The sequence below is a fragment of the Klebsiella sp. TF21-TM genome, from assembly GCF_019753495.1.
Classification (GTDB): domain Bacteria; phylum Pseudomonadota; class Gammaproteobacteria; order Enterobacterales; family Enterobacteriaceae; genus Klebsiella; species Klebsiella quasipneumoniae.
In genome coordinates, this window is record NZ_JAIJYL010000005.1 from 225,882 (window position 1) to 266,328 (window position 40,447).

General features: G+C 60.2%; 39 protein-coding genes and 1 tRNA gene (1 of these 40 running past the window's edge). 22 read left to right on the forward strand and 18 right to left on the reverse strand.

What is annotated here, in order from left to right:
- Together K5R89_RS07320 and K5R89_RS07325 are read left to right on the forward strand one after the other, a co-directional pair.
- Window positions 1-474 carry the 3' portion of a transposase gene (locus tag K5R89_RS07320; protein WP_217259272.1) on the forward strand. Its footprint begins 18 nt before the window's first position, so only the last 474 of its 492 coding nucleotides appear in the window; the start codon falls outside the window, past its left edge; it ends in the stop codon at window positions 472-474.
- A gap of 178 nt (window positions 475-652) precedes the next feature.
- Window positions 653-2,371, forward strand: a complete 1,719-nt coding sequence (locus tag K5R89_RS07325) for a lysophospholipid acyltransferase family protein (RefSeq protein ID WP_072422257.1) — start codon at window positions 653-655, stop codon at window positions 2,369-2,371.
- 161 nt (window positions 2,372-2,532) lie between these two features.
- Here K5R89_RS07325 and tauD read toward each other — a convergent pair whose 3' ends face one another.
- The 7 genes from tauD to K5R89_RS07360 all read right to left on the reverse strand — a co-directional run bounded on the left by tauD (window position 2,533) and on the right by K5R89_RS07360 (window position 8,726).
- Window positions 2,533-3,384 carry a taurine dioxygenase gene (tauD, locus tag K5R89_RS07330; protein ID WP_023288563.1) on the reverse strand — a complete coding sequence of 284 codons (852 nt, stop codon included), beginning with the start codon at window positions 3,382-3,384 and terminating at the stop codon, window positions 2,533-2,535.
- Complete coding sequence (gene tauC, locus K5R89_RS07335) at window positions 3,381-4,208, reverse strand: taurine ABC transporter permease TauC (protein WP_032453385.1); 828 nt, start codon at window positions 4,206-4,208, stop codon at window positions 3,381-3,383. The genes tauD and tauC overlap by 4 nt, the downstream gene beginning before the upstream one ends.
- A complete protein-coding gene (gene tauB / locus K5R89_RS07340) occupies window positions 4,205-4,972 on the reverse strand; it encodes a taurine ABC transporter ATP-binding subunit (protein ID WP_217259273.1) in 768 nt (255 codons plus the stop codon). Before tauB ends, tauC begins: the two co-directional genes overlap by 4 nt.
- 11 nt (window positions 4,973-4,983) lie before the next feature.
- On the reverse strand, window positions 4,984-5,946 hold the full coding sequence (tauA, locus tag K5R89_RS07345; protein ID WP_023288560.1) for a taurine ABC transporter substrate-binding protein: 963 nt from the start codon (window positions 5,944-5,946) through the stop codon (window positions 4,984-4,986).
- Between the two features lie 240 nt (window positions 5,947-6,186).
- Complete coding sequence (gene mmuM, locus K5R89_RS07350) at window positions 6,187-7,119, reverse strand: homocysteine S-methyltransferase (protein ID WP_217259274.1); 933 nt, start codon at window positions 7,117-7,119, stop codon at window positions 6,187-6,189.
- The gene (mmuP, locus tag K5R89_RS07355; protein ID WP_032453383.1) at window positions 7,106-8,515 is read right to left on the reverse strand and encodes an S-methylmethionine permease; all 1,410 of its coding nucleotides are present in this window, start codon (window positions 8,513-8,515) and stop codon (window positions 7,106-7,108) included. Before mmuP ends, mmuM begins: the two co-directional genes overlap by 14 nt.
- An 82-nt stretch (window positions 8,516-8,597) precedes the next feature.
- The gene (locus K5R89_RS07360) at window positions 8,598-8,726 is read right to left on the reverse strand and encodes a hypothetical protein (RefSeq protein ID WP_072199122.1); all 129 of its coding nucleotides are present in this window, start codon (window positions 8,724-8,726) and stop codon (window positions 8,598-8,600) included.
- Window positions 8,727-8,788: 62 nt separating this feature from the next.
- Between K5R89_RS07360 and eat the strand changes: the two genes are divergently transcribed.
- From eat to eutC, 3 genes are read left to right on the forward strand one after another with little or no spacing between them, the layout of a single operon-like run.
- The gene (gene eat, locus K5R89_RS07365) at window positions 8,789-10,168 is read left to right on the forward strand and encodes an ethanolamine permease (protein WP_217259275.1); all 1,380 of its coding nucleotides are present in this window, start codon (window positions 8,789-8,791) and stop codon (window positions 10,166-10,168) included.
- Between the two features lie 9 nt (window positions 10,169-10,177).
- A complete protein-coding gene (locus tag K5R89_RS07370; RefSeq protein WP_217259276.1) occupies window positions 10,178-11,566 on the forward strand; it encodes an ethanolamine ammonia-lyase subunit EutB in 1,389 nt (462 codons plus the stop codon).
- Window positions 11,563-12,339, forward strand: a complete 777-nt coding sequence (eutC, locus tag K5R89_RS07375; protein ID WP_080820532.1) for an ethanolamine ammonia-lyase subunit EutC — start codon at window positions 11,563-11,565, stop codon at window positions 12,337-12,339. The genes K5R89_RS07370 and eutC overlap by 4 nt, the downstream gene beginning before the upstream one ends.
- A 441-nt stretch (window positions 12,340-12,780) precedes the next feature.
- On the opposite strand, the gene K5R89_RS07380 is transcribed toward eutC, so the two are convergent.
- On the reverse strand, window positions 12,781-12,924 hold the full coding sequence (locus K5R89_RS07380; protein WP_032428606.1) for a hypothetical protein: 144 nt from the start codon (window positions 12,922-12,924) through the stop codon (window positions 12,781-12,783).
- On the opposite strand from K5R89_RS07380, the gene K5R89_RS07385 reads away from it, so the two are divergent.
- From K5R89_RS07385 to K5R89_RS07405, 5 genes are read left to right on the forward strand one after another with little or no spacing between them, the layout of a single operon-like run.
- The gene (locus K5R89_RS07385) at window positions 12,917-14,023 is read left to right on the forward strand and encodes an ABC transporter substrate-binding protein (RefSeq protein WP_072096492.1); all 1,107 of its coding nucleotides are present in this window, start codon (window positions 12,917-12,919) and stop codon (window positions 14,021-14,023) included. The two genes, K5R89_RS07380 and K5R89_RS07385, sit on opposite strands and share 8 nt — an antisense overlap.
- Before the next feature lie 19 nt (window positions 14,024-14,042).
- Complete coding sequence (locus K5R89_RS07390) at window positions 14,043-14,942, forward strand: branched-chain amino acid ABC transporter permease (RefSeq protein WP_002890128.1); 900 nt, start codon at window positions 14,043-14,045, stop codon at window positions 14,940-14,942.
- Entirely contained in the window at window positions 14,942-15,991 is a 1,050-nt protein-coding gene (locus K5R89_RS07395) for a branched-chain amino acid ABC transporter permease (protein WP_008805324.1), read from the forward strand. The genes K5R89_RS07390 and K5R89_RS07395 overlap by 1 nt, the downstream gene beginning before the upstream one ends.
- The gene (locus tag K5R89_RS07400; RefSeq protein ID WP_023288553.1) at window positions 15,978-16,760 is read left to right on the forward strand and encodes an ABC transporter ATP-binding protein; all 783 of its coding nucleotides are present in this window, start codon (window positions 15,978-15,980) and stop codon (window positions 16,758-16,760) included. Before K5R89_RS07395 ends, K5R89_RS07400 begins: the two co-directional genes overlap by 14 nt.
- A complete protein-coding gene (locus K5R89_RS07405; protein WP_217259277.1) occupies window positions 16,753-17,448 on the forward strand; it encodes an ABC transporter ATP-binding protein in 696 nt (231 codons plus the stop codon). The genes K5R89_RS07400 and K5R89_RS07405 overlap by 8 nt, the downstream gene beginning before the upstream one ends.
- A gap of 116 nt (window positions 17,449-17,564) precedes the next feature.
- Here the strand turns inward: K5R89_RS07405 and K5R89_RS07410 are convergent, their stop codons facing one another.
- Window positions 17,565-17,735, reverse strand: coding sequence for a hypothetical protein (locus tag K5R89_RS07410; RefSeq protein WP_002890108.1), 171 nt, complete (start codon window positions 17,733-17,735; stop codon window positions 17,565-17,567).
- Between the two features lie 334 nt (window positions 17,736-18,069).
- On the opposite strand from K5R89_RS07410, the gene K5R89_RS07415 reads away from it, so the two are divergent.
- Genes K5R89_RS07415 through K5R89_RS07430 form a run of 4 tightly spaced genes read left to right on the forward strand, consistent with a single transcriptional unit; the run spans window position 18,070 to window position 21,127 of the window.
- Window positions 18,070-18,879, forward strand: a complete 810-nt coding sequence (locus K5R89_RS07415) for an ABC transporter substrate-binding protein (RefSeq protein ID WP_002890106.1) — start codon at window positions 18,070-18,072, stop codon at window positions 18,877-18,879.
- Between the two features lies 1 nt (window position 18,880).
- A complete protein-coding gene (locus tag K5R89_RS07420) occupies window positions 18,881-19,699 on the forward strand; it encodes an amino acid ABC transporter ATP-binding protein (RefSeq protein WP_023288551.1) in 819 nt (272 codons plus the stop codon).
- On the forward strand, window positions 19,696-20,448 hold the full coding sequence (locus tag K5R89_RS07425; RefSeq protein ID WP_044521207.1) for an amino acid ABC transporter permease: 753 nt from the start codon (window positions 19,696-19,698) through the stop codon (window positions 20,446-20,448). The genes K5R89_RS07420 and K5R89_RS07425 overlap by 4 nt, the downstream gene beginning before the upstream one ends.
- A complete protein-coding gene (locus K5R89_RS07430; protein ID WP_217259278.1) occupies window positions 20,438-21,127 on the forward strand; it encodes an amino acid ABC transporter permease in 690 nt (229 codons plus the stop codon). Before K5R89_RS07425 ends, K5R89_RS07430 begins: the two co-directional genes overlap by 11 nt.
- A gap of 3 nt (window positions 21,128-21,130) precedes the next feature.
- Here K5R89_RS07430 and K5R89_RS07435 read toward each other — a convergent pair whose 3' ends face one another.
- The 6 genes from K5R89_RS07435 to K5R89_RS07460 form a co-directional block, all read right to left on the reverse strand.
- Window positions 21,131-21,841 (reverse strand): fimbria/pilus periplasmic chaperone, encoded by a 711-nt coding sequence (locus tag K5R89_RS07435; RefSeq protein WP_044521203.1) that lies wholly within the window; start codon window positions 21,839-21,841, stop codon window positions 21,131-21,133.
- Window positions 21,810-23,453 carry a fimbrial adhesin EcpD gene (gene ecpD, locus K5R89_RS07440; protein ID WP_217259279.1) on the reverse strand — a complete coding sequence of 548 codons (1,644 nt, stop codon included), beginning with the start codon at window positions 23,451-23,453 and terminating at the stop codon, window positions 21,810-21,812. The genes K5R89_RS07435 and ecpD overlap by 32 nt, the downstream gene beginning before the upstream one ends.
- Complete coding sequence (locus K5R89_RS07445; protein ID WP_023288547.1) at window positions 23,443-25,968, reverse strand: fimbrial biogenesis outer membrane usher protein; 2,526 nt, start codon at window positions 25,966-25,968, stop codon at window positions 23,443-23,445. The genes ecpD and K5R89_RS07445 overlap by 11 nt, the downstream gene beginning before the upstream one ends.
- Before the next feature lie 25 nt (window positions 25,969-25,993).
- Entirely contained in the window at window positions 25,994-26,662 is a 669-nt protein-coding gene (locus K5R89_RS07450) for a hypothetical protein (protein WP_072420870.1), read from the reverse strand.
- 58 nt (window positions 26,663-26,720) lie between these two features.
- Entirely contained in the window at window positions 26,721-27,308 is a 588-nt protein-coding gene (gene ecpA, locus K5R89_RS07455; protein ID WP_023288545.1) for a common pilus major fimbrillin subunit EcpA, read from the reverse strand.
- A 73-nt stretch (window positions 27,309-27,381) separates the two neighbouring features.
- Window positions 27,382-27,924, reverse strand: a complete 543-nt coding sequence (locus K5R89_RS07460) for a helix-turn-helix transcriptional regulator (protein ID WP_023288544.1) — start codon at window positions 27,922-27,924, stop codon at window positions 27,382-27,384.
- Between the two features lie 842 nt (window positions 27,925-28,766).
- Here K5R89_RS07460 and phnC point away from each other — a divergent pair.
- The 4 genes from phnC (at window position 28,767) to phnE (K5R89_RS07480) (ending at window position 32,390) form a co-directional block, all read left to right on the forward strand.
- Entirely contained in the window at window positions 28,767-29,609 is an 843-nt protein-coding gene (gene phnC / locus K5R89_RS07465; protein WP_110243777.1) for a phosphonate ABC transporter ATP-binding protein, read from the forward strand.
- Window positions 29,610-29,631: 22 nt separating this feature from the next.
- Window positions 29,632-30,570: a phosphonate ABC transporter substrate-binding protein gene (gene phnD / locus K5R89_RS07470; protein ID WP_032428601.1), complete on the forward strand. Its 939-nt coding sequence runs from the start codon at window positions 29,632-29,634 to the stop codon at window positions 30,568-30,570.
- 66 nt (window positions 30,571-30,636) lie between these two features.
- Complete coding sequence (gene phnE, locus K5R89_RS07475; RefSeq protein ID WP_032453208.1) at window positions 30,637-31,509, forward strand: phosphonate ABC transporter, permease protein PhnE; 873 nt, start codon at window positions 30,637-30,639, stop codon at window positions 31,507-31,509.
- A complete protein-coding gene (gene phnE / locus K5R89_RS07480) occupies window positions 31,506-32,390 on the forward strand; it encodes a phosphonate ABC transporter, permease protein PhnE (RefSeq protein WP_217259280.1) in 885 nt (294 codons plus the stop codon). Before phnE (K5R89_RS07475) ends, phnE (K5R89_RS07480) begins: the two co-directional genes overlap by 4 nt.
- 940 nt (window positions 32,391-33,330) lie before the next feature.
- On the opposite strand, the gene K5R89_RS07485 is transcribed toward phnE (K5R89_RS07480), so the two are convergent.
- Window positions 33,331-33,996, reverse strand: a complete 666-nt coding sequence (locus tag K5R89_RS07485; protein WP_049014147.1) for an HAD family phosphatase — start codon at window positions 33,994-33,996, stop codon at window positions 33,331-33,333.
- A gap of 95 nt (window positions 33,997-34,091) precedes the next feature.
- Entirely contained in the window at window positions 34,092-34,961 is an 870-nt protein-coding gene (locus K5R89_RS07490) for a DMT family transporter (RefSeq protein ID WP_048296798.1), read from the reverse strand.
- Between the two features lie 411 nt (window positions 34,962-35,372).
- Here K5R89_RS07490 and K5R89_RS07495 point away from each other — a divergent pair, with 411 nt between their 5' ends.
- On the forward strand, window positions 35,373-35,939 hold the full coding sequence (locus K5R89_RS07495; RefSeq protein ID WP_032428599.1) for a C40 family peptidase: 567 nt from the start codon (window positions 35,373-35,375) through the stop codon (window positions 35,937-35,939).
- A 44-nt stretch (window positions 35,940-35,983) separates the two neighbouring features.
- Here the strand turns inward: K5R89_RS07495 and phoE are convergent, their stop codons facing one another.
- Window positions 35,984-37,036: a phosphoporin PhoE gene (phoE, locus tag K5R89_RS07500; RefSeq protein ID WP_023288537.1), complete on the reverse strand. Its 1,053-nt coding sequence runs from the start codon at window positions 37,034-37,036 to the stop codon at window positions 35,984-35,986.
- A 289-nt stretch (window positions 37,037-37,325) separates the two neighbouring features.
- Between phoE and proB the strand changes: the two genes are divergently transcribed.
- The 3 genes from proB to K5R89_RS07515 all read left to right on the forward strand — a co-directional run bounded on the left by proB (window position 37,326) and on the right by K5R89_RS07515 (window position 39,879).
- A complete protein-coding gene (gene proB, locus K5R89_RS07505) occupies window positions 37,326-38,429 on the forward strand; it encodes a glutamate 5-kinase (protein WP_008805306.1) in 1,104 nt (367 codons plus the stop codon).
- Between the two features lie 10 nt (window positions 38,430-38,439).
- On the forward strand, window positions 38,440-39,693 hold the full coding sequence (proA, locus tag K5R89_RS07510; RefSeq protein ID WP_004147253.1) for a glutamate-5-semialdehyde dehydrogenase: 1,254 nt from the start codon (window positions 38,440-38,442) through the stop codon (window positions 39,691-39,693).
- A gap of 113 nt (window positions 39,694-39,806) precedes the next feature.
- Window positions 39,807-39,879 (forward strand) — tRNA-Thr (locus K5R89_RS07515).
- The last annotated feature ends 568 nt before the right edge of the window (window positions 39,880-40,447 follow it).

The following is a 40,447-nucleotide window of genomic DNA, read 5'->3' on the forward strand; positions in this document are numbered from 1 at the left end:
TATTACATTAAGGGGGGAACCTGGTTCTTCACTGTTAACCTTAAAGACCGTAGAAGCATTCACCTAACTGAAAACATAGAATTATTGCGCTACTCTGTCGCTGTTGTTAAACAACATCGCCCCTTTATTATTGATGCCTGGGTGGTGTTGCCTGAACATCTGCATTGCATCTGGACACTACCTCATAATGATGACGATTTTTCTTCACGCTGGAGAGATATCAAAGGCTGTTTTACCAGAACGTTAAAACGACAACCCCTCTGGCAACCGCGCTTCTGGGAGCATGCCATACGCGATGAAGATGATTACCGCCGACACGTTGATTACATCCATATCAATCCACTTAAGCATGGCTGGGTCACCCGGGTGATCGATTGGCCATTTTCAACCTTTCATCGCGATGTCCAGCGCGGGCTATATCCCCCAAATTGGGCTGGCGATAGCTTTGATCTTAGCTGCGGTGAACGCCGATAGCCTCTCCCCGGTGGCGCTGACGCTTACCGGGGCTACAAATCGGCGCCAACCGTAGCCCGGATGAGGCGTTAGCCGCTATCCGGGAAACCTCCCCCGCTGCGAGCGAAACTTCACCCAACTGTAATCTGAACGACATCTCTACCTTCTACTGTCTGGGCAGGACGGAGGAGGAGCCACTATGTTTAGTCTCGACAACGTACTCGATGACCTGTGGCCTCAGGCGAGGCCCGCCCCCTGGCAAAAGAAACTGTTAAAAAAGCTATTTTATGAGGAAGAGTTTCAACAATTTGCCGACCGTCACCGCCACCTGAAGGGGCTTGATACGGTCGAACAGGTGCTGGAATACCTCAATATCCGCTGCGCTATCCCGGCGCACGATCTCGAACAAATCCCCGAATATGGCCCGCTGGTCATTATCGCCAACCACCCCACCGGCACCCTCGACGGCCTGGCGCTCCTGTATGCGGTATCCCGCGTGCGCCGCGATGTCAAAGTGGTCACCAACCGCATGCTCACCCATCTTGAGCCCCTGAGCTCGCTGTTTATCCCGGTGGATAATATTCATGGCCGCACCGCTAAAACGGCGCTGCAGCAGATGGACCAGCAGCTGCAGGCCGGCGGGGTGCTGATCTTCTTCCCGGCGGGGGAAGTCTCCCGCCTCACCCGTCGCGGCATCCGCGATAAAAAATGGCACTCGGGCTTTATTAAGCTGGCGGCAAAATATCGCGCCCCGCTGCTGCCGGCGTGGATTAACGCCCACAACAGCGCCCTGTTTTACGCCAGCACCCTGGTCTCCGACAACCTGCCGCTGCTCCTGCTGATGCAACAGATGTTTCGCCGGCGCAACAGCAGCCTGCCGGTGCGTATCGGCCAGCAGATCCCCTGGTCGAGCTGGTTCGATGCCCAGTCCAGCGCTCGCGAGCTTACCGGCCGCTGCTATCAGCACCTTGACCAGCTGCGCAAAGGGCTGCCGGGGCGGTTTAAAACCGAAAGCGCCATCGCCCGTCCGGAAGACCGGGCGCGGCTTAAACGCGAACTGCACAAGGCTGAATGCCTGGGCCGCACCGCCGACGGCAAAGTGATTTACCTCTGGCAGCGCAACGGCCAGGAGGAGGCGCCGCTGCTGCGCGAGCTGGGACGCCTGCGGGAAATCGCCTTCCGCGCGGTCGGGGAAGGCAGCGGCAAACGGCGGGATATCGACCGGTATGACGACGATTATCTGCATCTGATCCTGTGGGATGAAGAAGATCTGGAAATCGTCGGCGCTTACCGCTTTATGCCGACGGCCATACAGCTGGCAAAGCGCGGCCTGGAGGGGATCTACAGCTCCAGTCTCTTCCACTACGACGGGCGGATGGACGACATCCTGCAGCACGGCATTGAGCTGGGGCGCAGCTTTATCCAGCCGCGCTACTGGGGTCGACGCGGGCTGGACTATCTGTGGTCCGGCATCGGCGCTTATCTGGCGCGCTATCCGCACTATCGCTATCTGTTTGGCCCGGTGTCGATTTCTGGCGGGCTGCCGCCCGCCGCTCGCGATCTGCTGGTGGCGTTCTACCGGCTGTGGTTCCCGGCGACGCATCCGCTGGCGGAGTCGCGTCGCCCTTATCCGGCGTCGCTGCCCGACGTGCTGGCGCAGTTTGGCGGGGAGGATTACAACGACGACCTGGCCCGGCTGAAGTCCCTGCTGGGCAATCTCGGCTGCGCGATCCCGCCGCTGTATAAGCAGTACTCGGAAGTGTGCGAGCCGGGCGGAGTGCAGTTTATCGATTTCGGCAGCGATCCGGATTTCAACAACTGCGTGGATGGTCTGGTGTTGGTGGACTTGACCTATCTGAAGGCCAACCGCTATCAGCGCTATATTGGCGCGCATCTGGGTGCGCAAAAATCGGCATAAACGCTTTTTCCCGGCTTGCGGCGCGTTGCGCCTTAGCCGGGCTACGGTTCACCGTTTCCGACGGTTCGGTAGCCCGGAAAAGCCGCGTCAGGCGCCGCCTCCGGGAAGCAGCGGGCAATGCAGCATCCGCTTTTCTCCGCGGCTCGCGGCTGATACAAGCCTTACCCCGCCCGGTAATACGGCTTATCGCCAAGGATCGTCGCCCGGTGCATGATCCGCCGCTGCGGCAGATAGTCGGCGTTGGCGTAATGCTGGGTTACCCGGTTATCCCAGATAGCGACATCGTTCGGCTGCCAGCGCCAGCGCACCTGAAACTCCGGTTTGGTGATATGGGCAAACAGGAAGCTCAGCAGCGCCGCGCTCTCTTTCTCGGTCACGTCGACAATCCGCGTGGTAAAGCCTTCGTTAACGAACAGCGCCTGCTTGCCGGTCACCGGGTGGGTACGCACCACCGGGTGCAGCAGCGGCGGATGCTTCGCCACCGCCTCCTGCCAGCGCCGATGCTCGGCTTCCGTGTGGTTGTACTTATACTCCTGGAACGATTTACGGAAATCGTGTTCCGCATGCAGGCCGCTCAGCAGCTGCCGGAAGGGCTCTGATAGCGCTTCCCAGGCGGCGATGCCGCTGGTCCACAGGGTGTCCCCGCCGGTCGTCGGCAACTCTTTCGCCGCCAGAATAGCGCCGGCGGGCGGCGTGTCGATAAAGGTGACATCGGTATGCCAGTTGTCATTATCCGGCGGATTATCGTTGTGGGTATCGAGGACGATAATCTCCTCGACGCCTGGGGCGTGAGGGTAGACCGGATGGATATGCAGGTCGCCAAACCGCAGCGCCAGGTCGCGCTGTTGCGCCGGGGTGATATTTTGCTCGCGCAGGAATACCACCTGATGACGCAGCACCGCGTGATACAGCTGTTCAAACTGGTTGTCGCTCAACGGACGGGTTAAATCCGCCCCGGTCACCTGCGCGCCAATATACGGCCCCAGCGGGGTAATGCTCAGACGTTCACTCATTGTACTTCTCCATGCCAGGGCGTCAGGCGCCGCTGCAGCGCGCGCAGACCCAGTTCCAGTAAAAAGGCGATAATGGCAATCACCGCGATCCCCGCCAGCACCACATCGGTGGCGAGAAACTCGCCGGCGGACTGCACCATAAACCCTAACCCGCGGGTGGCGGCGATCAGCTCAGCGGCCACCAGCGTTGACCAACCGACGCCAAGACCAATGCGCAGCCCGGTGAGGATCTCCGGCAGCGCGCCGGGCAGGATCACCAGCCACAGCACCTGCGCCCGGCTGGCGCCCAGCGAACGGGCGGCGCGAATCCGCACCTGCTGCGCGCTTTTTACCCCCGCCAGCGCCGACATCGCTACTGGGGCGAAAATCGCCAGGTAGATCAGCAGGATCTTCGACGTTTCACCGATGCCAAACCAGATCACCATCAGCGGTAAGTAGGCCAGCGGCGGCACCGGCCGATAAAGCTCGATCAGCGGATCGAGGATCCCGCGCACCGTTGAGTTGAGCCCCATGGCGATCCCCACCGGCACGCCGATCAGCACCGCCGCCAGCAGAGCGATAACGATCCGCGTCAGGCTCGCCGCCAGGTGCTGCCAGAGCGTCGCATCCATAAAGCCCTGCGGCCCGGCGATAGTGATAAGCTTCTGCAGCACCTGGCCCGGCGGCGGCAAAAATAGCGGGCTAATCAGCTGCAGCGCCGCGACCGCCCACCAGACGGCCAACAACACCGCCAGGGTCGCCACGCTGAGGGTGAGCTGACGGGAGAGCGGCCAGCGCCACTTCAGCGTCAGTTGACGCGGTTTGTCGTTCAGTACCACGCTCATGAGAAAGCCTCCCGTTGGTCAAACACCCGGCTCAGAATGTATTCCCGCTGTTCAATAAACCGCGGGTCGGATTTGATGCTGCGGCAGGGTTCGCCCGCGACAAAGCGGCGGCTGAAATCCAGCGGCAGCCGCTCCACCACCCGCCCCGGCCCCGGCGACAGCAGCACCAGCTCGGTCGCCATAAAGATGGCCTCTTCAATGTCATGGGTGATGAGCAGCACCTGTTTGCCAGTCTCATGCCAGAGGGTCAGCAGCAGCGTTTGCATCTGCTCGCGGGTAAAGGCGTCAAGCGCGCCGAAGGGCTCATCCAGCAGCAACAGCTGCGGATTCGCCGCCAGCGCCCGGGCGATGCCCACCCGCTGGCGTTGACCGCCGGACAGCTGCCAGATAAAGCGCTTTTCCGCCCCTTCGAGGCCGACCTTTTTCAGCATCTGCGCCGCCGCTTGCCGCCGCTGCGCTTTATCCACGCCCGCCAGCTGCAGCCCCAGCGCCACGTTATCCTGCACATTGCGCCATGGCAGCAGGCCTTCGTTCTGGAAGACCACGCCGCGCTCTGCGCCCGGCCCGGTCACCCGCTGACCTTCGAGGGTGATGCTGCCGTGCTGATAGGGCGCGAATCCGGCAATCAGGTTCAGCAGGGTAGTTTTACCGCAGCCCGAAGGCCCCAGCACCACCAGCAGCTCCCCACTCTCCAGCGTCAGGTTGATATCCGCCAGCGCCGGTTTACCGCCGTAGTCGGCGGAAAGATGCGAGATTTGCAGCATCGCCGCCTCCTTTACTTCACGAAACGGTCAGTAACGTACTGACGATAATCGGTTCCCGCCGCGGGCACTTTGCCCTGCTCTTTCAGAAAGCGCGCGGTATCGACGATGGCCTGATTGACCGGCCCGTTCAGCGCCTGCGCCTGCTCAGCGGCGGTCAGGTAGGTGTTCCCCTTCACCAGCCCCGGGACATCGGCTTCCGGCACGCCGCTCAGGCGCGCCAGCTTGCTGATGTTGTCCGGCTGCTTCAGCCACTCATCCGGGTTGGCGATGTAGGGCTGCTGAGCGTCGATGGCGCTTTTAGCAAACGCTTTGACGATCTCCGGATGCTGCTCGGCGAAGTCCTTACGGACCACCCAGACGTCGAGGGTCGGTGCGCCCCACTCCCCGACCTGCGCGGAATCGGTCAGCACCTTGCCCTCTTTTTCCAGTTCGTTAACCGCTGGCGCCCAGACGTAAGCCCCGTCGATATCCCCGCGCTGCCAGGCGGCGATAATCGCCGGCGGCTGCAGGTTTATAATCTGCACCTGGCCCGGCTTGATGCCCCAGTGTTTGAGCGCCGACAGCAGGCTGTAGTGGGTGGTGGAGATAAACGGCACGGCAATGCGTTTGCCGATCAGATCTTCCGGTTTGGTGATGCTTTTCTTCACCACCAGCGCTTCGGAGTTGCCGAGCTTTGAGGCGAGCAGGAACACTTCAATCGGCACCTGCTGGCTGGCGGCCACCGCCAGCGGGCTGGAGCCGATATTGCCGATCTGCACATCGCCGGAGGCCAGGGCGCGCACCACGCTGGCGCCGCTGTCAAATTTCCGCCAGTCGACGGTCGCCCCGCTGGTTTTGGCGAAGGTGTTGTCCGCCTGGGCGACTTTCGCCGGCTCAGCGGAGGTTTGATACGCCACGGTCACATTGACCGCCTGCGCCTGGAAGGCGGCGACGGCCAGCGCCGCCAGAAGAGTAATTCGCGATGTGAATGCCATTATGTCTGCTTCCCCTGAGTTGTTATAGGTGCAGTATTTCCGGCATCAGGATGGAGATGAAGTAATTAAAAATTCTGGCTAATAGCGAATCGTTTTTAGAACAAAAGCGGGAAAGGATAGTTGATTTTGCGCGGTGGGTTGGCGGCAGAGGGTTGGCGCCGGGTGGCGGCTACGCCTTGCCCGGCCTACAGATCGCGCAAGGCGTAGGCCGGATAAGCGCAGCGCCACCCGGCACAAAACTCAGCGCTTCGCGTTAAGCTCAGCGATATCCTTCGGCGTGGTGCGGCAGCAGCCGCCGATCAGCTTCGCCCCGGCCGCCAGCCACTGCGGCAGATAATCCGTCAGGCTGGCGCAGGCTTCGCCATGATGGTGCCAGGTCTTGCTCACCGCATCATAATGTTCGCCGGAGTTAGGATAGACCACCAGCGGCAGCGCCGTCAGGCTGTGCAGATGCGCCAGCGCCGCGGGCGTATTTTCCAGCGCGATACAGTTGATGCCCACTGCCACCACCTGCGGGTTATCCGCCAGGGCGGCCATCACCTCGCGCAGCGGCGTGCCATCGCTGAGATGTTCGGCGTCGCGCAGCGTGAAGGAGTACCAGGCGCGGGCGCGGGGATACTCCTGCAGCAGGGCTGTCAGGGCCTGGATCTCGGCGAATGACGGCAGGGTTTCACAAGCCAGCAGGTCGGCGCCCGCATCCAGCAGCGCTTCGACGCGCGGGCGGTGGAAGGCCTGGAACTCTGCCGCGCTGCGCTGATAATCGCCGCGATACTCCGAGCCGTCGGCGAGAAAGGCGCCATACGGCCCCACCGAACCGGCGACCAGCAGCGTGCCGGCGTGTAGATTCTCAGCGAGGTACGCCTCGCGCGCTTTGCGCGCCAGCTCGACGCTTTTGCCGATCAGCGCCCGGGACTGCGCATCATCCAGGCCGCGCGCGGCAAAGCCGGCGGGAGTGGCCTGATAGCTGGCGGTGATCGCCACCTGCGCTCCGGCGCGAAAGTAGTCGAGATGCACATCGCGGATCAGCTGCGGGTTCTCCAGCAGCACTTTCGCCGACCACAGGCTATCAGCCAGATCGCAGCCGCGGGCCTCCAGCTCGGTGGCCATGGCGCCGTCCAGCAGCACAAAAGGCTGGGCGGCAAGCAGGGCGGTAAACGGATTAGTCTGCGACATGTTGTGGCTCCTGAGTCATTTTCCGTGAACGAGTAAGATACCAGGCACCATAGCACAGGGCCACGAAGGGGATCCCGCACCACAGCGCAATTCTCTGGCTCGGGTCAAAAGCGAGGCCCACGCAGGCGACCAGGCACAGCACAAAGCCCAGAATCGGCACCACCGGATACCAGGGGGCGCGATACTGCAGATCGCTCAGCGCCTTACCCTGCTGCAGATGGCGGCGGCGGAACATAAAGTGCGAGGCGCAGATGCTCAACCACACCGCCACCACCGCAAAGCCGGAGATCGCCGACAGCGCCACAAACACCGTATCGGGCGCCACCACGCTGGAGAACAGCGCCAGCACGCCGCCCAGCATACTCACCGACAGCGCCGTCACCGGCACGCCCCGTTTATTGACTTTGGCAAAGCAGGCCGGCAGCGTCTTCTCGTTCGACAGCGACCACAGCATCCGCCCGGAAGCGTACAGGCCGGAGTTGGCCGCCGAGAGGATCGCCGTCAGGATCACGAAGTTGAAAATATCCGCCGCGTAAGGGATGCCCACCTTTTCAAACACCAGCACGAAGGGGCTTTTCTCCACCCCCGCCTGTTGCATCGGGATCAGCGCCGCCAGCACAAACACGGTGCCGATAAAGAAAATAATCAGCCGGGCGATGGTGGTGCGGATGGCGACCGGAATGACCTTATGCGGGTTTTCCGTTTCTCCGGCGGCAATGCCGATAAGCTCCGTCCCGGAGAAGGCGAAGTTCACCGCCACCATGGTCATCAGGATCGGCAGGCCGCCGTGCGGGAACCAGCCTTCGGCGGTGAGATTGCGCAGGCCCGGCGCCGGGGAGCCATCCTGCATCGGAATGATGCCGAAAATGGCCGCGCCGCCGAGAATAATAAACGCGATGATAGTGATCACTTTCACCAGCGAGAACCAGAACTCGCCTTCGGCGAAGAAGCGGGTCGAAATGATGTTAAGACCGAAAATCACCGCGCAGAACACCACGCACCAGATCCAGACCGGCACCTGCGGGAACCAGTACTGCATACAGAAGCCGGCGGCGGTGAAGCTCGAACCCAGCGCCACCGTCCACGTCAGCCAGTAGAGCCACGCCACGGTATAGCCCGTCGCCGGGCCAAGGTAGCGCGCCGCGTAAACATGGAAGGCGCCGGTCTCCGGCATCGCCACCGACAGTTCGCCGAGGCACTGCATCACCAGCCAGACCACCAGGGCGCCAATCAGATACGCCAGCAGCGTTCCGGCCGCGCCGGTGGTGGAGATGATATAGCCGGTATTAAAGAACAGGCCGGTGCCAATCACGCCGCCGAGCGACAGCATGATCAGATGGCGCGTTTTCATGGTGCGCTTCAGTTGCCCACCTTGTTGTTGTGTTGTGCTTTGCATTTTATTTTCTCACGCCAGCCCGCTTGCCCGGGCCATGATGCGTATAAACGTATAGACATCTAAACATCCAAAAGAAGAAGTGTTATACCGTGCCACCGCGGAAAAAGCAAAGCCGCTGCACCAGGTCGCGCGCCGACAGCGTGCAGCCTGCCCCATTTTTGCGCAGCGCCGGTGAGCGCGCCACGGGCTGGCGCCTCATCGCGGCGGACAACGTTCTGGCACTCTCTTTGCAGCCTGTCGTTCAGAACCTTTCTATCTGGCGAGGCAACACGTATGACAGAGCACACCACCACCTTAAAAAGAACGCTCGGCAGTTTTCGTTTATGGGGGATCGCCGTCGGACTGGTGATATCCGGGGAGTACTTCGGCTGGAGCTACGGCTGGTCGCAGGCGGGCACGATGGGGTTTATGGTCGTCGCCCTGGCGGTCGCCGCCATGTACTGCGCCTTTATTTTCAGCTTTACCGAGCTGACCACCGCCATCCCGCACGCTGGCGGCCCTTTCGCCTACGCCTACCGCGCCTTCGGGCCCACCGGCGGCTTTATCGCCGGTTTTGCCACCCTGATTGAATTCGTCTTCGCCCCGCCGGCCATCGCCATGGCCATCGGCGCCTACCTCAACGTGCAGTTTCCGGCGCTGGATCCGAAATGGGTCGCCTGCAGCGCTTACGTGATCTTTATGACGCTCAATATCCTCGGCGTCGGCATCGCCGCCACCTTCGAGCTGATCGTCACCCTGCTGGCCATCTTCGAACTGCTGGTGTTTATGGGCGTGGTCGCCCCCGGCTTCTCCTGGAGCCACTTCACCGCCAACGGCTGGGCGGGCGCGGAAAGCTTTAGCGGCCTGGCGCTGCCGGGGATGTTCGCCGCCATTCCGTTCGCTATCTGGTTTTTTCTCGCCATTGAGGGGGCTTCCATGGCCGCCGAAGAGGCCAAAGATCCGCAGCGCACCATTCCGCGCGCCCTGGGCGGCGGCATTCTGACGCTGACGGTGCTGGCGATCGGCGTGATGGTCTTCGCCGGCGGCGTCGGCGACTGGCGCGCGCTGTCCAATATCAACGACCCGCTGCCTCAGGCGATGAAGACGGTGGTGGGCAACGGCAGCGGCTGGCTGCATATGCTGGTGTGGCTGGGGCTGTTTGGCCTCGTCGCCTCCTTCCACGGCATCATTATGGGCTACTCGCGGCAGATCTACTCCCTCGCCCGCGCCGGCTATCTGCCCGCCGGGCTGGCCTCCCTCAACCGCCGCACCCGCACCCCGCATCTGGCGATCCTCGCCGGCGGCGTGGTGGGTATCGCCGCGATCTTCTCCGACTCGCTGATCACCATCAGCGGCATGCCGTTGACCGCCTGCATCGTCACCATGTCGGTATTTGGGGCTATTGTTATGTATATCACTTCCATGGCGGCGCTGTTCAAACTGCGCCGTAGCGAGCCGAAGCTGATCCGTCCGTTCCGCGCGCCGCTCTACCCGCTGGCGCCGGCCTTTGCCCTCGGCATGGCGGTGATCTGCCTGGTGGCGATGGTCTGGTATAACCTGCTGCTGGCGCTGATTTTCGCGGCGATGATGCTCGGCGGCTACCTGTGGTTCCGCAAAACCGCAGCGGCCCGTGAACGGGCGCCAGTGGATCCTCAACTGCGCACGGTCTCCTGAGGAGGCGGCATGTATAAAACCACGCTATCGGGCCAGGTATGGCGCTTTGATAGTCTGAAAACGCTGATGGCGAAAGCGTCGCCGGCCCGCTCCGGCGACGCCCTGGCGGGCGTTATCGCCCACTCGGCCGAAGAGCGGATGGCGGCGAAAATGACCCTCGCCGAGGTGCCGCTGACCGACATTCTCGACAATCCGCTTATCCCCTACGAGCAGGACGAAGTGACCCGCCTGATCCTCGACACCCATGATGCGCAGGGCTTTGCCGACCTGCGTCACCTGACGGTCGGCGATTTCCGCGACTGGCTGCTGGACGATGCCACCGATACCGCCACGCTGCAGCGGGTCGCCCGCGCTATCACCCCGGAGATGGCGGCGGCGGTAAGCAAGCTGATGCGCAATCAGGATCTGATCCTCGCCGCCAGCAAATGTCAGGTGGTGACGCGCTTTCGCAACACCATCGGCCTGCCCGGCCACCTCAGCGTGCGCCTGCAGCCCAATCATCCCACCGATGACCTGAAAGGCATCGCCGCCAGTATGCTCGACGGACTGCTGTACGGCGCCGGGGATGCGGTGATCGGCATCAACCCGGCCAGCGACAGCTTACCGGTGCTGGCGCAGCTGAACGTGATGCTGGACGATATTATCCAGCGCTTCGCCATTCCCACCCAGTCCTGCATTCTGACCCACGTCACCAATACGCTGCAGCTGATTGAGCGCGGCGCGCCGGTGGATCTGGTGTTTCAGTCGGTGGCGGGAACCGAAGCGGCCAACAGCGGCTTCGGCATCAACCTTGCCATGCTGCAGGAGGCCCGCGAGGCGGCCCTCAGCCTCGGTCGCGGCACCCTCGGCAACAATGTAATGTATTTTGAGACCGGCCAGGGGAGCTGCCTGTCGGCCAACGCCCACCACGGCGTCGACCAGCAGACCTGCGAGACGCGGGCCTACGCCGTCGCCCGCCACTTTGAACCGCTGCTGGTCAATACGGTGGTCGGCTTTATCGGTCCGGAGTATCTCTACGACGGTAAGCAGATTATTCGCGCCGGGCTGGAGGATCACTTCTGCGGCAAGCTGATGGGTCTGCCGATCGGCTGCGACGTCTGCTATACCAACCACGCGGAAGCGGATCAGGATGATATGGACACCCTGCTGACCCTGCTGTGCGCCGCCGGGCTCACCTTCCTGATCGGCGTGCCAGGGGCGGACGATATCATGCTTAATTACCAGAGCACCTCGTTCCATGATGCGCTCTACGCCCGTCGTCTGCTGGGCTTAAAGCATGCCCCGGAGTTCGCCGACTGGCTGGCGAAGATGCAAATTATCGATCCGCACGGCGCGCTGCGGCTCACCGACGCCCGCCATCCGCTGCTGTCCGTTCTGCCGCAAGGAGCCCCCGTATGAACCGTCCCGACGCCTGGAACCCGCTGCGTGAATTTACCGATGCGCGGATCGCCCTGGGCCGCAGCGGCGCCAGCCTGCCGACCCGCGAAGTCCTTAACTTTGGTCTGGCCCACGCCAGAGCGCGGGACGCCATTCATCAGCCGTTCGCCAGCCAGCAGCTGGTGGCGCCGCTGGCGGCGCTCGGCCTCGACACCCTGACGGTGCACAGCGCCGCGCCGGACCGTCATACCTATCTGCGGCGCCCGGATCTCGGGCGGCAGCTCGCCGACGAGAGTCGCGCCGACCTCGCCGCCAGCGGCGTCCGCCCCGCCGACCTGCTGCTGGTGATCGGCGACGGCCTCTCTTCCTGGGCGGTAGAGCGTCAGGCGGTGCCGTTGATCCGCGCCCTGCTGCCCTGGCTGCAGACGCTGGGGATCGGCCTGGCGCCGGTGGTGCTGGCCCATCAGTCGCGGGTGGCGCTGGGGGATGATATTGGCGAAACCCTGAAAGCCCGCGCGGTAGCGATCCTGATTGGCGAACGACCGGGCCTCTCCTCGCCGGACAGCCTCGGCGTCTACCTCACCTGGCAGCCCCATCGGCAGCGGCTGGAGTCAGAGCGCAACTGTATCTCCAATATTCGCCCGGAAGGGCTGAGCCATGACGCCGCCGCCTTTAAACTGGCCTGGCTGCTGGAGCAGGCTTTTTTACGACGGCTTACCGGCGTGCGCCTGAAAGATGAAAGCGATAATCCGGCGCTGCATGGAAAAATAAAACCATTGCCCCCTTTAAAATAATAAGTCACGCGAGCCGAAGAATAGATTTTTAATATTACCTGGCGCACCTGAATATTATATTCGGGTGCGCGCTGAAATCCCCCGGCGGCGCTTCGCTGGCGCGAGCCTGTGGAAACCGTTCAACCGGTTTATATTGCTTTTTTTCCAGGCCGGATAAGGCGCCAGTCGCCCCCCGGCAAAATACGTTCAGCGTATCAAAAGCCGTGTTGTCACCAGCCTTATGCCCTTGCCTGCAGGTAATAAGAATATTGCATGAGTAAAAACGAAACGGACGTTGTAAGGTAATTCAGCGCCTTAAAAATACCCGTCATACTTTAAGTTGCATGTGCGTTGGCTGCGTTCTCTCCCCCCAGTCACTGACTTCTGCAAGCGCCTGGGAAATCGCTCACATGCCACCTTCATGCGACTCGAATTATTTAGGGTATATATCTCGTTATCTATTCAACATAACAGCCAATAATTCGCCAGATACGCTGGCGAATTATTCCTCAATGTTATGCAGTCATTGATGGTTAAAGATAAATAATCGACCGACGGAGAAATACCAATGAAATCGTTTTCCGGGAAAGCGTCTTTAATGGCCACGCTGGTAGCCGCGCTGGCCGGCGCGAGCAGCGCGCAGGCAGCGGAAATTAAAATCGGGGTGGTATTACCCCTGAGCGGCGCCCTCAGCGGCTATGGTCAGCCGTCGCAGAAAGGGCTGGACATTATTCAGACCATCACCCCGACGTTAAAAAATGGCGATACCATCAAGCTTATCGTTATCGATGATAAAAGCGACAAAGTCGAAGCGGCCAACGCCATGCAGCGGCTGGTCTCCAGCGATAAAGTGGATGCCGTGATCGGGGAAGTCACCTCCTCCAACACCCTGGCGATGACCAAGATCGCCGACGACAGCAAAACGCCGCTGGTCTCCTCCACCGCCACCAACGACCGCGTCACCCGCAACCATCCGTACGTCAGCCGGGTCTGCTTCTCGGACAGCTTCCAGGGGGTGGTCGGGGCCAATCTGGCCTCCCGCGATCTGAAAGCCAAAACCGCCGCCATCGTGTTTGACAGTAGCAACGATTACTCCGTCGGCCTGGCGAAAGCGTTCCGCACCCAGTTCCTGAAAAACGGCGGCACCATTCCCATCGAGGTACAGGCCCCGGGCGGCAGCAAGGACTTTAAAGCCCAGCTGGCGAGCGTCAAGGCGAAGAATGTCGACATGATTTATATGCCGATCTACTACACCGAAGGGGCGCTGATTGCCGTGCAGTCAAAACAGCTGGGGCTCAACAAACCGGTGGTGGGCGGCGACGGTCTGGCCGCAGATCAGGTCTTCTTCGATGTGGGTAAAGACGCGGTCAACGGCTATATGACCACCGATTACTACTCGCCGAACGCCAAAGAGCAGACCCCGGCCGGGGAAACCTTCATCAAAGCCTGGGAAGCCAAATACCAGCAGCCGACCCATACCTGGGGCGCAATGGCGGCGGACGCCTATAACGTCATCGTCAACGCCATGAACCAGTGCAGCGATCCCCACGATCGGGTCTGCGTGAATGAAAAAATCCGCGCCACCAAAGATTTCCAGGGCGTGACCGGCACGCTGACGTTACAGAACGGCGACGCCATTCGCAGCGCGGTCATCAACGAAGTGAAAGATGGCAAGCTGGCGTTTCGTACCGTGGTTAACCCTTAAGTTGTGACGAGGCTACAAAATGGACGGCGCCATTTTTCTCCAGCAAGTGGTCAATGGAATGAGTCTTGGGGGCATGTACGCCCTGATTGCCATCGGTTATACGATGGTTTATGGCGTGCTAAGGCTGATCAACTTCGCCCATGCGGACGTGATGATGGTCGGCGCGTTTAGTACGCTGTTTTTATTTTCTTCGGTTGGGCTACCCTTCGGGGTAGCCGTTTTCCTGACTCTCGGGCTGTGCGGCCTGTTTGGCATGCTGATTGACCGGGTCGCCTATCGTCCGCTGCGCCAGGCCTCGAAAATTTCCATGCTGATCACCGCCATCGGCGTCAGCTTCTTCCTCGAAAACCTGTTTAACGTGCTGTTTGGCGGCAGCTCGCGCTTCTTCTCCGCCCCTGACTTTTTCAACCAGACCCGGGCCTTCGGCAGCGTCATCATTACCAACGTGGCGTGGATTGTGCCGCTGATCACCGTCCTGCTGCTGCTGGCGATCCTCTGGCTGCTGTACCGCACCCGCTATGGAATGGCGATCCGCGCGGTAGCCTTTGACGTCAACACCGTGCGTCTGATGGGCATTGACGCCAACCGGATCATCTCCCTGGTCTTCGCCCTCGGCAGCAGCCTCGCGGCGCTCGGCGGCGTGTTCTACTCCATCAGCTACCCGACGATCGATCCCCTGATGGGCGTGCTTATCGGCCTGAAGGCCTTCGCCGCCGCCGTGCTGGGCGGGATCGGCAGCGTCACCGGCGCGGTGCTGGGCGGCTTTATCCTCGGTTTTACCGAGGTGGTCGCGGTGGCGATCTTCCCCGAACTGGGCGGCTATAAAGACGCTTTCGCCTTCCTGTTCTTGATTCTGGTCCTCTTGTTCCGCCCGGTCGGCATTATGGGCGACGAACGTCTGGAAAGGAGCCGTTTCTGATGCTCAACGCGACGACCACCGCCGGGGCGCAGCTGCGCAACCTGGCCATTATTGTCATCTGTATCGCGCTGCTGGCCGGAATCAACGTGGTTTTCAATGACTACATTGTTCGCGTCATCAGCACCATTTTTATCTTTATGATCCTCGCGGTCAGCTACAACCTGATCAACGGCGTAACCGGCCAGCTGTCGCTGGAGCCGAACGGCTTCGTGGCGGTAGGCGCCTACGTCACCGCCCTGCTGATCCTCTCCAGCGACAGCAAGGTAGACATGTTTGAAATGGCCGCCCCCAGCCCGTGGATCCTCAGCCTGCACGCGGGCTTCCTCCCCGCCCTGCTGATAAGCGGCCTGTGCGCGGCGGCGCTGGCGGTGTGCCTCGCCGTGCCGGTCTTCCGGGTGCGCGGCGACTACCTGGCCATCGTCACCCTCGGCTTCGGGTTTATCATCAAGATCCTCGCCATTAACAACCCGCAAATCACCAACGGCGCCATCGGGCTGAACGATATTCCGCAGCAGCCGCATCTCCTGTTCTGGTGCGGCCTGTTCGCCCTGCTGGCTACCGGCATGATCCTCCAGCTGGTGTGGTCGAAGTATGGCCGGATGATGAAAGCCATTCGCGACGATGAAGATGCGGCGATCGCCATGGGGGTCAACACCTTCCGCATTAAAACCTGCGCCTTCGCCACCAGCGCCTTCTTCGAAGGGATCGGCGGCGGTCTGCTGGCTTCCCTGCTGACCACCATTTCCCCGGGGCTGTTCGACTTTATGCTCACCTTCCAGCTGCTGATTATTATCGTCCTCGGCGGGCTCGGCAGCACCACCGGCGCCCTGCTCGGCACCGTGCTGGTGGTCGGCAGCGGCGAGTGGCTGCGCTTTCTCGACCAGCCGCTGCAGTTCTTCGGTCACGATCTCGGCGCCTATCCGGGCCTGAGAATGGTGGTCTTCTCCCTGCTGCTGCTGATCATCATGCTTTTCGCCCGCGAAGGGCTGCTGGGGAAAAAAGAGATTTGGCAGATGGGAAGAAGGAACAGCAGCTATGGCGGAAAATAAAATCATCCTGCAGGTGCAGGACGTCACCATGCAGTTTGGCGGCCTGCGGGCCATCGACAACGTCAGCTTCCATGTTGATGAAGCGGAGATCTTTGGCCTTATCGGCCCGAACGGCGCGGGCAAAACGACCCTGTTTAACGTCATCACCGCCAACTATAAGCCCACCAGCGGCAGCGTCACCCTCGCGGGCGCCTCGCTGAAGGGGCTAAAGCCCAACCAGGTGGTCAACGCCGGGATCGCCCGCACCTTCCAGAATATCCGTCTGTTTAACTCGATGACGGTGCTGGAGAACGTAATGGTCGGGCTCGACCGGGCCAGCCGCTATTCGCTGCTGGAGGCGGCCCTGCACATTGGCCGCTACTTTCCGGCCGAGCGGGCGGCGAAGGCCAAAGCGATGGCCATTCTGGAAGACATCGGCATCGCCCACTTCGCCCATATGCAGGCCACGAACCTGAGCTATGGCAACCAGCGCAAAGTGGAGATCGCCCGCGCGCTGGCCACCTCGCCGAAGCTGCTGCTGCTCGATGAGCCGGCCGCCGGGATGAACCCGAAGGAGACCGAGGATCTGGCGGAGCTGATCTTCCGCATGCGCCATGACTATCAGCTCAGCGTCCTGTTAATCGAGCACGATATGCCCTTCGTCAACCGTCTGTGCGAACGGGTGATGGTCCTGGAGTATGGTAAGCCATTGTTCAGCGGCCTGATGGCCGAGGCGATCCAGCATCCGGACGTCATTTCCGCTTATCTGGGAGAAGCCAATTATGCTTAACGCCAGAGAACTGAAGGTCTTTTACGGCGTGATCCAGGGGCTGAAAGGCGTCGATATCGATGTTTATGACCGGGAGATCGTCACCCTGATCGGCAGCAATGGCGCCGGTAAAACCTCCACCCTCAATGGGATCGTCAACCTGGTGGGCTCCAGCGGGCGCGTCAGCTTCCTCAACGACGATATCTCGCGCAGCCAGACCCACCAGATCGTACGTCGCGGGCTGGCGCTGGTGCCGGAGGGACGCCGGGTCTTTACCAACCTGACTATCGAAGAGAACCTGCGCATGGGCGCTTACAATAATCTCGCCGGCTACACCCGCCTGCGCGATCGTATGTACGCCCTCTTTCCACGGCTCAAGGAGCGGCGCCATCAGATGGCGGGCACCATGAGCGGCGGCGAGCAGCAGATGCTGGCCATCGCCCGGGCGCTGATGAGCGAGCCGGTGTTATTGATGCTGGATGAACCGAGCCTCGGGCTGGCGCCGAAAATTGTCGGCGAGCTGTTCGGCATCATTAAGCAACTGCGCGAAGAGAATATGACGGTGCTGCTGGTGGAGCAGAATGCGACGGCCGCGCTGGCGATCGCCGATCGGGCGTATGTCCTGGAGAATGGCCGGATCACCTTGTCAGGCGCGGCGCGGGAGATGCTGACTAACCCGGAAATTAAGCGGATGTATCTGGGGGGATAAGGGTGGTTAAAACTGCCTGGGCTGCGGCGGCGCCTCCTGCGATGCCGCAACCTCAGGCAGTCTCTTGCTACACAAAGCACACCTCGTTCCAGTAGGCTTCTCGCGTCCTGCGTCGCTCAGTATGTCTTATCATGACGGAACCACCGGGTTTCCACGTTGCCAATGTCCACGCCGTAGAGGCTGGCCACCGGCAGGATCGCCTCCATGACGCGTTGAGTATCTTGCTGTCCGGCTTCACCGTTGGACAAAAAAGCCAGCCAGCCCGTTAACCGTTGCCACAATGCCACTTTCGTTTTCTCCTCTGTCGGGAAGCGAATCGCCTGGGTCTATTTCAACCACAGTTGGCCGGGCGCGGGAAATATTAATTCCGAATTTGCAATCCTGGCTGGCGCATATTACGCCCGGTCCTGTCACCCTCACCCTGGCCCTCTCCCTGAGGAAGAAGGGGCCGCCCGGCAGTCGTGACTGCGCCGGTAAAACGCTACCAGCGCATAAAGAATACCCACAGGTTTGTTAAGTTCTTTTTCGTTATAGATAAGAATTTTTTCTTCTTTGCCGCCGACGGGCAATGTGTGGGAGCGTGATGTCCACAAAACAAAACAGGGATTCAGGGGAAAAAATATGCGCAACAAAACCACAAAAATCGCACTGGCGCTGGGTATGCTGCTGCTCGCCTCGCAGGCGCAGGCCGACCAGCTGGCTGACATCAAAGCCGCCGGCGTCGTGAAAGTCGCCACCTTTGACGCCAATCCGCCGTTCGGCTCCGTGGACGCCAAAACCCACCATATCGTCGGCTACGACGTCGACTTTGCCCAGGCGCTGGCGAAAGCGCTCGGCGTCAAACTCGAACTGGTGGCCACTAACCCGGCCAACCGTATTCCGCTGCTGCAGTCCGGCAAAGCCGACCTGATCGTCGCCGACATTACCATCACCCCGGAGCGGGCCCAGGTTATTGATTTCTCAACGCCGTATTTCGTCACCGGCCAGCAGTTCCTCGTGCCGGCCGGCTCTCCGGATAAGCTTGATGAGTACAGCAAAGCGCGCATCGGCGCGGTGAAAGGCACCACCGGCGAACAGGCGCTGCACCAGCGTTTCCCGCAGGCTCGCGTCCTCTCCTATGACGATATTCCGCTGGCCCTGACCGCCCTGCGCAACGGCAACGTCCAGGCCATCACCCAGGACAGCACCATCCTTGCCGGTCTGCTGGCGGAAGCGCCGGATAAAGCCAAGTTTAAAATTCTGCCCGACCTGCTCAGCAAAGAAGAGATTGGCGTGGGGGTGAAGAAAGGCGAACCGGCCCTGCTGAAGGCCGTCAACGATGAGCTGGTGAAGCTGGAGAAAACCGGCGAAGCCGCGAAAATTTACGATGTCTGGTTTGGCCCTGCCACTAAAACGCCGCAGCCGCGCGCCTTTACCATAGAAGCGAAATAATATGTTCTCGGGTTTATTCTCCCACTCCGCGGCTCCGGCCGCGGATTTTTCACGTCTGCAGCGCGCCAGCATTACCTTTCGTGAGGTGGCCAAGCGCTACGGCGATCATCAGGTGCTCAACGCCATCAACCTGCAGGTCGATCCCGGCGAAGTGGTGGCGATCCTCGGCCCTTCCGGATCGGGAAAATCGACGCTGATCCGCCTGATCAACCAGCTCGAATCCTTAAGCGGCGGCGAGATCCTGATCGACGGCAAACCCACCAGCCGGCTGAGCGGCAGCGCCTTGCGCCAGCTGCGCAGCCGCGTCGGCTTTGTCTTCCAGCAGTTCAACCTTTACGCCCACCTGACGGCGCAGGAGAACATCACGCTGGCGCTGGAGCGCGTCCACGGCTGGGGAAAAAGCGCGGCACAGGAGCGGGCGCTGGCGCTGCTGCGTCAGGTCGGGCTGGAGGAGAAAGCGCAGCAGATGCCGGCGCAGCTCTCCGGCGGCCAGCAGCAGCGGGTGGCGATCGCCCGCGCCCTGGCCTCCTCGCCGCAGATTATCCTGTTCGATGAGCCCACTTCGGCGCTCGACCCGGAGATGATCGGCGAAGTTTTGCAGGTGATGAAAAACCTCGCCCACAGCGGGATCACCATGCTGGTGGTGACCCACGAGATGCAGTTTGCCCGCGAAATTGCCGACCGGGTGGTGTTTATCGACGGCGGCGACATTCTCGAGGTCGCCCCGCCGGCTGAGTTTTTCGCCCATCCGCAGCATGCCCGCGCGCGGCGTTTTCTGCAGAAGGTGCTGGATCCGCTGCACCAGGAGAGCCTCGAGTGACGCCAATGCTTGACTGGCACGGCGTCCTGAGCGGACAGCCGTTGCAATGGATTATCTCTGGTTTTCTCACCACCGTCTGGGTCAGCGTCGCCGGGATCCTGCTCGCCACTGCGCTGGCGGTTCTGCTGCTGGCCCTACGTCTCGGCGGCGGCCGCGCGGGGCGCGGGCTGGTGGCCGCGTGGGTCTCGCTGTTTCGCAATACCCCGCTGCTGGTCCAGCTGCTGTTCTGGTACTTTGCCGCCTGGAACCTGCTGCCGCTGGCGGTGAAGAACGTGGTGAACGACGAGCACGCCTGGTCCATTCTGCCGGGCAACGTCTGGTGGCTGACGCCGGAGTTCCTCTGCTCAATGTGGGGGCTGGGGGTCTTTACCTCCGCCTTTCTGGTGGAAGAGATCGCCTCCGGACTGCGCGCCGTCAGCCACGGGCAGCGGGAAGCCGCGCTGTCGCAGGGCTTTACGCCGTGGCAGGAGCTGCGCTTTATCCTTCTGCCGCAGGGGCTGGCCAACGCCTGGCAGCCGATTGTCGGCCAGTATCTCAACCTGATGAAACTCTCATCGCTGGCCAGCGGCATCGGCTTTGCGGAACTGACCTATCAGGTGCGGCAGATTGAGAGCTATAACGCGCACGCCCTGGAGGCTTTTGCCGTCGGCACCGCGCTGTACCTGGCGCTGGGGGTGGCGATGGGCGTGGCGCTAACGCGTCTCGGCCCGGGAAGAAAACTGCAACGGAGCGCCCAACATGAACGCTAATCTGGCGGTGATCGCCGATAACCTTGATTACCTGCTGTGGGGCCGGCTGGCGGAGGGCCAGCCCGGCGGCGTGGCCCTGACCCTGCTGATGGCTATCGGCGCCACGCTGCTGGCGCTGCCGGGAGGCATTGCGCTGGCGGGGCTGGCCTGGCGCTACGGCGGGCTGACGCGGCGTCTGCTGTTTCTGTGGGCGGAAATTATCCGCGGCATCCCGCTGATATTTGTCATCTTCTGGCTGTGGTATCTGCTGCCGATGCTGACCGGCGGCGATCTGCCCGGCGCGGTGACCGTGACCCTGGCGCTGGCGTGGTTTACCGCCGCCTCGGTGATGCACTCGGTGCTGGCGGGGCTGCAGTCGCTGCCGAAAGGTCAGTATGAGGCGGCGCTGACCCAGGGCTTCGCCCCCGGGCAAACGCTGCGCCTGGTGCTGCTCCCGCAGGCGCTGCGCAACGTTCAGCCGTCGCTGGTGGGGATCTTTATCGGCCTGCTGAAGGACACGTCGCTGGCGTTTATCGTCAACGTCCCGGAGCTGACCACCTTGGCCGGCCAGGTCAACAACCGGGTGCAGATCTATCCCCTGGCGATCTTCGTCTTCACCGGCGCGGTGTACTACCTGCTGTGCTGCGGTCTGAGCCTGCTGGCCAGCCGGCGCTTTACCCGCCGCGCGACCGCCGGGTAAGGTTCACTCCGCGGGGCGGGGCTTCAGCGGGCAGGTATCGCTGATCTTAATAAATTTGTCGTTATAGACCAGATAGTGGTTCCCCGGCTGGCGCAGCGCCGGCTGGCGAACCACGTCCCCGGGACGCAGATACCACGCGTCCCCCTCCTCTTCGGTCGAATCGCATCCTGGCTTAATCAGCAGCTTAAACCAGGTATTGCCGGTATTGCTCACCGTCCCGGCCACCTTATCGAAAGACCATTTAAACTGCACCTCGCGCGGGCGCACCACCAGAATGGTATCCATCACCACCACCGGCTCCATGCTGACCTCGCCGCCGGTCGGGCCGCGCCTCGTCAGGTTGCGGGTGGGGATTTCGCGAAACGAGACCCGATAATAGCGCTCGCGATTGTCCCGCGGGCCATGATAGTAAAATTTGAAGTATTCGCTCTCCCCGGCCTGCAGCGCCAGCTGACGGGGGGCGAACAGCAGCTCGCCATCCACCGGCCGGGAGCGCACTTCGCTGCCGCCCGGGCGATCGATGGCGCTGACGGCGATGCGGTATAGCCGCGCGCTTTTATTGTTGTTCACCACCCGTTTGCTGGCGAAATCCGCTTCAGCCGGCAGGGAAAAGGTCAGGTTGCCGACCGAGATAGCCTGCGCCAGCGGAGCCACCAGCAGGCAGCCCACCGTCAGCAGGGCCTTAGTTAATGTTGCGCCACGTCGCCTGGACATGAATCTCTCCTGAAGCGCTGACTTCGCCAAACCAGCCGTTATCGTCTACCGTCCGCAGCGAAATGGCGTTATCCATCGGAATCGAGAATTTCACCGTGGTCTTATCCATCTGCCCCACTTCGCCGGAGATATCGGTCCGCGGCGTGGTCAGCCACAGCGCATCGGTCATATCCCGCCAGCTGTCATCGCACCCGGCGTCGTAGGTCTGCGTCGCGCCGCTGCGGGTGATAAAAGAGAGCGTCGCCGGGAACGGCACTTTCGCCGTACCGTCATCGGAGCTAAAGAGACAGTAGGAGCGCCCGCCAATCACCTGCGCCGGTCCGGTCACTTTGATCAGCACTTCGTCGGCGGCCGTTTTACCGCTGGTGGTGACGATGTAGCCGAAATCGAGCGCCGGTTCGCCGCTGCCGACATCCCCCTCCCGCGACGGCGCCGAGGTATATTCGTCGGAGATAATGCTGATGCTGAAATCACGGGGCTTGATAATCAGCGTGTTGGAGGTGGAAAACTCATACCAGCCTGACTCCGGCGAGGTGGTGTTCTGGAAGCGAAAGTTGAACAGATCCTTGGTATTGATATCGCTGATCCCGAGATTCACCATCTGCTTAAAGAAGTTGCTGGAGAAGAACACATAGATCGCGTCTGAGCTCTTCATCTCGTTGAAGGTGTAGTAATAGGCAGTATTGCTCACCGGCTTCCATGAGCTGCCGTTGAGGCTGAACTGCATATCGTACGCCCCGACGGCCGAGGCCAGCGACGAGTTGGCGATCGCCGGGAAAATATGGATCGAGGTGTTGCTTAACCCATTGGTCTGCAAGGTATAGTTGACCATCTTACAGCTTAATCCTGAGCGGCTGCCGATGGTCTGCGTCCGGCAGTCGGCGTTCCCTTCCCCGAGCGTCGGCACGCCATCGCTGTTGATAAACACCTCCGCCAGCGAGTGGGTGTTTATCAACCGCAGGCTCGCGGCTTTGGTGTGGGTGACGTTGCGCACATACCAGTTGCCGGAGGCCTGATCCTTACAGCGCGCGCCGCTGCTGGCGTCGTAGTTCACCGAGGTCTGGCAGGCATTGATGGTCATCGTGAAGCTGCCGCCGACCGGCATCTGTTGCAGATACTGATAGAAGGCGTCCGACATCATACCGTGCATCCACTTCGCACCGCCGCTGGTCACCGTCGCGCCATAGAACCCGCTGGCGTCGGTGGTTTGCGGCAGGATCAGACTGGTGGCCATATCGCACCCGGCGTACCAGTTGATGCAGCGCAGGCCGGTTAAGGGGTGCGAAACCGGCGAGTTTTCCAGCCACATATCAAACTTCCAGTTGGCATTGAGCCCGGTGTTGTAGCCGTTATCGATATAGCCGAGACTCTGCTGATAGATGGTCCCGGAGCCGGTGTATTTTAAGCCGGTCCAGCGGTTGGCGCCGGTCATGCGCGGATCCAGCGCCCCGCCGGGGGTGACGAAAAAGTTGTCGTCGGAGTTGTTTTCCACAAACACAAACTCGCGCGCCGGCGCATCCGACCACGTGGTCTTCGACACCGCCGCCCTGAGCGCGGCCGCCGGCCAGAGCAGCGCGAGGATCGCCAGGGCGATTAAGGGGTTAACTTTCATTCTCTTCTCCTGTCTGCTGCGCCGCCGCCCACGACGAGAGGCCGCTGCAAACCACATCCCCCACCCAGACGGCGCCGCGCGCCTGGCTGAGCTCCAGCGCCACTTCGCAGGTTTTATTGCCGCCGTAGCTGAAATCGATCGTGGGGTATTTCTTATCCACATCCATGACGAACTCGCCGTTTTCATCGGTGCGGGTACGGCCGATATGGTTGTTAATCCGCGCATTCGCCAGCAGCGTGCCGTCTTCCGCCCGAATACGACCGGAGACGGTGACCATCTGCTTCACCTCAGGCTCAATCACCGCCACGTTGCCGGGATAGAGGGTCAGATGACTCTTGCGCCCGCTGACGATGTCGTAACTGTCGAGCGAGTTTTTGCTGTTTTGCAGCTCCACCTCATAGCGGCCATAGGGTGAGAGCGGCAGATAGTTACGCTTGCCGCTGAGCGGGAAGATCCGCCCGTTGACCCTGGCGCTGATCTGACCGTCATCCTCCAGCCCGGTGTTGAAGATCACCCCGGCGTTGCCGTCGGTTCGTCCGCTGGCGGCGATGTTTTTGCCCTGCCAGCCGACGCTGCCGCTGGCGGTGAGGTTGGTGTTGACGTAGCCGTCCGCCGCGCTGTTGACGTTCAGCGTGCCGCTGGCGTAGCGGGCGTCGAACTGGGCATACGCCCCGCCGCTGAGGGTTTTGTCATCCCCGGTATCGCCGGAGATGGCCCGCGACAGATTGGCGCCGATGGTGCGAATGGTGCCTTCATCAAACTGCTTGCGCGCTGAGAGGTTAGCCATGGTGTAGCCGTTCTGATGGGTCATCCCGGCGCTGAACCAGTTGCCCAGCGGCAGCGACAGATCGAGGGCGATATATTTCCCGGTGTTGGCGCTGCTGTCGCCATTGTTATAGCGCTGGATCCCCGCCCGCAGGCCGAGCGAGCCAAAGGCGCCGCTGTAGACCGTCTGATAGTAATCCGCGGTGTAGTAATGGCTGTTGTAGCGACGGTCATCGTTGTAGCTGACGCTGAACGTCCCCAGCTTCGACCACAGCGCGTTGAGGTTGAGGGTGCCGCCGATCGCCCGGTTGTCAGCATCGCTGCGCCGCAACTGATCGCCAATGCGGGTTCTCTCCTGGTTGACCCACACTGAACTAAAGCCCCCCGGCAGCGTGGCGCTGATGCTGCCGACGCTGCTCCACGAGCTGTCGCTGGCCAGCATATTTTGCAGGTTAACGTTGATCGACTCGCCCAGCGGCAGCGTCAGGCGGGTTTCTCCCACCGCCTGGTTGTCGTAGCCATAGCCCGTTGCCGCCCAGCTCAGGGTGCTGAGCGACCCGGAGGCCGAGAGGCCCGCCAGCCAGCTCTCTTTCGCCGGCCGGGTCTTTTTCCCGCTCTCCGACCAGCGATCCATATGAAAACTGCCGCCCCACACCTGCCACGCCAGCGGCGCGCCGGCGCCGCGTCCCCGGCTGAACAGCTTATTGACCCGCTGGGTGCGTTTGCTGACCACCCGCCCGTTGACGATCACCTCGACCTCCACGTCGTAAATACCGTACGGCAGGCCGCGGGTATCCACTTCATGGTTCCCCATGGCGAAGTTCTGGACGCTCAGCAACCGGCCGTCACGGGTGAGATGCACCTCGCCCGCCGCCGGCAGAAAGGCGATCACCGGCGTGGCGGACTGGCTGTTGTCGAAGACGGTGGAGCTGGCCTGGTTCCCCCAGGAAAGGCCGTAAATCTTGCCCGCCGAAATAGCGGTCATCGGCCCCAGGGACTGCAGGTTCCAGGTGTCAAGCATCCCGCCGGCAAAGCGGTGGCCGGCGAAATCGCGTTCATACATGGCCTTATATAATTCACTGTCCTGCTGACCGCTGCCGATCCCGTACAGTGAGCCGTCGAGCACCACATGATGCTCACGCAGCGCCGTGACGTTGTTCAGCGACAGATAGCTGGAGGTGTTGCTCCCGCCGTTGCGCATCTGGTTGTTATAGACGCCGAGGTTATAGCTCAGGTTGCTGCTGAGGGCGTTGACGCTCGACTGGCCGATGTCTTCGCTGCGCGAGCGCAGCACGGTGCCCAGCGCCTCGCGCTTGACCACCAGCTGCAGCAGCAGCTGGCGCAGGCTGAGATCCAGCTGCGCGCTGTCGGTCAGCGTGATGGTGAGCGCCTCGCTGAACGGGGCGTTGGCGAGGCCAGTCAGCTGCTGGCGGGTCTGTTCGCTGACGCTGGCGTTACCCTCATTGTCCTCCAGCCGGATCTGCCGAACGCGCAGCTGGCCGCCGTCCAGCCAGATAAAGGCGCTGCCGATCCGCTGATCGTCCCGGGTGTCCTGGCTACCGGCAAGATGAATATAGAGAGGAACGCTCATGCCGTCCTGCAGCGCCTGGCTGAAGGCCTGCGGAATAATCACCCCGCCAATCTGCTGCGCCCCTGGGGCAGCCGCGCTGGCGTCGGGCTGAACGAACAAAAAAAACATGCCGAAGGCAAGCCGTGTTTTCAGTCCTGGGGAAATCCGTTGTAGAGGCATCGTCGTTATCCATCTGCACAGCTGTCTATTTCACGGGAACAAACTGCTCACCCTGCCAAAGCGCAACCCGTCCTTTTTTATCCGCCGTGTCCACGCGCGTAAAACGGCGTGATTTACCCGGCATCAGGTAGTAGTTCTCTTTACACTCCTTACCCTCGGCGGCCTTCAGGCAAGGGCCGTAGGCGAGGATCCGCAGCGTCGCGTTCCCGGTGTTGGTCAGGGAGCCGTTGGCGTACTGAAAGCGGTAGTTCACCTGCCGGGGCGCCACCACCAGGATGGTGCCGATGCGGGCGGAAGCGGTGGCCACCGCGCTGCGGGTGGCGTTATCGCGCTGGGCATCGCTGAGCGCCTGGTCGAACCAGACAATGCGGTAGTAGCGCTCTTTGTCATCCGCCGGGCCTTTGTAGAAGAAGCGGATCACATCGCTGGCCTGAGCGGGTAGCAGCAGGCTGGCGGGAGTGAGCAGCACCTCGTCCGGTTTATCCATCGGGATAACCTGTCCGTCATCCAGCGGGGAAGAGAGCCGTTCGAGATGGATATTGATCAGCCGGCCGCTGTCGGTGCTGTTCTTGATCGTTTTGCTCAGCGTGCTGCTGCCGCTGTTCATAAAAGATGAGATATCGCCGACATCCAGCGCCTGCGCCGGCGACACTCCGGCAAACAGCAGCCCGAGGGCAAGAAGGTGCTTTTTCATAACAATTCCGTCCGTGAAAAAAGCAGGGGGAGCCCCCCCTGCTGGTGCATCAGAAGGATCAGCTGGTCCAGGTGGCGTCGAACTGTACGCTAACGTCGCCGCTCCAGATCCCTTCCGGCAGGGTGCTGTAATCGGTCACGGCGGTGGTGCCGTCAGTGGTGCCGCTGATGATAGAGAAGGTGAAACCATCCTGCGCGGTGGTGCGACCGCTGGCGTTGTAGCCATTAGCCAGCGCGCTGAGGTTGCCGCCCAGAATGTTGTTGGCGGTATCGATCATCACGGTATCACCGGTTTTTTCCACCGCTGCGCCGTTATAATCCACGCCCACGCTCAGCGTGGAGCCGGAGGTATCCAGCTGGGTTAAGGTGTTGGTGATAAGACGCGAGGTCAGCTTAAAGGCGGTCGCCGTTGCGTCACCCTCAATTGCCACGTCAAACAGACCTTTCTGTGAGTTAAAACCTTTCACGCCTTCGGCATACTGGAACGCCAGGCTGCCGAGCGGGGTGACGACCAGTTTGCTGGTGGTGTCTTTTTTGGCGGTCGCAGACCAGGTCGCTACAGCCTGAGCCGTTACGTCAGCAGCCTGCGCCACACCCATACCGGTAAACGCCGTTACCAGAGCTATTGCCAGAACCTTTTTTTTCATCGCTTTTTCTTCCTGAGTTGAATTAAGGACATGATGTCCCGGTGAACCATTCAAAAATTAACTTGCCTGGGTGTTACTGAACTAACTTATATATTTTGGAATACAGCTTGGCCTCAGCATTGCGCCGATGGGTATACACTGTCTTCACGCTACAATTTTCAATTCTGGCGATCGATTTCGGCTGCATGCCCTGGGCGGTCATGCGGATAATTTTCATTTCCCGGTCTGTAATTTTATCTTTCTTAATATCTTTACGGAGAAACCTGCCATTAATCACATAGGCCAGCTCTTTTCGAATATCGCGACTCAGGCCAACATATACCACGCCGCGAATATCGCTATTGTAATACCAGTAATTCGCTAAGGCCTCTGACTTTCTGGCCGCAATTAATACGACCTGTTTCCCCTTTACCGCGGATAGCCATTCGCTGTCGCGCCTGATAAATTCGTTTAACGAAGCCGTATTGAGATTGATAAACACGAAATCTCTTCTGATTTTCTCTAGCGACAGATAAATTAATTCGTCGATATCTACAATCAGTTCGGATAATCCTTTATAGAAGTAGGAGTCATGGGCAGACCAAATATACTTATCGGAACAGCTTTTATATTCCATATAGTTTTTAACCTCATAGTCCTTGAAGTAATCATTTTTACAACGTCACTGCTTGCCAGGCCTATAAAGTTAACTGGCGTATTCCATTCCTTTAATAAATCGCCATTAAATAAGACACGCATCACCTATCAATATTGGATAAGCGGGGTTAAACTATAATTATTTTCTGCTTGGCGTTGAATTTAAGTTTTTTCCTATAGAGTGTCAACATGCGGAAAGGCAATGAATTTCGCGCCCAGGTCAATATTTACAAAAACTGAAAATATCGTTTTTTTGAGGAAAGAAAAAAGACATTTATTTTCATAAGGTTATTGGCAATATTACCGTCGACTCTTAGCTGAATTTTATATTACCCAGGATCTTCACCCCATTATGTTAGGAATATTCTTAATGGAGGGCAGAATGAAGTTGTCGAATAAACCAAATTTATTAAAAAATAAAGAATATAAATCCAAAAAGAAGCAACAACCAGGATGATTCACCAACACATAAGACTCATGAATAGATTAACCTGCCGCACAAAATAGTTATGTATATGTTAATATCTGGGGAATGTTGAATGCTAAACAAAGGCAGACGCATTATCTATTCGATATAACAGTTCTCATCAGCAAGATTAAGCGAAGATTGACGAGGGTTCCGGCCGTCAAGGGGCGCCTGTCTCCGCGCCCCCGAAAGCATAGCCGCTTTTCGGCGCTTCGCCAGCGCGCCACGCGCGCGCGGGTGGACCGCTCACCGCCGCCCTTTCCCGCCTGTTCACGGTTTGTTCGCAATACCGTCATCGAAATTTCACATAAAGACCTATTAATAGTGGCCAGTTAATGACGAACCTGGACACTCTTATGAACAGCTCTCTTGCCGCGGTGGCCGAAACTGATTTCCAGCCGTTCACCGATCTCAATGCCGGCCGGCAGCGGAAGGTCTTAAGCGTGCGTAACCTGAGTAAAGCCTACGAGGCTCAGCACAAGGTGCTGGACGGCATCAGCTTTGATCTGCACGCCGGTGAAATGGTCGGGGTTATTGGTCGCTCCGGCGCCGGTAAATCGACGCTCCTGCATGTTCTCAATGGCACCCACAGCGCCAGCGGCGGCGAAATTCTTAGCTACCCGGAAGTCGGTACCCCGCACGATGTCTCCCGGCTGAAAGGCCGCGCGCTCAACGCCTGGCGCAGCCACTGCGGGATGATCTTTCAGGACTTCTGCCTGGTGCCGCGCCTCGACGTGCTCACCAACGTTCTGCTGGGCCGCCTCAGCCAGACTTCAACCCTGAAATCGCTGTTTAAAATCTTTCCCGCAGCCGACCGGGCGCGCGCCATTGCGCTGCTTGAATGGATGAACATGCTGCCGCACGCGCTGCAGCGGGCGGAGAACCTCTCCGGCGGGCAGATGCAGCGGGTGGCGATCTGCCGGGCGCTGATGCAAAACCCCGGGATCTTGCTCGCCGACGAGCCTGTCGCCTCGCTGGATCCGAAAAACACTCAGCGCATCATGGATGTGCTGCGCGAGATTAGCGAGCAGGGCATCAGCGTGATGGTCAACCTGCATTCGGTGGAGCTGGTCAGGTCCTACTGCACCCGGGTTATCGGCGTCGCCAGCGGACAGCTTATTTTTGACGATCACCCCGCCCGGCTGACGCAGGATGTACTGCAGCAGCTGTACGGCGATGACGTTAGCCAATTGCATTAATTTCACTCACACGGGCAACATAATGAAAAAATATATGACTGGCGCAGTTCGTTTATCCGCAATGGTCGCGGGCATGATGATGGCATGGCAGGCAGCGGCGGCGCAGCCGAAAGAGCTGAATCTGGGCATTCTCGGCGGCCAGAACGCCACCCAGCAAATCGGCGATAACCAGTGCGTGAAGACCTTCCTCGATAAAGAGCTGAACGTGGATACCAAACTGCGTAACTCTTCCGACTATTCCGGGGTGATTCAGGGTCTGCTGGGGGGTAAAGTCGACGTGGTGCTGAGCATGTCCCCCTCCTCTTACGCCTCGGTTTATCTCAATAACCCGAAAGCGGTGGATATCGTCGGCATCGCCGTGGACGACAAAGATCAGTCTCGCGGCTATCACTCGGTGGTGATTGTCAAAGCCGACTCCCCATATAAAACGCTGGACGATTTAAAAGGCAAAGCCTTTGGCTTCGCCGACCCGGATTCCACTTCCGGGTATCTGATCCCTAACCATGCGTTTAAAGAAAAATTTGGCGGCAACGCCGACAACAAATACAACAACACCTTCTCCAGCGTCACCTTCTCCGGTGGCCACGAGCAGGACATCCTCGGCGTGCTGAATGGCCAGTTCGCGGGGGCGGTGACCTGGGCCTCGATGGTTGGCGATTACAACACCGGCTACACCACCGGCGCGTTCAACCGCCTGATTCGCATGGATCATCCGGATCTGATGAAGCAGATCCGCATTATCTGGCAATCGCCGCTGATCCCGAACGGCCCGATCCTGGTGAGCAATGCGCTGCCGGCGGACTTTAAGGCGAAGGTCGTGGCGGCGGTGAAAAAACTGGATACTGAGGATCACGCCTGCTTTATCAAAGCGATGGGCGGTACGCAGCACATCGGCCCGGGCAGCGTGGCTGATTTCCAGCAGATTATCGATATGAAACGCGAGCTGGTGAGCGCGCGTTAATCCTGCCTCAACGCCGCCGGCTTGCCCCGAGGTGAGCGGCGGCGCTACGTTGAAGATCCCCGACGCATGAAGACGACCCACATCGAATTTGAACGCTATTACCAGCAGATACGCTCGCGGCAAAAACGCGATGCCGTCTGCTGGTCGCTGCTGTTGCTGGCGCTCTATTTTGCCGCCGGCAGCGCCGCGGAATTTAATCTGCTGACTATCTGGCACTCGCTGCCCCACTTCCTGGACTATATGGCAGAGACCATTCCGCCCCTGAGCGCCGGCAACCTGTTCGCCGACGTGCAGACCAAAGGGTCGCTGGCCTGGTGGGGCTATCGCCTGCCGATCCAGCTGCCGCTGATCTGGGAAACCCTGCAGCTGGCGCTGGCCTCAACCCTGGTGGCGGTCGCCATTGCCACGGTTTTCGCGTTTCTCGCCGCCAATAACGCCTGGTCCCCGGCGCCGGTGCGCTTTGCCATTCGCGTGCTGGTGGCGTTTTTGCGCACCATGCCCGAGCTGGCGTGGGCGGTGATCTTTGTGATGGCGTTCGGCATCGGCGCGATCCCGGGCTTTCTGGCGCTCATGCTGCATACCGTCGGCAGTCTGACCAAACTGTTCTACGAGGCGGTGGAAAGCGCGCAAAACAAACCGGTACGCGGCCTGGCGGCTTGCGGCGCATCGCCGCTGCAGAAAATTCGCTTCGCCCTGTGGCCGCAGGTGAAACCGCTGTTTCTCTCCTACGGTTTTATGCGGCTTGAAATCAACTTCCGCTCGTCGACCATTCTCGGGCTGGTGGGCGCGGGCGGCATCGGCCAGGAGCTGATGACCAACATCAAGCTCGACCGTTACGATCAGGTGAGCATCACCCTGTTGCTGATCATTCTGGTGGTGTCGGCGCTGGACATGCTGTCCGGTCGTCTGCGCCTGTGGGTACTGGAGGGTAAGAAATGATCGTCTGGCACATGCAACCGGATATCGCCGCCAGCCGTCGGCAGCATAAACAGCTCTATCAGGTCCAGGGGCGCTACCTGCGCTACGTCGGGCTGGTGGCGCTGGCCTGCATGCTCTATTACGTCTGGTTTTTTATGCAGTTCGGCATCAGCGGCGAACAGCTGACCACCGGCCTGCAGCAGATTGGCCGCTATCTGGCGCGGATGTTCGTCTGGCACGACTTCTGGAACTGGCCGTTTGGCTATTACTTCACGCAAATCGGCATTACCCTGGCTATCGTCTTCGCCGGGACGCTCACCGCCACGGTGCTGGCGCTGCTGCTCTCCTTCTTCGCCGCCCGCAACATCATGCGCGGCGTGGTGCTGGGGACCCTCGCCCTGCTGATGCGCCGCCTGTTTGATGTGCTGCGCGGGATCGACATGGCTATCTGGGGGCTGATTTTCGTGCGCGCGGTAGGCCTCGGGCCGCTGGCCGGGGTGCTGGCGATCATCATGCAGGACACCGGTCTGCTGGGACGGCTGTACGCGGAAGGACACGAAGCCGTGGACCGCTCCCCCGGGCGCGGGCTGACCGCCGTGGGCGCGAACGGCCTGCAAAAGCATCGTTTTGGTATTTTTACCCAGTCGTTCCCGACCTTCCTCGCGCTGAGCCTGTACCAGATTGAATCCAACACCCGCTCCGCGGCGGTGCTGGGCTTCGTCGGCGCCGGCGGTATCGGGCTTATCTATGCCGAGAATATGCGCCTGTGGAACTGGGATGTGGTGATGTTTATCACGCTGCTGCTGGTGGCGGTGGTGATGATCATGGACACCCTCTCCGCCTGGCTGCGCCGTCGCTATATCGGCGGCGCCGTAGTGCCGCTGTATCAGAAGGAACGCTAGCGCGCCTTTGTGCCGGGTGGCGGCTGCGCCTTACCCGGCCTGGAAGTTCCTCTCACAGGCTCACACCCCGTATGCCCGTGCAAGCGCAGCGCCGCCGGGCAAGATATCAGGCACGGTATCCTTGATTTCGCCGGGTGGCGGCTGCGCCTTACCCGGCCTGGAGGATCCTCTCACAGGTTCACACCCCGTAGGCCCGTGCAAGCGCAGCGCCACCGGGAATAATCAGGCACGGTACCCGTGGTGTTGCCGGGTGGCGGCTGCGCCTTACCCGGCCTACGTTCTTACGACCTGTCGTTAATTTATTCACCATTGTTGCTGAAACTGCCGGTGCTGACGGCCTCAAAATCGCTGAGACGTTCCCGGAAGGCCGGGGCAGCCCGCATGGATGCGGGCTGAGGGCCGTGTTTTGCACGGACGCTGCCTCGGCCCGACCCGAAGCCTGCAGGGATAAGTCGAAGGGACCGCGCAGCGGCGATTTTGCTGGCCGGAGCCCGGGGGTACAGGGGGCGGCGGCGACTGGCCGCCCCCTGTGCGCTCCCTGCGCCATGAGAGACATAACGCAGAAGACGAACCGGGAGCGCAAACTACGCTGAAGCCACAGATAACATAAACAACCACACGGCAGTGCTTCCCCTCTCCAGGAAACAGTCCGGCTGGCGTTCAGGCCCGCGCAAACGCAGCGCCGCCGGGCAATGACCGCCGGCACGAAGCCGCCTTTATGCCGGATGGCGGCTCACGCCTTATCCGGCCTACAACGACTGAACCCGCAGAAACATTTATCCGCTCCGCTATTCCAGCCGCCAGCTCAGTCTGTAGGCCCGCGCAAGCGCAGCGCCGCCGGGCAACGACCGCCGGCACGAAGCCGCCTTTATGCCGGATGGCGGCTCACGCCTTGCCCGGCCGACAACGACTGAACCCGCAGAAACATTTATCCGCTCCGCTATTCCAGCCGCCAGCTCAGCACCGGCCAGCCATATCCGGCACCGGCCGCCTGCAGCTGCGGACAGGGATTGACCAGCCGCACGCGATCCGCATGCAGGCACAGCGGCAGATCGTTAATGGAATCGGTGTAAAAAGTCACCTCGCCGTCATACTGCGGATGCGCCTCGCGCCACTGCGCCAGACGCGCCACCTTTCCCTGCTGATAGCTGGGGATCCCGGCAATCTCCCCGCTGTAGCCGCCGTCGACCATCGCCACGTCAATGCCCAGCGCCTGCTCAATCTCCAGCGCGGCGGCCACCGCCTGCACCAGCAGACTAACCGAGGCGGAGATAATCAGCATCGGCTCCCCCTCGGCCCGCAGACGACGAATCAGTTCCCACGCCTGCGGATAGACCCGGGGCAGGATCGCCTCGCGCACGCAGCGGGCCACCAGCGCGTCTACGTCCGATTTCGGTATTCCGGCCAGCGGCGCCTGGATCAGGGCCACATAATCGGCGATATTCATCTCTCCCCGGTCATAATCCGCCATCAGCCGCGCCTCGCGGGCAAGATACCCCTTCTGCGTCGCCAGCCCTTCGCGAACCATAAACTGGCTCCAGATCGTACTGCTATCGCCCTGTATCAGGGTGTTATCGAGATCGAAAATCGTCAGCGTGTTGCCCATGGTACCTTCCCTTACTGGTCAAAATAAGCTGCCGGGAGCATGCGTAAAAAAGATGACAGGAAAATGAACCGGACGCCACCGCGCCCGGCTCGCCGTCAGCCGGCGCGGACCTTGCCGGTGCGGAACACCAGCACGATCCCGCCGACGATCGCCACCATACCGACCATCGCCGCCGCCGGCAGACGATTGCCCAGCAGCAGATAATCCAGTAGCGCCGTGATCGCTGGCACCAGATAAAAGAGGCTGGTGACATTGACGATATTCCCCGCGCTCAGCAGACGGTACAGCAGCAGCTGGGCGACCACCGAAATCAGCAGCCCGAGAAACAGCACCGGAATAATCAACCCGGCGTTAACGGTAAACCGGAAGCCGCTGACCGGGGCGATCAACAGGCACAGCCCCAGACTAACGGCATACTGCAGCGGCAGGACATCCGCCGGCGACTGACGGCTGCGCTTTTGCCACAGCGCGCCAAAGGTCATCAGCAGCAGAGCCGCCAGCGCAAACAGGATCCCTGTCATCGCCATGGGCGACGCCGCCAGGCTGCGCCACACCAGCAGCACCAGCCCCGCCAGGGCAATCAGCAGCCCCAACAGCCGCCGCCCCTGCAGGCGGCGCTCCACCACGCAAAGCGTAAGGATGGGCTGGATCCCCATGATGGTGGCGATAAGCCCCGGCGTCACGCCGTTGGCCATCGCCTCGAAGTAACAGACCGAATAGCCGCCAATCAGCATCAGGCCGGTGGCCGCTGTCTGCAGGCGAGTGCCCGGCGCGGGCAGCCAGCGTCGACGGGCGATGGCCAGCGGCGCCAGCGCTGCCAGGGCAACCAGAAAACGAAAGACCAGCAGCGCCATCGGCGAGGCGTTGTCCAGTCCCCAGCGGGTGAAAATGGCCGCGCTGCCCCACAGCAGCACAAAGGTGGCCGTTGTCGCCTGCGAGGCAAGCAGAGAATAGCGAACGTGCATAGCATGCTCCCGAACGTCAAACACAAGGTATCAAGCGTCATACCGGCAGGTAAGCGCCTGGAAAGACGGCGTTAAGCGCCGAAAACAACCCGGTCTGGAGGGGGAGGCGGTGGGCAGAGCGTGGCGAAGCAATAATGAGGCGCAGACGTCATCCACCCCGCGTCGAAAGCGGCGCCGGGTAAAGTCTCGGCGGCGATGGCGTTATGCCTCATGGAATGCCTCGTGAGATATTGATGACAGAATCCTGGCACAGACTGTTGCGAAGTGACAACTGCCCTTTATGGCTGATCCATCCCATCGTTGTTTATTTTTAATCGTAAATAAACGTAAAGGCGGCATCAGCTTATTTAGCCGTTCTTTTTAATCGGCTATAAAACAAAGCAGTCTGCTTGCTACTTCGAAAATAACGATATGAAGCCAAAACTGAAGCATGCTCTCTTGTTAATTCCTTTTTTGTTGTTGGCAGGATGCTCCTCCTCACCGAAACAGGCAAAACACACAAAATCTCATGCGGATATGACCATTGATAGCGGATCGGACGATCTGATCCCGGTGGTGGCGGCCCTGCATGACCAGATGCACACCTGGCAGGGAACCCCCTATGAATGGGGCGGGACTGAACAAAGCGGCGTCGACTGCTCGGGTTTCGTCTGGCGCACGCTGAAGGATCGCTTTAACCTGCCGATGGAGCGGATCACCACCCGTGAGCTGTTGCACATGGGCGTGCGGGTCAATAAGCGCGATTTACGTCCCGGCGATCTGGTTTTCTTCCGCACCCGGGCCGGGATGCACGTTGGCTTTTACGATACCGATCATAATTTCCTTCACGCCTCGAGCAGCCAGGGCGTGATGCGCTCTTCGCTGGACAACCCTTACTGGGAGTCGGCGTTCTATCAGGCGCGCCGTCTGCCGAAGGAGTATAACGCGCAGATCACCATGAACAGCGACACCCTGCATCTGGCGAAGAACCGCCGCTAAAAAAAAGCCGCAGCCTGGGCTGCGGCGGGTGGTTCTGAAGTTGATCAGAACTGGTAGGTCATGCCCAGCGCGACGATGTCGTCATCGTTGATGCCGAGTTTGTTATCGCTTTTCAGCTGGTTGATTTTGTAATCCACGAAGGCGTTCATGTTTTTGTTGAAGTAGTAGGTCAGGCCCACGTCAATGTAGTTAACCAGATCTTCACTCCCCACCCCTTCGATATCCTTCCCTTTCGACAGCACATAGCCGAGGGACGGACGCAGACCGAAGTCGAACTGATACTGCGCCACCGCTTCAAAGTTCTGCGCTTTGTTGGCAAAGCCGCCGCTGATCGGGGTCATCTTGCGGGTTTCAGAGTACATGGTCGCCAGATAGATGTTGTTGGCGTCATATTTCAGGCCGGTCGCCCAGGCTTCCGCTTTCGAACCCTGACCGCGAGCCAGCAGGTTCTGATCGTTGGTACGGTCGGAGCTGGTGTAGGCCGCGCTGACGGCGAAGTCGCTGCCGCCGAAGTCATAGCTTAACGAGGTGCCGACGCCGTCGCCGTTCTGTTTCTTCGCTTCACGACCTTCGTTTTTACCCTGGTACTGCAGGGTCATATCCAGGCCATCCACCAGACCGAAGAAGTCGGTGTTGCGGTAGGTCGCCAGACCGCTGGCGCGCTTGGTCATAAAGTTATCGGTCTGAGCAGAGGAATCGCCGCCGAATTCCGGGAACATATCGGTCCAGGCTTCCACGTCGTACAGGGCGCCAAGGTTACGACCGTAGTCGAAGGAGCCGTAGTTCTTCAGCTTCAGCCCGGCGAACGCCAGACGAGTCTTCTGGCTGGAGTCGCTCTCGGTTTTGTTACCGGAGAATTCAGATTCCCAACGGCCATAGCCGGTCAGGTCTTCGTTAATCTGCGTTTCGCCTTTAATACCGAAACGCACGTAGGTCTGATCGCCATCCTTGCTGTCATAGTCGCTGAAGTAATGCATGGCTTTGATCTTGCCGTACACATCCAGCTTGTTCGCGTTCTTATTATAAACTTCCGCTGCCTGCGTCGCCGTTGAAGCCACAAAGCCCATCATCATTAATGCCAGAGTACTCTTTTTCATTATTCAGTCCTGGTGATTTATTTATACGCGCTATTCAATTGCGGGCGCTCGCCCATCAAAAACAGGAGGTTTTTTAACGCCGGGAGATTAAATATTTATGACAAGGTGGAACTTTTTATAAAAAAGCGTATTTAAATGTATCTGACATATTTTTGTCATACTCCCTCTCCAGAATGCCCGATCCCGCGCAATAAAATGGCGCGCCCGCCGCCCCGGGTGTTGGCAAGCGGGCCGACTCCTGCTACAACATCAGCTCGATATCGATATTCCTTTTGAACGGCAGAGAATCATGAGTGAAAGCCAGACGCTGGTGGTAAAACTGGGCACCAGTGTTTTAACAGGCGGGTCCCGTCGCCTGAACCGCGCCCATATCGTCGAGCTCGTGCGCCAGTGCGCACAGCTGCACGCCATGGGACACCGTATTGTCATCGTGACCTCCGGGGCCATTGCCGCGGGGCGCGAGCACCTTGGTTACCCGGAACTGCCCGCCACCATCGCCTCCAAGCAGTTGCTGGCGGCGGTGGGACAAAGCCGTCTGATCCAGCTGTGGGAACAGCTGTTTTCTATCTATGGCATTCACGTTGGCCAGATGCTGCTGACCCGCGCCGACATGGAAGACAGAGAACGGTTCCTCAACGCCCGCGACACCTTGCGCGCCCTGCTGGATAACAGCATCGTCCCGGTCATTAACGAAAACGACGCCGTCGCCACCGCGGAAATCAAAGTGGGCGATAACGACAATCTCTCCGCGCTGGCCGCGATCCTCGCCGGGGCGGATAAGCTGCTGCTGTTAACCGACCAGCCTGGCCTGTTCACCGCCGACCCGCGCAGCAACCCACAGGCGGAGCTGATTAAAGACGTCTACGGCATCGACGACGCGCTGCGCGCCATCGCCGGCGACAGCGTCTCCGGACTCGGCACCGGCGGCATGGGCACCAAGCTGCAGGCCGCGGACGTCGCCTGCCGCGCGGGGATTGATACCATTATCGCCGCCGGCAACCGCCCGGACGTCATCGGCCACGCGATGGAAGGCCTGCCGGTAGGCACCTGCTTCCACGCGCAGGAGTCTCCGCTGGAGAACCGTAAGCGCTGGATCTTCGGCGCCCCGCCGGCCGGTGAACTGACCGTCGATGCGGGCGCGACCCAGGCGATCCTCGAACGAGGCAGCTCGCTGCTGCCAAAAGGCATCAAAATCGTCAGCGGCAACTTCTCCCGCGGCGAAGTGATCCGCATCCGCAATAGCGAAGGACGCGATATCGCGCACGGCGTCAGCCGCTACAACAGCGACGCGCTGCGCCTTATCGCCGGCCAGCACTCGCAGCAAATCGATGCCATTCTGGGCTACGAATACGGCCCGGTGGCCGTCCACCGCGATGATATGATCATCCGTTAAGGAGCTGAAAATGCTGGAACAAATGGGCATTGCCGCCAAAGCGGCCTCCTGGCAGCTGGCGTTACTCTCCAGCCGGGAAAAGAACCAGGTACTGGAAAAGATCGCCGATTATCTGGAAGCGCAGACCGACGATATTCTGCGCGCCAACGCGGAAGATTTAGCGGAAGCTCGCGCCAATGGTCTGAGTGAAGCGATGCTCGATCGCCTTGCGCTGACCCCGGCGCGTCTGAGCGGCATCGCCAGCGATGTGCGCCAGGTGTGCAATCTGGCCGACCCGGTCGGCCAGGTGATCGACGGCGGGCTGCTGGACAGCGGTCTGCGTATTGAACGTCGCCGCGTCCCGCTGGGGGTGATTGGCGTGATTTATGAAGCGCGTCCCAATGTGACGGTCGACGTCGCCTCCCTGTGCCTGAAAACCGGTAACGCGGCGATCCTGCGTGGCGGGAAAGAGACCTGGCGCACCAACGCCGCCACGGTGAAGGTGATCCAGCAGGCGCTGCAGGAGTGCGGTCTGCCGGCCGCCGCGGTACAGGCCATTGAGAGCCCGGATCGTGCGCTGGTGGGGGAAATGCTGAAGATGGATAAATACATCGATATGCTGATCCCCCGCGGCGGCGCGGGCCTGCACAAGCTGTGCCGCGAGCAGTCAACGATCCCGGTGATCACCGGCGGGATTGGCGTGTGCCATATCTTCGTTGATGAAACCGCCGAGATCGCCCCTGCGCTGAAGATCATTGTCAACGCCAAGACCCAGCGGCCGAGCACCTGCAATACCGTGGAAACGCTGCTGGTACACCGCAACATCGCCGACACCTTCCTGCCGGCGTTAAGCAAGCAGATGGCCGAGAGCGGCGTCACCCTGCACGCCGCCCCCTCCGCCCTGCCCGCGCTGCAAAACGGCCCAGCGAAGGTCGAGCCGGTGAAAGCGGAGCAGTATGACGACGAGTATCTGTCGCTGGATCTGAACGTCAAAGTCGTGGCCGATATGGATGAGGCTATCGCCCATATCCGCGAGCATGGCACCCAGCACTCCGACGCCATCCTGACCCGTACCCTGCGTAACGCCAACCGCTTTATCAATGAAGTGGACTCTTCCGCCGTCTACGTGAACGCCTCCACGCGCTTCACCGACGGCGGCCAGTTCGGCCTCGGCGCGGAGGTGGCAGTTAGCACCCAGAAGCTGCACGCCCGCGGCCCGATGGGGCTGGAAGCGTTAACCACTTATAAGTGGATTGGTTTCGGCGACGATACCATTCGTGCGTAAATGAGAACGGGCGATGCAAAAATAGGCAGTTGATTCCACTGACTATTGACGCATCGCCCGCTAAGTTCTAACCTTTTGCCTCGTGATTCACGCTCGTGAACACCTCTTGCAGGGCCGATATAGCTCAGTTGGTAGAGCAGCGCATTCGTAATGCGAAGGTCGTAGGTTCGACTCCTATTATCGGCACTCACACAACAAAATCCATTAAAAACAACCAATTAAAGAGTGTTTCTCTCTCAAGTTACGATCTTCTTTTAAGGGATTCTATGACCAACAGTTGCCGCTATGGTTAACAGTGGCTATTCAGGGATGTTAGCACGTAGCGGCCTGTAGTTGTAAAGCTCGAACAGGTACAAAGCGTGAACAGTCTACACGAACCGCTATCAACTCGAAGCTAATGACGCTGCCAACGTCTCTAAACCATCCCGAAACAGATTGATCACACGCATTTAAGCCCGATGCCCCTCACTGAGGGATAAACAGGTTTATGGTGATATTGGTACTTGCACACCACATGCAAGCTCTATCAGCGTCTCGCTCACGCTCCGAAAGGTACACGAGCATCCTGATAAGGTGTGATCCCTCTGACAATCTGATGACGTCGCTACGCTCCGCTTGTTGCTGTATCACCAACGGGGCTTTATGGCTTGTATTGTCCAAAATCTGCGCTACGCTACTGTAAGCGCACCCGTTTTAGTTCCACGCACTTTTTGAGATTTCCGGGGTTTCAGCCATCAGCCGGTATTCTTCCGGC

Excerpts from the sequence above, each read along its gene's own strand:
- eutC (WP_080820532.1), top strand. The coding sequence starts at position 11,563 with ATGAACCGTCCCGACGCCTGGAACCCGCTGCGTGAATTTACCGATGCG.
- K5R89_RS07400 (WP_023288553.1), top strand. The coding sequence starts at position 15,978 with ATGGCGGAAAATAAAATCATCCTGCAGGTGCAGGACGTCACCATGCAG.
- phnE (WP_032453208.1), top strand. The coding sequence starts at position 30,637 with ATGAAGACGACCCACATCGAATTTGAACGCTATTACCAGCAGATACGC.
- phnD (WP_032428601.1), top strand. The coding sequence starts at position 29,632 with ATGAAAAAATATATGACTGGCGCAGTTCGTTTATCCGCAATGGTCGCG.
- tauA (WP_023288560.1), bottom strand. The coding sequence starts at position 5,946 with ATGGCATTCACATCGCGAATTACTCTTCTGGCGGCGCTGGCCGTCGCC.
- tauB (WP_217259273.1), bottom strand. The coding sequence starts at position 4,972 with ATGCTGCAAATCTCGCATCTTTCCGCCGACTACGGCGGTAAACCGGCG.
- K5R89_RS07415 (WP_002890106.1), top strand. The coding sequence starts at position 18,070 with ATGCGCAACAAAACCACAAAAATCGCACTGGCGCTGGGTATGCTGCTG.
- tauC (WP_032453385.1), bottom strand. The coding sequence starts at position 4,208 with ATGAGCGTGGTACTGAACGACAAACCGCGTCAACTGACGCTGAAGTGG.
- ecpD (WP_217259279.1), bottom strand. The coding sequence starts at position 23,453 with ATGAAAGTTAACCCCTTAATCGCCCTGGCGATCCTCGCGCTGCTCTGG.
- mmuM (WP_217259274.1), bottom strand. The coding sequence starts at position 7,119 with ATGTCGCAGACTAATCCGTTTACCGCCCTGCTTGCCGCCCAGCCTTTT.
- K5R89_RS07460 (WP_023288544.1), bottom strand. The coding sequence starts at position 27,924 with ATGGAATATAAAAGCTGTTCCGATAAGTATATTTGGTCTGCCCATGAC.
- phnE (WP_217259280.1), top strand. The coding sequence starts at position 31,506 with ATGATCGTCTGGCACATGCAACCGGATATCGCCGCCAGCCGTCGGCAG.
- K5R89_RS07490 (WP_048296798.1), bottom strand. The coding sequence starts at position 34,961 with ATGCACGTTCGCTATTCTCTGCTTGCCTCGCAGGCGACAACGGCCACC.
- K5R89_RS07485 (WP_049014147.1), bottom strand. The coding sequence starts at position 33,996 with ATGGGCAACACGCTGACGATTTTCGATCTCGATAACACCCTGATACAG.
- K5R89_RS07405 (WP_217259277.1), top strand. The coding sequence starts at position 16,753 with ATGCTTAACGCCAGAGAACTGAAGGTCTTTTACGGCGTGATCCAGGGG.
- phnC (WP_110243777.1), top strand. The coding sequence starts at position 28,767 with ATGAACAGCTCTCTTGCCGCGGTGGCCGAAACTGATTTCCAGCCGTTC.
- K5R89_RS07385 (WP_072096492.1), top strand. The coding sequence starts at position 12,917 with ATGGCCACGCTGGTAGCCGCGCTGGCCGGCGCGAGCAGCGCGCAGGCA.
- ecpA (WP_023288545.1), bottom strand. The coding sequence starts at position 27,308 with ATGAAAAAAAAGGTTCTGGCAATAGCTCTGGTAACGGCGTTTACCGGT.
- K5R89_RS07435 (WP_044521203.1), bottom strand. The coding sequence starts at position 21,841 with ATGTCCAGGCGACGTGGCGCAACATTAACTAAGGCCCTGCTGACGGTG.
- proA (WP_004147253.1), top strand. The coding sequence starts at position 38,440 with ATGCTGGAACAAATGGGCATTGCCGCCAAAGCGGCCTCCTGGCAGCTG.
- K5R89_RS07445 (WP_023288547.1), bottom strand. The coding sequence starts at position 25,968 with ATGCCTCTACAACGGATTTCCCCAGGACTGAAAACACGGCTTGCCTTC.
- K5R89_RS07325 (WP_072422257.1), top strand. The coding sequence starts at position 653 with ATGTTTAGTCTCGACAACGTACTCGATGACCTGTGGCCTCAGGCGAGG.
- eat (WP_217259275.1), top strand. The coding sequence starts at position 8,789 with ATGACAGAGCACACCACCACCTTAAAAAGAACGCTCGGCAGTTTTCGT.
- K5R89_RS07420 (WP_023288551.1), top strand. The coding sequence starts at position 18,881 with ATGTTCTCGGGTTTATTCTCCCACTCCGCGGCTCCGGCCGCGGATTTT.
- proB (WP_008805306.1), top strand. The coding sequence starts at position 37,326 with ATGAGTGAAAGCCAGACGCTGGTGGTAAAACTGGGCACCAGTGTTTTA.
- K5R89_RS07370 (WP_217259276.1), top strand. The coding sequence starts at position 10,178 with ATGTATAAAACCACGCTATCGGGCCAGGTATGGCGCTTTGATAGTCTG.
- K5R89_RS07390 (WP_002890128.1), top strand. The coding sequence starts at position 14,043 with ATGGACGGCGCCATTTTTCTCCAGCAAGTGGTCAATGGAATGAGTCTT.
- K5R89_RS07495 (WP_032428599.1), top strand. The coding sequence starts at position 35,373 with ATGAAGCCAAAACTGAAGCATGCTCTCTTGTTAATTCCTTTTTTGTTG.
- K5R89_RS07395 (WP_008805324.1), top strand. The coding sequence starts at position 14,942 with ATGCTCAACGCGACGACCACCGCCGGGGCGCAGCTGCGCAACCTGGCC.
- K5R89_RS07430 (WP_217259278.1), top strand. The coding sequence starts at position 20,438 with ATGAACGCTAATCTGGCGGTGATCGCCGATAACCTTGATTACCTGCTG.
- K5R89_RS07450 (WP_072420870.1), bottom strand. The coding sequence starts at position 26,662 with ATGAAAAAGCACCTTCTTGCCCTCGGGCTGCTGTTTGCCGGAGTGTCG.
- phoE (WP_023288537.1), bottom strand. The coding sequence starts at position 37,036 with ATGAAAAAGAGTACTCTGGCATTAATGATGATGGGCTTTGTGGCTTCA.
- tauD (WP_023288563.1), bottom strand. The coding sequence starts at position 3,384 with ATGAGTGAACGTCTGAGCATTACCCCGCTGGGGCCGTATATTGGCGCG.
- mmuP (WP_032453383.1), bottom strand. The coding sequence starts at position 8,515 with ATGCAAAGCACAACACAACAACAAGGTGGGCAACTGAAGCGCACCATG.